The 57,671-nt window shown below is 55.6% G+C and carries 49 protein-coding genes and 1 tRNA gene (2 of these 50 only partly in view); 21 read left to right on the top strand and 29 right to left on the bottom strand.

Features of this window, described 5'->3' with window-relative positions; genetic code table 11:
• Positions 1-837, top strand: the 3' end of a protein-coding gene (gene smc / locus AB4090_RS01655; protein ID WP_369572113.1) for a chromosome segregation protein SMC. Its footprint begins 2,631 nt before the window's first position; only the last 837 of its 3,468 coding nucleotides appear in the window; the start codon falls outside the window, past its left edge; it ends in the stop codon at positions 835-837.
• Here smc and AB4090_RS01650 read toward each other — a convergent pair.
• Positions 803-1,492, bottom strand: a complete 690-nt coding sequence (locus tag AB4090_RS01650; protein WP_369572112.1) for an HAD family hydrolase — start codon at positions 1,490-1,492, stop codon at positions 803-805. The two genes, smc and AB4090_RS01650, sit on opposite strands and share 35 nt — an antisense overlap.
• 58 nt (positions 1,493-1,550) lie before the next feature.
• Positions 1,551-2,765: an MFS transporter gene (locus AB4090_RS01645; protein WP_369572111.1), complete on the bottom strand. Its 1,215-nt coding sequence runs from the start codon at positions 2,763-2,765 to the stop codon at positions 1,551-1,553.
• 126 nt (positions 2,766-2,891) lie between these two features.
• On the opposite strand from AB4090_RS01645, the gene xseB reads away from it, so the two are divergent.
• From xseB to AB4090_RS01595, 10 genes are all read left to right on the top strand, one after another.
• Positions 2,892-3,155 carry an exodeoxyribonuclease VII small subunit gene (xseB, locus tag AB4090_RS01640; protein WP_369572110.1) on the top strand — a complete coding sequence of 88 codons (264 nt, stop codon included), beginning with the start codon at positions 2,892-2,894 and terminating at the stop codon, positions 3,153-3,155.
• 3 nt (positions 3,156-3,158) lie between these two features.
• Positions 3,159-4,064, top strand: coding sequence for a polyprenyl synthetase family protein (locus AB4090_RS01635; RefSeq protein ID WP_369572109.1), 906 nt, complete (start codon positions 3,159-3,161; stop codon positions 4,062-4,064).
• Positions 4,061-5,929, top strand: a complete 1,869-nt coding sequence (gene dxs, locus AB4090_RS01630) for a 1-deoxy-D-xylulose-5-phosphate synthase (RefSeq protein WP_369572108.1) — start codon at positions 4,061-4,063, stop codon at positions 5,927-5,929. Before AB4090_RS01635 ends, dxs begins: the two co-directional genes overlap by 4 nt.
• 66 nt (positions 5,930-5,995) lie before the next feature.
• Positions 5,996-6,766: a GTP cyclohydrolase FolE2 gene (folE2, locus tag AB4090_RS01625; RefSeq protein WP_369572107.1), complete on the top strand. Its 771-nt coding sequence runs from the start codon at positions 5,996-5,998 to the stop codon at positions 6,764-6,766.
• A gap of 3 nt (positions 6,767-6,769) precedes the next feature.
• Positions 6,770-7,867 (top strand): chorismate synthase, encoded by a 1,098-nt coding sequence (gene aroC, locus AB4090_RS01620; protein ID WP_369572106.1) that lies wholly within the window; start codon positions 6,770-6,772, stop codon positions 7,865-7,867.
• Positions 7,861-9,030: an MFS transporter gene (locus AB4090_RS01615; protein ID WP_369572105.1), complete on the top strand. Its 1,170-nt coding sequence runs from the start codon at positions 7,861-7,863 to the stop codon at positions 9,028-9,030. Before aroC ends, AB4090_RS01615 begins: the two co-directional genes overlap by 7 nt.
• Positions 9,031-9,072: 42 nt before the next feature.
• Positions 9,073-11,673: an ATP-dependent chaperone ClpB gene (gene clpB / locus AB4090_RS01610; RefSeq protein ID WP_369572104.1), complete on the top strand. Its 2,601-nt coding sequence runs from the start codon at positions 9,073-9,075 to the stop codon at positions 11,671-11,673.
• Between the two features lie 108 nt (positions 11,674-11,781).
• Entirely contained in the window at positions 11,782-12,621 is an 840-nt protein-coding gene (gene dsbG, locus AB4090_RS01605) for a thiol:disulfide interchange protein DsbG (RefSeq protein ID WP_369572103.1), read from the top strand.
• Positions 12,612-15,221, top strand: coding sequence for an aminopeptidase N (gene pepN, locus AB4090_RS01600; protein WP_369572102.1), 2,610 nt, complete (start codon positions 12,612-12,614; stop codon positions 15,219-15,221). Before dsbG ends, pepN begins: the two co-directional genes overlap by 10 nt.
• Positions 15,222-15,241: 20 nt before the next feature.
• The gene (locus AB4090_RS01595; RefSeq protein ID WP_369572101.1) at positions 15,242-15,544 is read left to right on the top strand and encodes a hypothetical protein; all 303 of its coding nucleotides are present in this window, start codon (positions 15,242-15,244) and stop codon (positions 15,542-15,544) included.
• A 19-nt stretch (positions 15,545-15,563) separates the two neighbouring features.
• On the opposite strand, the gene AB4090_RS01590 is transcribed toward AB4090_RS01595, so the two are convergent.
• From AB4090_RS01590 to AB4090_RS01510, 17 genes are all read right to left on the bottom strand, one after another.
• On the bottom strand, positions 15,564-17,021 hold the full coding sequence (locus tag AB4090_RS01590) for a CHAD domain-containing protein (RefSeq protein ID WP_369572100.1): 1,458 nt from the start codon (positions 17,019-17,021) through the stop codon (positions 15,564-15,566).
• Entirely contained in the window at positions 17,011-17,658 is a 648-nt protein-coding gene (locus AB4090_RS01585) for an AAA family ATPase (RefSeq protein ID WP_369572099.1), read from the bottom strand. Before AB4090_RS01585 ends, AB4090_RS01590 begins: the two co-directional genes overlap by 11 nt.
• The gene (gene ppk1, locus AB4090_RS01580; RefSeq protein ID WP_369572098.1) at positions 17,651-19,729 is read right to left on the bottom strand and encodes a polyphosphate kinase 1; all 2,079 of its coding nucleotides are present in this window, start codon (positions 19,727-19,729) and stop codon (positions 17,651-17,653) included. The genes AB4090_RS01585 and ppk1 overlap by 8 nt, the downstream gene beginning before the upstream one ends.
• The gene (folD, locus tag AB4090_RS01575; protein ID WP_369572097.1) at positions 19,722-20,588 is read right to left on the bottom strand and encodes a bifunctional methylenetetrahydrofolate dehydrogenase/methenyltetrahydrofolate cyclohydrolase FolD; all 867 of its coding nucleotides are present in this window, start codon (positions 20,586-20,588) and stop codon (positions 19,722-19,724) included. Before folD ends, ppk1 begins: the two co-directional genes overlap by 8 nt.
• A gap of 139 nt (positions 20,589-20,727) precedes the next feature.
• Entirely contained in the window at positions 20,728-22,266 is a 1,539-nt protein-coding gene (gene mctP / locus AB4090_RS01570; protein WP_369572096.1) for a monocarboxylate uptake permease MctP, read from the bottom strand.
• A gap of 4 nt (positions 22,267-22,270) precedes the next feature.
• Positions 22,271-22,483, bottom strand: coding sequence for a DUF3311 domain-containing protein (locus AB4090_RS01565; RefSeq protein ID WP_369572095.1), 213 nt, complete (start codon positions 22,481-22,483; stop codon positions 22,271-22,273).
• A gap of 56 nt (positions 22,484-22,539) precedes the next feature.
• Positions 22,540-24,024, bottom strand: coding sequence for a SpoVR family protein (locus AB4090_RS01560; RefSeq protein ID WP_369572094.1), 1,485 nt, complete (start codon positions 24,022-24,024; stop codon positions 22,540-22,542).
• On the bottom strand, positions 24,017-25,318 hold the full coding sequence (locus tag AB4090_RS01555) for a YeaH/YhbH family protein (RefSeq protein ID WP_369572093.1): 1,302 nt from the start codon (positions 25,316-25,318) through the stop codon (positions 24,017-24,019). The genes AB4090_RS01560 and AB4090_RS01555 overlap by 8 nt, the downstream gene beginning before the upstream one ends.
• 30 nt (positions 25,319-25,348) lie before the next feature.
• Entirely contained in the window at positions 25,349-27,283 is a 1,935-nt protein-coding gene (locus AB4090_RS01550) for a PrkA family serine protein kinase (protein ID WP_369572092.1), read from the bottom strand.
• A 305-nt stretch (positions 27,284-27,588) separates the two neighbouring features.
• The gene (locus AB4090_RS01545; RefSeq protein ID WP_369572091.1) at positions 27,589-27,870 is read right to left on the bottom strand and encodes a hypothetical protein; all 282 of its coding nucleotides are present in this window, start codon (positions 27,868-27,870) and stop codon (positions 27,589-27,591) included.
• A gap of 105 nt (positions 27,871-27,975) precedes the next feature.
• Positions 27,976-29,085, bottom strand: coding sequence for an ABC transporter permease (locus AB4090_RS01540; protein ID WP_369572090.1), 1,110 nt, complete (start codon positions 29,083-29,085; stop codon positions 27,976-27,978).
• Entirely contained in the window at positions 29,085-30,200 is a 1,116-nt protein-coding gene (locus AB4090_RS01535) for an ABC transporter permease (RefSeq protein ID WP_369572089.1), read from the bottom strand. Before AB4090_RS01535 ends, AB4090_RS01540 begins: the two co-directional genes overlap by 1 nt.
• Positions 30,197-31,930, bottom strand: coding sequence for an ATP-binding cassette domain-containing protein (locus tag AB4090_RS01530; RefSeq protein ID WP_369572088.1), 1,734 nt, complete (start codon positions 31,928-31,930; stop codon positions 30,197-30,199). Before AB4090_RS01530 ends, AB4090_RS01535 begins: the two co-directional genes overlap by 4 nt.
• The gene (locus AB4090_RS01525; protein WP_369572087.1) at positions 31,927-32,967 is read right to left on the bottom strand and encodes an efflux RND transporter periplasmic adaptor subunit; all 1,041 of its coding nucleotides are present in this window, start codon (positions 32,965-32,967) and stop codon (positions 31,927-31,929) included. The genes AB4090_RS01530 and AB4090_RS01525 overlap by 4 nt, the downstream gene beginning before the upstream one ends.
• 177 nt (positions 32,968-33,144) lie before the next feature.
• Positions 33,145-33,612 (bottom strand): VOC family protein, encoded by a 468-nt coding sequence (locus tag AB4090_RS01520; RefSeq protein ID WP_369572086.1) that lies wholly within the window; start codon positions 33,610-33,612, stop codon positions 33,145-33,147.
• Positions 33,613-33,615: 3 nt separating this feature from the next.
• Positions 33,616-34,110, bottom strand: a complete 495-nt coding sequence (locus AB4090_RS01515; RefSeq protein ID WP_369572085.1) for an arsenate reductase ArsC — start codon at positions 34,108-34,110, stop codon at positions 33,616-33,618.
• Positions 34,111-34,132: 22 nt separating this feature from the next.
• Positions 34,133-34,459, bottom strand: coding sequence for an ArsR/SmtB family transcription factor (locus tag AB4090_RS01510; RefSeq protein WP_369572084.1), 327 nt, complete (start codon positions 34,457-34,459; stop codon positions 34,133-34,135).
• 99 nt (positions 34,460-34,558) lie between these two features.
• Between AB4090_RS01510 and AB4090_RS01505 the strand changes: the two genes are divergently transcribed.
• A complete protein-coding gene (locus AB4090_RS01505; RefSeq protein ID WP_369572083.1) occupies positions 34,559-35,869 on the top strand; it encodes an arsenic transporter in 1,311 nt (436 codons plus the stop codon).
• A gap of 99 nt (positions 35,870-35,968) precedes the next feature.
• Here AB4090_RS01505 and AB4090_RS01500 read toward each other — a convergent pair whose 3' ends face one another.
• The 6 genes from AB4090_RS01500 to AB4090_RS01475 all read right to left on the bottom strand — a co-directional run bounded on the left by AB4090_RS01500 (position 35,969) and on the right by AB4090_RS01475 (position 40,383).
• Complete coding sequence (locus AB4090_RS01500; RefSeq protein WP_369572082.1) at positions 35,969-36,361, bottom strand: DoxX family protein; 393 nt, start codon at positions 36,359-36,361, stop codon at positions 35,969-35,971.
• A gap of 256 nt (positions 36,362-36,617) precedes the next feature.
• Positions 36,618-36,702: transfer RNA gene (locus tag AB4090_RS01495), tRNA-Leu, on the bottom strand.
• A 60-nt stretch (positions 36,703-36,762) separates the two neighbouring features.
• Entirely contained in the window at positions 36,763-37,155 is a 393-nt protein-coding gene (locus tag AB4090_RS01490; RefSeq protein ID WP_369572081.1) for a tetratricopeptide repeat protein, read from the bottom strand.
• 118 nt (positions 37,156-37,273) lie between these two features.
• Positions 37,274-37,603 (bottom strand): hypothetical protein, encoded by a 330-nt coding sequence (locus AB4090_RS01485; protein ID WP_369572080.1) that lies wholly within the window; start codon positions 37,601-37,603, stop codon positions 37,274-37,276.
• A 197-nt stretch (positions 37,604-37,800) separates the two neighbouring features.
• Positions 37,801-39,606, bottom strand: coding sequence for an ABC transporter ATP-binding protein (locus AB4090_RS01480; protein WP_369572079.1), 1,806 nt, complete (start codon positions 39,604-39,606; stop codon positions 37,801-37,803).
• 36 nt (positions 39,607-39,642) lie between these two features.
• Positions 39,643-40,383: an SDR family NAD(P)-dependent oxidoreductase gene (locus AB4090_RS01475; protein ID WP_369572078.1), complete on the bottom strand. Its 741-nt coding sequence runs from the start codon at positions 40,381-40,383 to the stop codon at positions 39,643-39,645.
• Positions 40,384-40,584: 201 nt separating this feature from the next.
• Here AB4090_RS01475 and AB4090_RS01470 point away from each other — a divergent pair, with 201 nt between their 5' ends.
• The 5 genes from AB4090_RS01470 to AB4090_RS01450 all read left to right on the top strand — a co-directional run bounded on the left by AB4090_RS01470 (position 40,585) and on the right by AB4090_RS01450 (position 46,972).
• Positions 40,585-41,196, top strand: coding sequence for a trimeric intracellular cation channel family protein (locus AB4090_RS01470; protein WP_369572077.1), 612 nt, complete (start codon positions 40,585-40,587; stop codon positions 41,194-41,196).
• Positions 41,197-41,269: 73 nt separating this feature from the next.
• Entirely contained in the window at positions 41,270-41,878 is a 609-nt protein-coding gene (gene lexA / locus AB4090_RS01465; RefSeq protein ID WP_369572076.1) for a transcriptional repressor LexA, read from the top strand.
• A complete protein-coding gene (imuA, locus tag AB4090_RS01460; protein WP_369572075.1) occupies positions 41,878-42,507 on the top strand; it encodes a translesion DNA synthesis-associated protein ImuA in 630 nt (209 codons plus the stop codon). The genes lexA and imuA overlap by 1 nt, the downstream gene beginning before the upstream one ends.
• Positions 42,508-42,519: 12 nt before the next feature.
• Positions 42,520-43,926 carry a hypothetical protein gene (locus AB4090_RS01455; RefSeq protein ID WP_369572074.1) on the top strand — a complete coding sequence of 469 codons (1,407 nt, stop codon included), beginning with the start codon at positions 42,520-42,522 and terminating at the stop codon, positions 43,924-43,926.
• Positions 43,910-46,972: an error-prone DNA polymerase gene (locus AB4090_RS01450; protein ID WP_369572073.1), complete on the top strand. Its 3,063-nt coding sequence runs from the start codon at positions 43,910-43,912 to the stop codon at positions 46,970-46,972. Before AB4090_RS01455 ends, AB4090_RS01450 begins: the two co-directional genes overlap by 17 nt.
• 17 nt (positions 46,973-46,989) lie before the next feature.
• On the opposite strand, the gene AB4090_RS01445 is transcribed toward AB4090_RS01450, so the two are convergent.
• Positions 46,990-50,097 (bottom strand): L-glutamate gamma-semialdehyde dehydrogenase, encoded by a 3,108-nt coding sequence (locus AB4090_RS01445; protein WP_369572072.1) that lies wholly within the window; start codon positions 50,095-50,097, stop codon positions 46,990-46,992.
• A gap of 280 nt (positions 50,098-50,377) precedes the next feature.
• Here AB4090_RS01445 and AB4090_RS01440 point away from each other — a divergent pair, with 280 nt between their 5' ends.
• Positions 50,378-51,994, top strand: a complete 1,617-nt coding sequence (locus tag AB4090_RS01440) for an APC family permease (protein ID WP_369572071.1) — start codon at positions 50,378-50,380, stop codon at positions 51,992-51,994.
• Entirely contained in the window at positions 51,991-53,145 is a 1,155-nt protein-coding gene (gene proB, locus AB4090_RS01435; protein ID WP_369572070.1) for a glutamate 5-kinase, read from the top strand. The genes AB4090_RS01440 and proB overlap by 4 nt, the downstream gene beginning before the upstream one ends.
• On the opposite strand, the gene AB4090_RS01430 is transcribed toward proB, so the two are convergent.
• The 3 genes from AB4090_RS01430 to AB4090_RS01420 are packed head-to-tail and all read right to left on the bottom strand — an operon-like array spanning position 53,132 to position 56,884.
• Positions 53,132-55,336 carry a mechanosensitive ion channel family protein gene (locus AB4090_RS01430; RefSeq protein ID WP_369572069.1) on the bottom strand — a complete coding sequence of 735 codons (2,205 nt, stop codon included), beginning with the start codon at positions 55,334-55,336 and terminating at the stop codon, positions 53,132-53,134. The two genes, proB and AB4090_RS01430, sit on opposite strands and share 14 nt — an antisense overlap.
• Positions 55,337-55,377: 41 nt before the next feature.
• On the bottom strand, positions 55,378-56,199 hold the full coding sequence (locus AB4090_RS01425) for a ferritin-like domain-containing protein (protein ID WP_369572068.1): 822 nt from the start codon (positions 56,197-56,199) through the stop codon (positions 55,378-55,380).
• Between the two features lie 25 nt (positions 56,200-56,224).
• Positions 56,225-56,884 (bottom strand): 7-cyano-7-deazaguanine synthase, encoded by a 660-nt coding sequence (locus AB4090_RS01420; RefSeq protein ID WP_369572067.1) that lies wholly within the window; start codon positions 56,882-56,884, stop codon positions 56,225-56,227.
• A 17-nt stretch (positions 56,885-56,901) separates the two neighbouring features.
• Here AB4090_RS01420 and AB4090_RS01415 point away from each other — a divergent pair, with 17 nt between their 5' ends.
• Both AB4090_RS01415 and AB4090_RS01410 read left to right on the top strand, forming a co-directional pair.
• On the top strand, positions 56,902-57,579 hold the full coding sequence (locus AB4090_RS01415; protein WP_369572066.1) for an L-threonylcarbamoyladenylate synthase: 678 nt from the start codon (positions 56,902-56,904) through the stop codon (positions 57,577-57,579).
• 7 nt (positions 57,580-57,586) lie between these two features.
• Positions 57,587-57,671, top strand: partial view of a site-2 protease family protein gene (locus AB4090_RS01410; protein WP_369572065.1) — the beginning only. Its footprint extends 578 nt past the window's final position; only the first 85 of its 663 coding nucleotides appear in the window; it begins with the start codon at positions 57,587-57,589; the stop codon falls past the right edge of the window.

Below are 57,671 nucleotides of genomic sequence, written 5' to 3'. Positions count from 1 at the left end.
TACAAACAACGGCAGGGGGAGGTGGAACGGGCCACACGGGAAGCAGAGCTTGCGCACCTGGAGGAACGCCGCCAGGAACTCCTGGTGAAGGCCCAGGAACTGGCGGACATATTGGGAGAAAATCCTGGCTCAATGCCGGAAGACGCCCAGCCTGCCATGGAATTGCAGCGCCTACAGGTTGCCATCGCCCGTATGGGCAACATCAATCTGGCAGCGGAAGAAGAGCTCGCTGAGCTGCAAGGACGTCAGGGTGACCTTGCTGAGCAGCTGACAGATGTCGACCAAGCGTTGCTGAGTCTGGAAAGCGCCATGGCGGCGATGGATGCTGAAACGCTAGAACGCTTTCAGCATACTTTGGATCACGTCAATCGCGGATTGCAACAATACTTTGCCGAACTGTTCGGTGGCGGCGTCGCGACGCTGGAGCGCTGTTCGGGTGACCCCCTGAATGCTGGTATGCTGCTGCGTGCCCAACCGCCAGGAAAACGCAACGGCACCTTGCAACAACTTTCGGGTGGCGAAAAGGCCCTGACCGCCATCGCTTTGGTCTTCGCCATTTTTGCGCTGAACCCAGCGCCATTTTGCATCCTCGACGAGGTCGATGCACCCCTTGATGACGCCAATATCGAGCGTTTTTGTCGCCTTCTTCGTGCGTTGGCGCGAGAAACCCAGTTCCTGCTCATCAGCCATCGGCAACTCACGTTGCAGGTAGCAGAGCAGCTGGTAGGGGTAACGATGATCGAGCCCGGAATCTCCAGTATCGTCCCGGTGGATGTCGCAGAGTTCCTTGATGAGGAAGATGCTAGTTCAGTGGATGACAGGGCCCATGCAGACTAAGGATCGGCCAGCCCCGTTCCCGCGCCGTCGCCGCGAGGGTCTGGTCGGGATCGACAGCCACCGGATTGCCCACCAACTCCAATAACGGCAGATCGTTGTGCGAGTCACTGTAAAAGTGCGCCGTAGCCAGGCTTTCTTCCCAGGGCAAGCCCCGAGCGCTCAGCCATTGCCGTAATCGTTCCACCTTGCCAGCCTGAAAACAGGGGATGCCGTAGCTGCGCCCGGTGAACTCGCCGTTGTCATCACACTCGGCTTCGGTGGCCAAAAGGGTCGGCACCCCTAATTCCACGGCAATGGGGCCTGTTACAAAACGATTGGTCGCGGTGATGATCAGGAGCGTGTCTCCAGCTTCGGCATGTTTGTGTACCAGAGCGCGTGAGGCATCGGTAATCATCGGTAGAACCCGTTCCTTCATGTACTGGCTATGCCACTCGTCCAGTTGACGGCGCGGATGGGCGGCCATCGGCGCCAAAACGAAGCGCAGAAAATCACCCATGTCCAGTTTGCCATCCATATAAGCGCGGTAATAGCGATCGTTCGCTTTGCGCAGCTCCTCGCCATCGACGATGCCCAGGGTGCTCAAAAATTCCAGCCAAGCGTGATCGGAATCCCCGGCGAGCAGGGTGTTATCGAGATCGAAAATGGCCAGAGCCATGGGTTCCTCGTGTCGTGTCCAATGGGCCTGCGGAGTATATCAGGGATTTGTACTTACCCTAGACCGCGTATTCCTGCGGTCGATGCGGCAGGAAGGCAGCGAATATGCCCAGAAGCGGCAAGAATGAGCAGATCTGATACACCGTGTCGATGCCCCAAAGGTCAGCCAGCTGCCCGAGAACCGCAGCACCGATGCCACCCAAACCGAAGGCCAAACCAAAAAACAGACCGGAGATCGTACCTACCTTGCCGGGTACCAACTCCTGGGCATAGACGACGATGGCCGGAAATGCCGACGCGAGCAGGAAGCCAATGATCACCGTCAGGAAGGCACTGAGCGTCAGGCCCACATAGGGAAGGGCGAGGGTAAAGGGGGCGATACCGAGCAGCGATACCCAGATCACTCGCTTGCGCCCGATACGGTCCCCGATCGGGCCGCCGAGCAGGGTGCCCGCTGCCACCGCCGCAAGGAAAATAAATAGATGCAATTGTGCCTCGCGTACGGGAATGGCAAAGCGATGCATTAAATAAAAGATCAGGTAACTGCTAATGCTCGTTAGATAAACGAACTTGGAAAACATCAAGGTCACCAAAATGACCATGCTGCGCCGCACCAACCCCTTTGGCAGCATCGGCGCATCAATCACCTGCGCTTTTTTGGGTTGCCGGTGTTGGTGTTGATACCAGCGCCCAACAAAGCTCAGAATCACGATCGCTGCCAAAGCGAAGAGCGAAAACCACGAAAGGCTCTGTTGCCCATTTGGCATCACCAAAAAAGCGGCGAGCAAAGGGCCGACCGCTGTGCCGACATTACCACCTACCTGAAAAATCGATTGTGCCAGACCAAAGCGCCCGCCCGAGGCCATGCGTGCGACCCGCGACGACTCGGGATGGAACACCGAAGAGCCCAAGCCCACCAAGGCAGCGGCAAGAAGCAAAATGAGGTAGTTCGGTGCAATGGACAACAATAAAAGCCCGGCAAAAGTCGAGACCATGCCCACCGGCAAAGACCAGGGCAACGGGTGGCGATCGGTGTAGCGTCCCACCAGTGGTTGAATGATAGAGGCAGTCAACTGATAGGCCAAAGTGATCAAACCGATTTCCGCAAAACTCAGATGAAAATTGCTGCGGAAGAGGGGATATACCGCCAGCATCAGCGATTGAATACTATCATTGAGAAAATGCGAGACGCTGATAGCTCCAAGCACATCGAAACGCGTTGTCTTTTCCGGCTGGCGGTGTGCCACCGTTTCCTCGCGGATGATGCTGGTCATGCGGACCTCAGTGATTGTGGAAACGCGTAGTCTACGAGCCGGAAAGCATACCGTCTAGTAGGTATTTTCTTGCCGCGCTGGCAAATGGCTTGCCCCAAGACCGGGGGCTGGTGTTTAATTGCGGCCATGACCGAAGCGAAAAAATCCCTCCAGCAGCCAAAAGACCAGCCGCCGCAAGAAATATTTGCCGATACGCTCCATTCTTTGGAGAGCGTAGTCGAGAAAATGGAAGGCGGGCAATTGGGCTTGGAAGAATCCGTCACCTTGTTTCAACAGGGTATGGAGCTGGCCCAGCGGGCGGAAAAGCAACTACGCGAGGCGCGCCAGAAAGTAGAAATCCTCTTGGGTAACGAGGTGACCTCCCTGGCCAGCGATGCGGAAGAGGACTGAACTATGACCAAGATCTCCGAATCTTTTGCGGCTTTCCGCGAACGAATCGTAGCGCGCAGCGAGCGCTGTCTCGAAAACTATCTGCCAGCTAGCAACGCTTTCCCGGCGCGTTTGCATGAGGCGATGCGTTACAGCGTATTAGGCGGTGGCAAGCGGGTGCGCCCGTTGCTTGTGTATGCCGCGGGTGCAGCACTGGGGATACACGAATCCCTGTTGGACCGGCCGGCAGCCGCTCTGGAAATGATTCATGCCTACTCCCTGGTGCATGATGACCTTCCCGCCATGGACAACGACGACCTGCGCCGCGGGCGCCCGACTTGCCACAAAGCCTACGACGAAGCCACAGCAATCCTGGTGGGAGACGCCTTGCTCACCCACGCCTTTCGTATACTGGCCGAACCTGCTGGCCTGAGTCCGGGGCAGCAGCTACGCATGTTGGCGACCCTTGCCCAGGCGGCTGGTTCCCATGGCATGGTGGGTGGGCAGGCTGTGGACCTCGCCGCCGTGGGCCACGAGTTGGCGCAACCGGCCCTGGAGCAAATGCACTTGCTGAAGACCGGCATGCTCATTCGTTGCGCTATCCAATTGGGATTGGCTGCCGGTGGTGTTGCCGAAGACACGCGCAATGGGTCGGCGCTGATTCGCTATGCCGATCGTGTCGGGCTCGCCTTTCAGGTGCAAGACGACATCCTCGACGAGATCGGCGACATCTCCCAGACCGGCAAGGCCAAGCAAGGCGCCGATCGCGAACGGGAAAAACCAGGTTTTGTGACCTTGTTGGGGCTTAAGCAGGCGCAGGACTACGCTCGCAATTTGCTGGATGAGGCATTGCAAGAATTGCAGGCTTGGGGCGCCGAGGCGGATCACCTGCGCGCCCTGGCCCGCCTGATTGTCGAGCGCAACCGATGAATCCCTTACTGCAGCAAATTCCCGATCCCGAGACCTTACGCGGTATGTCGCGCAAAGAGCTCAAGCAGGTTGCTAAAGATCTGCGCCAGTTCCTCGTGGAGACGCTCAGCCAGACGGGGGGGCACCTCTCCTCCGGTTTGGGCACGGTGGAACTTTCTGTCGCTCTGCACGCTGTTTTTCAAACGCCGGATGATCGGCTGATTTGGGATGTTGGTCATCAAGCCTATCCGCATAAGGTGCTCACCGGACGCGGTGCGCAATTTCCGACCCTGCGCCAGAAGGACGGACTCTCCGGCTTCCTCAAGCGTGATGAGAGTCCGCATGATGCCTTTGGCGCTGGCCACTCCAGCACCTCAATTAGTGCGGGGCTGGGCATGGCGGTGGCGGCCTCTCTGGAAAACAAGCACCGGCAGGTAGTGGCAATCATCGGCGATGGCGCGATGACTGCAGGGCTCGCCTATGAGGCGCTCAACAACGGCGGTGTTCTTGATGCTGATCTTCTGGTTATCCTCAACGATAATGAAATGTCGATTTCGCCTAACGTCGGGGCGGTTTCCCAGTATCTTACCCGCCTGCTCTCCAATCCGTTGTATAACACGGTACGCGAGGGTGCCGGCCAAGCCCTGAGTCTTGTGCCGCCATTACGGGAACTCGCAAAAAAGGCAGAAGAGGGCGTGAAAGGTCTCGTGTCCCCTGGCCTCCTCTTTGAAGAGATGGGATTCAGTTATTATGGCCCTATCGATGGTCACGACCTCGATGCCTTGATCCCCACTCTCGAAAATTTGCGCAAGATCCGTGGCCCGCGCCTGCTGCACATCATCACCAAAAAAGGCAAAGGTTACGCGCCGGCGGAAAAAGATCCTTGCACCTATCATGGGGTTACGCCCTTTGATCGCGATAGCGGCGCCATGCGTAAGTCGTCGACAGTCAGCTACACCAAGGTCTTTGGTGACTGGCTCTGCGACAAGGCGGCCAAAGAAAGCAAACTGGTTGCCATCACGCCGGCCATGCGTGAGGGCTCTGGCTTGGTGCGCTACGAGCAGCTCTACCCGGAGCGCTATTTTGATGTCGGTATTGCCGAGCAACATGCGGTGACTTTTGCCGGTGGTCTCGCCTGTGAGGGCTACCACCCGGTTGTGGCTATTTACTCGACCTTTTTGCAGCGTGCCTATGACCAGTTGCTCCACGACGTTGCGATCCAAAATCTGCCGGTACTTTTTGCTGTCGACCGCGCCGGTTTGGTGGGAGCCGATGGTGCGACGCACCAAGGGGCTTTTGACATCGCCTATGCGCGTTGCATTCCTAATTTGGTTATCATGGCTCCAAAAGACGCGCAGGAAATGCGTGACATGCTCAACACCGGATACGCCTACCCAGGACCGGCCATCGTCCGCTATCCGCGCGGTGCAGCGGCAGGCGAGATTGCCGATTCTGGCCTGCAACGGGAAATCGCCATTGGCGAAGGGGAGATTCTGCGCGCGGGAAAACGCCTCGCTATCCTCTCCTTCGGTACCCGCGCCGAGAGTGCCTTGCAAGCAGGGCAAGAACTCGACGCCACCGTGGTCAATATGCGCTTCGTCAAGCCTTTGGACCACGCGCTGCTCGAGCAACTTGCCAGTAGCCATGATGCCTTCCTGACGGTAGAAGAGGGCGTGCGCATGGGTGGCGCTGGCAGTGCAGTGGCCGAATATTTGCTCGACCAAAGGCAGCGACCATTGATCAAAATTCTCGGTCTGCCCGATCAATTTATCGAGCATGGTGAGGCGGGTCTGTGGCTGGCAGAGCTTGGCTTGGACGCCGAAGGAATTCGTCGTGCTGGCGAAGACTTGCTCGCCCGCCTTGCTGCCCGAAGGATCGGCGCGTAATATCCGACTATTCTAGTCAAGCATTCGGCGAGGTTCACCGTAGTGAGAGATTGCGCTGCAGAAGCATTGGAAGATGTACAGGGTCGTGCCGATCCGCGCGCCATTGCCATACAACGGGTTGGCGTAAAGGCTGTTCGCCATCCGCTGCACATTGTCGATCGTGCGGGGCACAGCCAACAGGTGGCCGCTTACTGCAATATGTATGTTGGGTTGCCAGCGCATCTGAAAGGTACCCATATGTCACGCTTTTTGCAGATTCTGCAGGAGCAAGTGGAGCCACTCAGTGTAGAAAACATCGATAATCTTCTCGTCAATACGCAAGACCGGCTGGAAGCCAGCAGCGCCCGTATCGAGTTACAGTTTCCCTATTTTGTGCGCAAAAAGGCGCCGGTCTCCGGGGTCGAGAGTTACCTGGACTACGAAGTCGAATGGAACGGCGAAATCTCCGGCAAAGAGTTGCGTTCGCAGCTCGTGGTGCATGTTCCGGTCACCAGTCTCTGCCCTTGTTCCAAGAGCATCTCGGAGTATGGTGCGCACAATCAGCGGTCTCACGTTACGGTGCAGGTCGAGGCACGCAGCACCCTGTGGATCGAGGATCTCATCGACTTGGTCGAAGGCGAGGCCTCCTCGCAGCTCTATGGCGTGCTCAAGCGGCCCGATGAAAAGTACGTGACCGAATACGCCTACGACCATCCCAAGTTCGTCGAAGACATGGTGCGTGACGTTGCGCTGCGTTTGCAGAAAGACTCGCGAGTGCGGCGCTACTCGGTGGCCTCGGAAAATTTCGAGTCGATTCATAATCATTCGGCCTACGCCTATATCGAGGGAGAAAACTGATCCGTGGCCGGCAGCAGTATTGGTGAGCTTTTCCGGGTCAGCACTTTTGGTGAAAGTCACGGCCCGGCCATTGGCGCTTTGGTTGATGGCTGTCCACCCGGACTACCGCTTGCCGAAGCCGACATTCAGATCGAACTCGATCGTCGGCGACCAGGACAGTCACGCCATACCACGCAGCGCCAGGAGGCCGATCAGGTCGAAATCCTCTCTGGCGTTTTTGCGGGTGTCACCACTGGTACCCCAATTGGTCTGCTAATCCGCAACACCGATCAGCGCTCGCAGGACTATGGCAAGATCAAAGACAGTTTTCGTCCTGGCCATGCCGACTATACCTACCTGCAAAAATATGGTCTGCGTGATTACCGTGGCGGCGGTCGCTCCTCGGCACGGGAGACGGCCACGCGTGTGGCGGCTGGCGCCATCGCCCGTAAATATCTGCGCGAGCGCTTGGGTACGGAAATTCGCGCCTGGTTGGCACAGATGGGGCCAATCCATGCGGAAGCATTCGATAGCGCACAAATCGACCAGAATCCCTTCTTTTGCCCGGATGCCGCAGCTGCTGAGCGCATGGCTGAATATCTCGATGAACTGCGCAAGGCCGGCGATTCCATTGGTGCCCGGGTGGATGCGCGGGTGACCGGCATGCCCGTAGGTTTGGGAGAACCAGTCTTTGATCGTCTGGAAGCAGACGCTGCCAAGGCGCTGATGAGCATCAATGCGGTCAAGGCCGTGGCGGTGGGAGATGGCTTTGCGGTGGTGGAGCAGCGCGGTAGTGAACATGGTGATGCCCTGACCCCCAGGGGCTTTGCCAGTAACCATGCGGGCGGTGTACTGGGTGGGATCTCCAGCGGCCAAGACTTGTTGTTCTCGATTGCCATCAAGCCCACCTCCAGTATTCGCATTCCCCGGCCGAGTATCGACCTGCACGGCGAAGTGATCGACATTGTCACGACCGGCCGCCACGATCCTTGTGTCGGAATTCGTGCGGTGCCCATTGTCGAGGCGATGCTGGCTCTTACCCTGATGGACCATTATCTGCGTCATCGGGCGCAAAATGGCGATGTCACACCACCCGTAGCACCCATAAGCGGCCAATGCTAAAACCGCGTTACGAGGGCCAGGCCCTCGTTGCGTATTATTTTTTCTATTTTTGCACCATCGGCGCGTTCATGCCCTACTGGGGTCCTTGGCTCCGTAGTGAGGGCCAAGACGCCCTGGCCATTGGCCTGCTGACGGCCGCTGTGCAATTCAGTAAGGTCTTGGCTCCAAACGTTTGGGGCTGGCTCTTGCATTATCTCCCGACGCGCTGGTTGATCCCGGCCGGTGGTATGGCCGCAGTCCTGAGTTTTCTACTGCTATTTTTTGTCAGAAGCCATTTTCCCGCTCTGTTGCTCATCACCTTGCTGTTTGCCTTCTTTTGGGCCGCGACCTTGCCCTTGGTGGATAACATCACCATGGCTTGGGCGGAGCGGGAGGGCCGTCGCTATGGTCGTATTCGGCTCTGGGGCTCTCTTGGGTTTATCACTCTGTCACTGGGGATGGGGGCATTGGTCTCCGCTTGGGGATTGCGCAGTTTTCTGCCGGGCATCGCAGTATTTTTGTTTCTAGCCTGGTGGGTGAGCCGTTTCTTACCTTTTTCCGCTTCTCCGCAGAGCACGCAGCCGCACAACCGTGCGCCCTTTCTGCCGGAATTACGCGATCCCCGCCTATGGTTTTTCTTGTTAGCCGGTATCCTCGAACAGGCAAGCCATGGGGTCTATTATGCTTTTTACTCCATCTATGTGGAGGCCCATGGCGATAACAGCCTTACGGTGGGCCTGCTCTGGGCCCTTGCCGTCCTCGCCGAAGTCTTGTTCTTCTGGTTTGGTGACCGCATCCTGCGCCGCTGGGGGACAGCACTGGTGTTTGTTAGCGCGTTCCTATTGACGGCAATACGCTGGTGGGTGATTGCCTGGTGGCCCGGCTTTGTTTGGATCATTCTTGTGCAAACTTTGCACGCTGCAAGCTATGCTGCTTTTCATCTTGCCGCTATTCATTGGGTCTTTGCGCGCTTTCCGCAAGCCTTACGCGCCCGTGGTATGGCACTCTATGCCAGCTTGGTCTATGGCCTGGGGGGTGGAATCGGAGCACTGATGGCAGGTTGGGCATGGTCGCGCTGGGGCGGTAGTGCCACCTTTTTTGCTGCCGGCATCCTCGCTGCCGTGGCGGCAGTGTTTTTACTTGGAGTCTTTCGCCCGCGGCCAGCCCTTGAAAAACTCGCCTGAGGCGCCCATCTGCCAGACATCATACGATATGGGAGTCGCCAGATGCGCAGTGACAAACTTACCACCAAGTTTCAGCAGGCCCTGCAAGAAGCGCAAAGCCTCGCCCTTGGCAACGATCAACAGCAGGTCGATGCCGTCCATCTTCTGATTACCTTCCTGGACCAGGATGGCGGCATCACCCGCCCCCTACTGAGTAAGGCCGGGGTGCGGGTAGACGCCCTGCGTAACGAGTTGGGCCGCGCCCTTAATAATTTGCCCAAGATCCAGGGCGGACAGCCAGGCGAAATGCAATTTGGCCGCGATCTCGTCAATCTGCTCAATCTGGCGGATAAGATTGCGCAAAAACGCGGTGATGGCTACATCTCTACCGAGCATTTCTTGCTCGCCCTGATGGAAGACAAGGGCGAAGCTGGCCGTTTGCTGAAAGACAGCGGCGCAACCAGCAAAGATCTGGAAGCGGCGATCACTGCCTTGCACGGCGGCGAGAAGATCAACGACGCCAATGCCGAGGAGCAACGCCAAGCCTTGGAAAAATACACCATCGATTACACCGAGCGGGCGGCCCAGGGCAAGCTCGATCCGGTCATTGGTCGTGACGATGAAATTCGCCGCAGCATCCAGGTGCTGTTACGGCGGAGCAAGAATAACCCCGTATTGATTGGTGAACCGGGTGTGGGCAAAACGGCTATCGTCGAAGGGTTAGCGCAACGCATCATCAATGGTGAAGTGCCAGAGTCTTTGCGCAACAAACGCTTGTTGGGTCTCGACCTGGGTGCCCTGATCGCCGGCGCGAAATTCCGTGGGGAGTTCGAGGAACGCTTGAAGGCATTATTGAATGATCTGGCGAAGAGCGAAGGACAGATCCTTCTTTTTATTGATGAAATCCATACCTTGGTGGGGGCGGGCAAGGCCGAGGGCGCGATGGATGCCGGTAATATGCTCAAGCCAGCCTTGGCGCGCGGCGAGCTGCACTGTATCGGTGCGACGACACTGGACGAGTATCGTCAGTACATCGAAAAAGATGCCGCTTTGGAGCGCCGTTTTCAGCGTGTACTGGTCGATGAGCCCTCCGTCGAGGATACCATCGCGATCCTGCGTGGCCTAAAAGAGCGTTATGAAGTGCATCATGGGGTGCGCATCACCGATCCTGCCTTGGTGGCGGCGGCGCAGCTCTCGCATCGCTACATCAGCGACCGCAACCTGCCCGACAAAGCGATTGATCTGGTCGATGAAGCGGCGTCGCGAATCAAGATGGAGATCGACTCCAAACCGGAAGCTCTGGATGAACTTGAGCGTCGCTTAATTCAGCTTAACATCGAAAAAGTGGCGCTGGCCAAAGAGAAAGACGAAGCAAGCAAAAAACGACTGGAAGTGTTGGAAGACCAGATCCATGATCTCGAGCGCAAGTTTCAGGAGTTGGAGGAGGTATGGAAGGCAGAAAAGCTCGCCATCGAAGGCACCTCACAAATCCAGAAAGAGATTGATCGCCTGCGTATCGAGCTCGATAATGCGCGTCGTGCCGCCGACTACGACCGTATGGCGCAGATCCAGTACGGTCTGATTCCGGAACTGGAAGCCCGACTGCAAAAGGCCGAACAACAAGAGGAGGGCGCAGCGCGCCAAGCTCCCACTCTGTTGCGCACCGAAGTGCGGGAAGAAGAAATTGCCGAGGTCATCGCTCGCTGGACCGGGATCCCCGTATCTAAAATGCTGGAAGGCGAGAAAGAGAAGTTGCTGAAGATGGAAGAACGCCTGCAGGCGCGAGTGGTGGGCCAGCGCGAGGCGGTGCAGGCCGTTAGCAACGCAATCCGGCGTTCTCGCGCGGGCCTGTCTGATCCGCGACGTCCCAATGGCTCTTTTCTCTTCCTCGGACCGACCGGCGTTGGCAAGACCGAGCTCAGCAAGGCGCTAGCGGAATTTCTCTTCGACAGCGATGAGCAAATGGTGCGCATCGACATGAGCGAGTTCATGGAGAAACATTCCGTGGCGCGGCTAATCGGTGCCCCGCCAGGATATGTCGGTTATGAGGAGGGCGGCTATCTGACCGAAGCCGTGCGGCGCAAACCGTACTCTGTGGTCCTTATGGATGAGGTGGAAAAGGCGCACCCGGATGTGTTCAACATCCTCTTGCAAGTGCTGGACGATGGTCGGCTTACCGATGGTCAGGGGCGCACAGTGGACTTCCGCAACACCGTCATCATCATGACCTCCAACCTGGGATCGGATCGTATTCAGGAATATAGCCGTACGGGTGATGAGGACTTGATGCGCAGTGCTGTCATGGCCGTGGTGCAAGGACATTTCCGTCCTGAGTTTCTCAACCGCATTGATGAGACAGTAATCTTCCATGCCCTGGATGCGCGGCAGTTGCGCGCCATCACGGAAATCCAGATGCAAGGGTTGCGGGCCCGTCTGCGCGAGCGCGACATGGATATTGTGCTCAGCGACGCGGCCATCGACCGCTTGGCGGAGATCGGTTTCGACCCCGTCTATGGGGCACGACCTCTGAAGCGTGCTATTCAGGCGGAGATTGAGAACCCCCTCGCCCAGAAGCTGCTGCGCGGGGAATATCAGAGTGGTGAGCTCGTGCATGTGGATTTGGAAGATGACGACTTCGTTTTTCGCGGCGAACCGCTGCAGTAATTTGCGGTCATAAGCTCTACAATTTGCCCGAGACTGGCGCCAGTCCGGGCGAATTGTTTACCATGCCCGTTTAGCAATTGTTCCCTTCCGTTTGCCAGGAGTGTTTTCATGCGTGTTCGACTACTTTTTCTGAGTGCCACCTTGTTGCTGTCCGGCTGTGCCGGAGGCCATTTTTCTGGCAGCGGTGGAAACGGAAAAGTGTTATCCAAAGATCGGGCACAGCAACTCGTAAGCGGCATTACCCATAACCAAGCACAGGTCACCAAGGTGTTTTCTGGACCCGGTGGACTTTCCGCGATCGTTGTTGAAGACGATGGACACAAGTCCCTCGCTTATGCCAGTCCGGATGGAAAGTATCTCATTTTGGCGCAAGCCATCATCAACAGTGATGGGGAAAACGTGATCCGCAAGAATGCCGAAGAGGCAGGTTTGCTGCCCAAACCCATGTCAGCGGCACTGCTTGCAGAGCGGGCAAGTAAGGTCAAATCATTCGTTCTGGGCACCAAGGGGCCAGAGGTGATTGCCTTCGTTGATCCCAACTGCATCTTCTGTCACAAGTTTTATGAGAACGCCAAGCCACTCATTGCCCAGGGAAAACTGCGCGTACGCTATGTTGTTGCCGCGTTTTTAAAGCCTTCTAGTGCAGGCAAGGCAGCCGCTATTCTTGCGGCAAAAGACCCGGCAAAGGCGATGGCGAAAAATGAGAAGAATTTCAATGAGGAGACGGAGGAGGGCGCAATTCACGCTGACGCCAATCCCAGTCCGGCGGTAATGGCCGATGTGGAGAAAAATACACAGCTCCTTCAGGACAGTGGTCAGGAAGCTACACCGACCATCGTATATTGCGATAAGGGCGGTAAGGCGAAAATCAGTCACGGGATGCCAGAAAAACTCGGGCAATTCATCTCTGGCATCGGTTCCTTGAATGCCCAGGGTACATGCGAATGACACCTGCTCCCGCAGTCGTTGTACATCGCCAGGATTATTCCGCACCAGCCTTTGCCATCGATGAGGTAAAGTTGGAGATATTTCTTCGTCCACAAGGTACGGAAGTCCATACACAACTCATGCTGCGTCGCCTCGACAGGGCAGCGCGCGATCTGCTTCTGGACGGCGATGCGCTGGAACTACTGTCCTTATCCGTAGATGGCGAAGTTCTGCCCGCAGAACGCTATTCTCTTGAGCCTGGGCAGTTACGGATAAGAGAAGTTCCCGAGAGCTTCGTCCTGGAGTCCCGCGTACGTATTCACCCCCAGGCGAATACCGCTTTGTCGGGGCTGTATTATGCTGATGAGGTCTTTCTTACCCAATGTGAGGCAGAGGGTTTTCGTCGCATAACTTGGTACCTGGATCGACCAGACGTACTGGCGCGTTTTGTGGTTACCTTAAATGCTCCCAAACAATCCTGCCCAATCCTTTTGTCCAATGGCAACTGCGTGGCATCGGGCGAAGAGGAGAATGGCTGGCACTGGGCGCGCTGGGAAGATCCTTTCCCCAAACCTTGCTACCTTTTTGCTGCTGTCGGGGGGCATTTTCATGTCGCCAAGGACCGCTTTGTCACGCTCTCCGGGCGCGAAATCGGCTTGGAGCTCTACGTAGCAGAGCGTGACCGCGACGCTTGTGAGCAAGCCCTGCAGAGTTTGCAGAAGGCTATGGCCTGGGACGAAAAAGTCTATGGACGCGAGTATGACCTGGATCGCTATCTGATCGTTGCCACCGACAGCTTCAACATGGGGGCAATGGAAAACAAGGGGTTGAATATTTTTAACTCCAAGTATGTTCTGGCCAGCCCGGAAACTGCCACTGATATCGACTATCAGGGGATCGAATCGGTTATTGCGCACGAATATTTCCACAACTGGACCGGAAACCGTGTCACCCTGCGCGACTGGTTTCAGCTCAGCCTTAAGGAAGGTCTGACGGTATTCCGCGACCAGGAATTTTCCGCAGACATGAACTCCCGCGGTGTGCAACGCATTGCCGAGGTACGGCGCTTGCGCGCCGCCCAATTTGCCGAGGATGCGAGTGCCCTGGCGCATCCAGTGCGGCCAGATTCCTACAAAGAGATCAATAACTTCTATACGGCTACGGTGTATGAAAAGGGTGCGGAAGTGATCCGCATGATGCACACCCTGCTCGGCGTGGATGAATTCCGCGCCGGAACCGATCTCTACTTCCAACGACACGATGGACAAGCGGTGCGCATCGAGGAACTACTTGACGCCTTGGCCACCGGCAGTGGCCGCGATCTTTCCGGATTTCTGCGTTGGTATTCTCAGGCGGGTACACCGCGCCTCAAGGCGGAAGGGCATTTTGATGCGCAGAGCGGTCGTTACCTGCTTCGCCTACAGCAGCAAACGCCAGCCACGCCGGGGCAGGAACAGAAACTACCCGTACCTATCCCCGTGCGTTTGGCATTCTTTTATGAAGATGGCAGCGTTGCTGCCCTGCCCGCAGGGGAAGAGGAAACCATTCTGCTCCTAGAGAATACCGCCAACGATTGGGTCTTTGGCCCCTTTGCCAGGCCGGTTGTCCCCTCGGTACTGCGCGGGTTTTCGGCACCGGTGCTGCTCGAACGAACTGATGCCCAGGCCGCCGACACCTTTCTCGCCCAACACGATAATGACTCTTTTAATCGCTGGGATAGTTTGCAGCGTTTGGCACACAAGGCGCTTCTCGCTCACATCGAAAAGCCGACGCAAGGCTTGGATACTGGGAGCCTGTCTGCGGCTTATGCGGCCGCCCTCGCCCAGGCTCGGCAAGACCCGGCATTTACTGCGGAGCTTTTGAGCCTGCCGACGGAGGATTCTATCGGACAGCAAATGGAATGCATCGACGTCGATGGCATTCACACGGCGCGCGAGGCGTTGCGTTGCGCCCTTGCCAATGAATTTTCTGAAGATTGGCAGCGGCTTTATGAGGAGTTGGCGGCCCCCTACCGCCGTGATGGCGAGGCCATGGGTGCACGGCGACTGCGCAACCTGGCTCTACACTATGCCCTCGCTGGTGGGCGAGCGGAGGCAGCGCAAACTTGGGCCGAACGACAATATCGTGATGCTGATAACATGACTGATCGTCTGGCAGCATTACAGCTTCTCGCCTTTGACCCGCACTACGATGCACAGCCGCTTTTGGCGGATTTCTACAAACGGTGGCAGCAGCACCCGTTGATTATCGATCGCTGGTTCTCTTTACAGCTGGGGCGTGTCGCACCCGAAACCATGCAGCGAGCAAAGGATCTCTTGCAACATCCCGCCTTTTCCTGGCGGGTTCCCAATCGTGTGCGCGCCGTCCTTGGCGCCTTTGCCGTCAACTTGTCGATCTTCCATGCCCGGGATGGCTCCGGCTATCGCTTTTATGCGCAGCAGTTACGCCATCTGGATGACCTCAATCCGCAGACGGCAGCGCGCTTGGCCACTGTCTTCAGTCGCTGGTCGCGTTATGATGCGCAACGGCAGCAGCAAATGCGGGCAGCTATGGAAGACTTACGCAGTAAGGACAAATTATCACGGGATTTGGGAGAAATTCTCGAGCGCTCGCTCGGATAGTCTGAAAAAAGGAGCTGAAAATGAGTAGCAAAGGGGACGAGACACTACAAAAGGCCTTGGCCTTAAAAGACGAGAAATGCCTGGATGCGGCTTATGCGGTGCTGGGTGGCGAAAATAAAAACGATCAGGTCAGCGAACTGGCTGGTTTTTTGTTTGATAGCAACAACTGTGAGGCCTTGCGCAAGCTTTGTATGGACTCTCAGGTAGACGTAGAGCAGGCGCGGGAATGGGAGCTTGGCGACGCAGAATATTGCCTCGCACAGCAGATTGCACTGTTGGCACGGCGCGTAGAACGCATTCGTGAAGGATTGGACGACTGCTGAAAGCAGTTGGGTTCCTGAGTTAGTCCCAAGGGCGAGGGGCCTGGCGAAAACGCTCCCAGTGTTTACGAAAGCGTTTACTCTCGCGCTCGCGCCTGGCGTCCAGGTAGCCCAGTAAAATACCCGCACTAAACGGGAGTTCATTGCCGTTTTCCCCGTGTAATAACTGCGGCAGGTGCTGACGTGCAACTTGTGCATCGCGTATGACCCCTGCCGCATCGAGTAAGGCATGCAATTGTTTGGCAAATGATTTGCTGTCTTTGCTCGGCCAGAGTTCGGAAAGATAGCGCAAGGTATCACGCAGATTTTTAAGCGCAATACGTAGTCGGTGAAATTCGGCAACTTGTTCCGGGTCAACAAAAACTAAATGTTCGTCTATACGTGGTAGGCGCTCTTCCACATACGCGCGCAAGGTATCCTCGGTAAACAGGGGATTGCGTAGCAATTGTGACCATAGGGCAAGAAGCTCCGCGGCGAGCCGTGCACGAGAATCTACGCGTGGATCGCGAGACACTTTGCGTGAGCCTGATAGCGCCTCGTCAAGCGCAATTGTTGGCAAGCTATAGCGCGGCGCGAGTTTCTGCCAATGCTCGGCGAGGGCGTCAAAATCACGCTGCAGACTCTGCTCGTGAAACCATACCGCAAGACCGTTGCGCACCCCACGCAGATGATCTTTCGGGTCTGTTCCCTTGCTAAAACGTAGCAGGGAACGAAGTGCGCGGACCTCCTTGCGCAATTCGTGCAGTGCTTCTTGTTGATCGAGCGCAAGCCAAGGCAAAGTACCGAGAATCCGTTGCGCGGCGTAGATGAGTACACGACCAAGGGCATCGCCCGCAGCATCCCGCCCACGGATAGTTGGTGGAACGGACGTTTGTACTGCTATCTTTCCCCCTAAAAGGGCAATGCCACGCGCCAACTTACTGGCATCGTCTGGGCACACGGGCAAACTGGCACAGAGGGCGCTGGCCAACTGCAAGAGATCAGCAAGCCCGCCTTGAACTAACTCAAGCTCAATCTCGTGAATTGGACGGCATTGACCAGCGGCACGAATCTCCCCCCAGTCGGCAGCGAGCAGCACGCGGGCATCCTGGTAGTGTACCTCGCGTTCGCGCCGTTGAAAGATGGTTTCGATTGCAGGAACGAGCGCAAGCCCTAAATGTGGCGCAAGCAGCGACTGCAATGGTTCGCTCGCAAAGACCCGCAAATCCGGTTTCTTGCTGCGTACAGGAACGTTCCACTCGGGTCGTTGATGCAGGCCGCCATCGGCTGAGCCTGCGAGTTTGACCGTGGCCACCCAGTCGCTACCTTCCTTGCGCACCCGATAGGCGATCCCGGCGCTACGCAAGGCACCGTCGCGACTGTCGTAATAGATGGCATGCATCTCCTTGACGGGAGTCGATGCAATTTCCACGAGAGGATGACGTAAGAGTTCCTCCCAGAGCTCGGGATGTAATACCTCGAGCTTGATTTCACGTTCCATAGAGCCCTCCGGTTTCCACAAAACGCAAAATTCGCGCCCACTGCGGCAGCTCTTTACGCGCCTCGGTCGCACGCAGGTCCGCCAGCCCCATTCCCTGCATGGCGGCGCGTACATAGATTTGGCTGTCGTGCAGCGTGGCTACCAAAGGCAACTCAAGTTCGTGCAGAAACTGCGTCAGGGCACGTTCTGCCTGGCTATGTAGCTTGACGCGATTGGCGACTACCCCCAAACGCACCTTGCCTTTGCGAAAGCGTTTGATTTCTTCCAGACGTCGCAGATAGTGCTGGCTGGCATCCATATCGAAGGGGGAAGGGGCGATGGGCATCAACAACACTTCCACCTCGCCGAGCATGTCTTCCAGACGCCCGCGTTTTAACCCCGCGGGCGCGTCGAACACCACATAATCGCTTGGCGGATAGCCACGAAAGTCGCGCTCGGGATCGTCGATGAGATCAATCCGTGGCAATTGCCCTGGTCGCCGTTTTCCCCAACCCAAGCTCGACCTCTGCGGGTCGAGATCAGCGAGTAGCACGGACCCGCGCAAAGCAAGCAAGCTGGCAAGGTTGGTGGCGAGTGTAGTCTTCCCCGACCCACCTTTGCTGTTCAACACCAACACACGGCATTGCGGTTTAGCCATTATTACCGCCGCGCGCATATTGATTCAGGAGTGTTTGCTGCGCACTGAAGCAATCCGCATCTGCTTGCCGCAGAGACTGGTAGCTGCCGTCTGCCTGCATCTCCCAGGCATTGCAGTGATCTTGCAAATAATAGTCGAGTGCCTCGCGCTGAATGCGTTTTTTCAGATCGGGATCGCGAATGGGTACCGCCACTTCCAGCCGACGGAAGAGGTTGCGTCCCATCCAGTCGGCACTGGAAAGCCAGACTTCTGGGCTACCATTGCCGCCAAAATAAAAGACGCGACTGTGTTCGAGAAAACGCCCCACAATGGAGACTACTCGAATATTTTCCGAGACGCCGGGAATCCCCGGACGCAGCGCGCAGGCGCCGCGGACAATAAGACTGACCTGCACGCCCGCCAGCGATGCCTGGTACAAATCACGGATGAGATCGGGGTCGATCAGAGAATTCACACGGATAATGATACGCCCGCGGGGGCCGAGAGCGGTTTCGGCGGCGATCCGCTCGCGCATACCGCTAAATAGGGTGAAGGGGCTCTGCAATAAATGCTTGAGCCGCGGCGCTTGGCCAATGCCGGTAATATGCATAAAAAGGGCGTTCATGTCGGCGGTGATGCCCGGGTCGGCGGTGAGCAAGCTAAAATCGGTATAAATGCGGGCGTTACGCGGATGGTAATTGCCGGTGCCCAAATGTCCATAGAGGCGCAACCCATCCTCTTCGCGGCGCAAAACAAGGATCATCTTGGCATGTACCTTATGCTTGACCACACCGTAGACGACCTGAACGCCAACACTCTCCAACTCTTCCGCCAAGTGGATATTGTTGGCTTCGTCAAAGCGCGCCTTGAGTTCGATGACCGCTGTCACTTGTTTGCCAGCAACGGCAGCGTCCATCAGGGCCTGGATGATGGCGGAGTCATTGGTGGTGCGATATAGGGTTTGTTTGATGCCCAACACTTGCGGGTCGGCAGCGGCTTGGCGCACAAAATCGATGACCGGGGTAAAGCTCTGGTAGGGATGATGCAAAAGCAGCGGCCCACGGCGTAACTGTGCGAAAATCTCTTCACTACGCAGGCAACGATCCGGTGTGCCGGGCAGGAAGGGTGCGTACAGTAAATCCGGGCGCGGGACCATGTCGATAATTGCCGCCATGCGCGACAGATTGACAGGGCCACTCAGGGTATAGAGATTTTCTGCCTGCAGATCAAAATGGCGTAGCAAATACTCAAAGACGTTTGCGGGGCAATTATTCGCAACCTCCAAACGCACGGCCTCGCCAAAAGGGCGCGTAGTGAGTTCGTCGGCAATGGCATCCAGCAGATTGTCGACTTCTTCCTCATCTACAAAGAGCTCGCTATTACGGGTGACACGGAATTGATAAAAGCCCTTAACCTCCAGGCCGGGGAAAAGACTGTCAATGTTTTCATGAATAACCGAAGACAAAAACACAAAGTCCGTGGGTCCAGCGATTTTTTCTGGCAACTGGATGATGCGTGGGAGAATGCGTGGTGCTTGGACAATGGCGATGGGACTATGCCGTCCATAGGCATCGTCGCCATCCAGGACAATAGCGAAATTTAGTCCCTTGTTTTGCACCTTGGGGAAGGGATGCGCGGGATCGAGGCTGAGGGGGGTAAGTAACGGCAAAACCTCGTTGCGAAAATAGTCCGCTACCCAACGTCTTTGCGTTGCCTTCCATTCCCGTCGACGCAGCAGATGAATCCCTTCTGCGGCCAAGGCGGGAATCAAACGTTCATTCAGGCAAGAGTATTGGGCAGAAATAATTTCATGGGCAACGCTGGATACAGCACGCATTTCTTCTTCTGGTCCGAGGCCGTCGAGACCCAGCGGACCGGCACCATAGATGCGTCGCTGCATGACGCCGGCAAAACGTACTTCAAAAAATTCATCCAGATTGCTGGAGACGATAGTGAGGAAACGCAAGCGCTCCAAGAGTGGGATATGTTCGTCGTCGGCCAATGCCAAGACCCGGCGATTGAATTCGAGGATGCTCAGATCCCGATTGAAATACAGTGCCGGATCGTTAAGTGTTGTGCTCGTGTCAGCCACGCGTGGTCTCCAGGCGCAGACGTGCGGCGCGCAGGGTGTTTTGCAGTAGCGTAGCAACCGTCATCGGACCGACCCCCCCTGGGACCGGCGTGATCCAGGCAGCACGCTCCGCTGCCGACGCGAATTCCACATCTCCTGCAATGGTCCTATCTTCTAAACGGTTGATGCCGACATCGATTACCGCTGCGCCGAACTTGATCCAATCGCCATGCACAAGGCCAGGCTTGCCCGCCGCAGCGACGACAATGTCTGCCCGTGCCACGTGCGCTGCCAGGTCTTCGGTAAAGCGATGGCAAACCGTAACCGTCGCTCCCGCCAGCAGTAATTCCAGTGCCATAGGCCGCCCGACAATGTTGGAGGCACCGACAATGACAGCTTCTTTGCCTTTGATGGGAATTTGATACTCTTCCAGCAAGGTCATAATCCCGGCGGGGGTACACGAGCGCAGTGTTGGGGCGCGCAGAGCCAGCCGCCCGACGTTGTAAGGGTGAAAGCCGTCCACGTCTTTTTCTACGGCAATGGCCTCGATTATCGTTTCCGCATCAAAATGGGTTGGCAAGGGAAGCTGGACCAATATGCCGTCAATTTGCTCATCGCCATTGCAGCGTGCAATTTCCGCAAGGAGTTCTGCTGGTCTGCTGGTAGCTATCAAGGTATGAGAATAAGACTGGATTCCCACCTGTGCACAGGCATTTTTTTTATGCTGCACATAGATCTGGGACGCGGGATCTTCCCCGACCAAGATTACCGCAAGACCGGGCGCTCGCCCGTGGCGGGCACGAAACGTCTCCACATCAGCACGTAGTTGTTCCCGTATCCGTCCCGCAACTGCCTTGCCGTCGATCCGCATCGCTGTCATTTGCTGCCCTCCGCAATGACGAAGAGGGACGAAGCAAAGAGGCGATTTGGGGAGTCCATGGGATCCTTCTATGGGCAAGGTCTGGAATAATGATGGAGATTGTTCGGGGGTAGCTGCGCATTGTCAAGCATCGGGAAGCTCATTCTTGATAGGCCGCTGCATCGGTGCGATCCACCAGCGAATGGCATCCGCTCACGCGTAACAAGAGAGTGGTGGCGATGGCTACAAGGAAATTCAGGATCAAGGCATAAAACCCGATGTAGCCGAGCATGGTCGAGCCAAAGAGATGCAGTGTGTAGCCCGACTTTTGAAAACCCGTAAGCGACGCTGCCCAGATGGCCCAGGCTAGGGCAATGGCCCACCCCAGCAGCAGGGCGCGCGGGTCAAACCAGCGCGTGTAGATGCCACTAACAATGGCTGGCAGGGTTTGCAGGATCAGAACACCACCCAAAAGCTGCAATTGGATGGCAAAGTGGGTCGGTAGCAAAAGAATGAATAACAGGGCACCAAATTTCACCACCAGCGACGCCAATTTTGCCACCTGGGTTTCGTGACCTGCTTCACAGTTAGGCCGGATATAGGCGCGGTAGACATTGCGGGTAAACAGGTTGGCCGCCGCGATGGACATGATCGCTGCCGGTACCAATGCACCAATCGCCACTGCAGAGAAGCCAATTCCCACGAAAAAACCAGGGAAATACTGCAATAACAGCCCCGGCATGGCGAACTGTGGTCCATACTGATGAAAATAGGGCGCCAGCGCCGGATTACTTGGTAACTTTGCCGCATAAGCCATGTAACCCAGCAGGGCAATCAGCCCAAGAACAAATGAGTATGCGGGTAGAAATATCCAGCTGCGGCGCAAGGTTTTTGGGCCTTTCGAGGAAAGCACCGCGGTGGTGGCGTGCGGATAGAGCATCAGCGCAAGGGCCGAGCCCAAGGCCAGGGTGAAATAAAAGGACTGTAAGCCAAAATTTCCGGCATGAATGGGCGGCAAATAGAGATGGCCACTGGGTACCGCGGCAAAGATTTTGCCAAAGCCGCCAAGTTTCCAGGGCACGACAATGATCAATGCGAGAACGGTAACGTACACCAGCAGATCCTTCACCACTGCTATAGACGCCGGCGCACGCAGGCCACTGGTGTAGGTGAATGCCGCCAGCACCACAAAGGCGACGATCAAGGGCAGCTCACCGATAAACCCTTGGGTAGGGAAACCCAAACCGCCAATGACAACTTCTACACCCACCAACTGTAGGGCGATGTAGGGCATGGTCGCGACGATACCGGTAACGGCAATCGCCAAGGCCAATGCCGGGCTGTCATAGCGGGCGGCGACAAAGTCGGCCGCGGTGATGAAGTTGTGGTGCTTGGCAATGACCCAGAGACGGGGCAGAACCGCAAACACCAGGGGATACACCAGCACGGTATAAGGCAAGGCAAAAAAGCCCAAAGCTCCGGCACCAAAGACCAGTGCGGGTACTGCGATAAAGGTATATGCCGTGTAGAGATCGCCACCAATGAGGAACCAGGTGATCCAGCTACCAAAGCGGCGCCCGCCCAGGCCCCACTCGTGCAACTGCCCAAGATCGCCGCGTTGCCAGCGTGCAGAAAGAAAACCCAAGAGGGCAATCAGGATAAAGAAGGCGACAAAAACAATGGTTGCCGTAATGTGCATGGCCTCAGCTCCGTCGCTCTACGCGCCGCCAGGCGAGGTAAATAAAAAAGCCGGAGAGCGGCACCCAAACGATCTGCCACCAGTAAAAAAACGGAATACCAAAGAGGCTAGGAATGGCGCGGTTGTAAAACGGTACCGCCAACACCGCAATACAAGGAATCGACAGGTAAATAAGCCCCGGCAATCCTAGCCTGGGGGAGGTTGTTTTTCTCTTCATGTTGTCTCACCACTAGATCATCAGTGGCGAAGAATAGCAAAAAACCTCGGATTAGCTTAGTGCTCTAGCGCAGAAGAAATCGTTTCCGAGCCGCTTTGTTGCAACAAAACATCGTAACCCCACAGGCGATGGACCATGGCCAGGGTACTCTGCGTCTCCTTCTCTAATAATGGGATAGCGTCAAGTTGGCGCAGTTCTAGATGTCGGTCGCCCCAGCGGTCAACTTTGTCAATCACCACATTGGGTGGGCGGCTGCTCTCCGCCACCTGTTGTGCCAGGCGCTCACGAATCTCGCGATAGCCGGTGTCGTCATGGATGGCGCTAACACGATAGGCCTCGGCTTCTGGATCGTTGTGCAGGGCAAAAAGATGCAGATCGCGAATCACCTTGGGTGATAGATATTGCAAAATGAAACTTTCATCACGAAATTCTCGCATGGCAAAGAGGATATGTTTTTTCCAGTCTGGGTCTCCAGCGAAAGAAAAAAACCGTTGATCTTCTTCTGTGGGCTGCATGCAGATTCTTTGAATGTCGCGAAACATCGCAAAGCCTAATGCATAAGGATTGATCCCATTGTAGCGAGGATCATCATAATCCGGCTGAAATACGACCGCAGTATGGCTAGCGTAAAACTCCAACAAGCTGCCATCCGAAATCTGTCCGGTTTCGTGCAGGCGGTGCATGATGTAATAGTGTACAAAACAGGCAAAACCCTCATTCATGATCTTGGTTTGGCCTTGCGGATAGAGATACTGATTTATTTTACGCACGATGCGCAAAATCTCGCGCTGCCAACTCGGCATTTGCGGGGCATTTTTTTCAATGAAATACAACAAATTCTCGGTCGGTTCGGCAGGAAATCGCAGCTCTTGCATCGACTCGTTTGCGCTCGTGCTAAGTGGTAGGGTATGCCAGATTTCGGATAGCTGTTGTTCCAGATAGCGCTCCCGCTCTTGCCGCCGTAGTTCTTCTTCCCGTGCGGAGAGTTTGCGCGGGCGTCGGGCGCGATCAATGCCATTTTTGGCGATGGCATGCGCCGCATCAAGCACAGCGCTGACTTCCTGCATTCCATACCGTTCCTCACAAGCGGCAATGTAGGACTGGGCAAAGCCGAGGTAATCCAGAATTCCTTCTGCATCGGTCCATTGTTGAAAAAGTACATTATTTTTGAAGAAGGCATTGTGTCCATATGCGGCATGGGCAATCACCAAAGTTTGCATCGTCATGGTATTTTCTTCCATGAGATAACTGATGCAGGGATTACTGTTGATTACCAATTCATAAGCGAGGCCCATCTCACCACGTTTATATTGACCAGACTCGATGGCATGCTGCTTACCAAAAGACCAATGTGCGTAGTACACGGGTAAGCCGATAGAGGCATAGGCATCGAGCATTTGCTCGGCACTAATCAGCTCGAGCTGGTTCGGATACGTATCCAGCCCGAGTTCGTCGTGGGCGATTTGCGCGCAGGCGCGGTCCACATCGTCCAGCCGGGAAAAAGACCAGTCGTTATCGCTGAATAAAAGACGATTAGACATGCTCGCTCACCTGTGGTTTGGAGAATAGTTCGCGGAACAAGGGATAGACGTCTTCTCGCTGTTGCGCGCGAGTACAGACCATCTGTGGAAAAATTTCAGCCAACTCTTGATATACCTGCAGCAAATGACTTTCGTCATCGCGATTGACTTCGAGATAGTAAAAGGCGCGAAGCTGCTGCAATAACCGGCTTGCGGTTTCTTCCACTACCGCGTTGTCTGCGAAATAGTTGTCGCCATCCGAGGCTTGCGCCAAGTACACATTCCAGTCAGTCGCTGGATAACGCGTCGCCATCACCTCTTCAGCAAGGGCTAGAGCAGGGGACACCAACGTACCACCACCCTCGCGCGCGGCAAAAAACTCTTTTTCCGTACACTCCAGGGCGACACTATGGTGCTTGATAAAGATAATCTGCACATTTTGATACTGCCGTTGCAAAAATAGGTAAAGTAGTAGAAAAAAACGTTTGGACAAATCTTTTTCTGTTTCGCCCATGCTGCCCGATACATCCATCACACAGATCATGACAGCCTGACTGCGTGCTTGCATGTGTCTGTCGATGTGCGCAAAGCGCAGATCAGAATCGTCAATGAAGGGCACGGCGCGCATTTTGCGCTGTAATGCCGCAATTTGCTCGTCAATGTCCCGCAGCCGTTCTTCTTCAATACTGACGTCACATTTTTGTTTTTTGCGCGCCGCAATCTCTCCAAGCAAAAGCCCGCGTTCGTCTTGCAACGCCTCCAACGCGCGTCGTTTGCCGGCGCGCAAGGCCAAGCGCCGTGCTCGGGCTGCACGCATGGTGCGGGCAACATGCATGCGCGAGGGGCTGCCATCGCGCACAAAGCCGCTGCGTCGCCATTGCTCTGCCTCGATTTCACCCCCTGTTCCCTGACGAAGGTTGGGTAGAGAGAGACCATCAAAAAGCAAGTCGAGAAATTCGTCTGGCGAAAGCAGGACACCAAGAGCGTCGTCTCCTTCACCGTCTGGTGCTCCCTCGCGTCCAGATTGCCCACCACCACCGCCCTTGGGGATCTCATCACCACGATGAAAACTTTTGTTGCCGGGAAGCACCCGATCCCAAGCGCCTTGCGAGGGATCGCGACGAAAACTAGGTTCGTGCAGATCGTTGGCCGGAATGACGACGGCCTTGTCACCCTTGCTGAGAGATTCGATGGCACCGGCGCGTCCCATTTTTTCCACCGCCTCTTTCAGACGCCCGCGCACACGCCGTTGTAGCCGTTCCCGATTAGCGTTGGAGCGCGATCCAGAGAGGCGACGATCGATGATACTGCTCATGCAGAATCCTCCACGAGCCTAGCAATAGGCTCAGTGATGTTTACGGTAGCGCATATACCAATCGACCAAGAGGCGCACCTGTTTTTCGGTATACCCTTTGGTGGTCATCCGGCTGACGAAATCCTGATGCTTGCGCTCATCTTCGGAAGAGCTTTTCTTGCCAAAGGAAATCACTGGCAGAAGGTCTTCGGTATTGGCAAACATCTTTTTCTCGATCACGGAGCGCAATTTTTCATAACTGGTCCAAGCTGGTCCGATCCCGTCATTTGCCGCCTTGGCACGCAGTACAAAATTTACCACCTCGTTGCGGAAATCTTTAGGGTTGACGATACCTGCCGGCTTTTCGATTTTCTCTAGCTCTTCATTGAGCAGGGAGCGGTCCATGAGTTGTCCCGTATCCGGGTCACGATACTCTGTGTCCTGGAGCCAGAAATCGGCATACTGGATATATCGGTCAAAAAGATTCTGCCCATACTCTCCATAGCTTTCGAGATAGGCCTTTTGGATTTCCAGGCCGAGAAATTCGGCATAGCGGGGCGCCAGTTCGGTCTTCAGGAAACCAATGTACCGGCTTTCGAGATCCTCGGAAAACTGCTCTGAGCGAATCTGGGTTTCGAGTATGTGTAATAAATGCACAGGATTTGCCGCAACTTCATCGGCATCATAATTAAAGGTGCGGGAGAGAATCTTGTAGGCAAAGCGCGTGGAAATACCTTCCATCCCCTCATCTACTCCCGCGGCATCTCGATACTCCTGCAGACTTTTGGCTTTGGGATCTTTGTCTTTTAGCGTCTTGCCATCATAGATTTCCATTTTTGACCACAGGCTACTATTGCCTGGTTCTTTTAGGCGACTCAGTACCGAAAAGCGCGCGAGCATGTCGAGGGTATCCGGGGCGCAGGGCGCGCTGCCCAGAGCGCTATTTTCCAAAAGCTTGTGATAGATCCGCGTTTCTTCTGCAACGCGCAGGCAGTACGGTACCTTGACGATGTAAACGCGGTCGAGAAAGGCCTCGTTGCGGCGGTTGTTGCGAAAAGCCGACCACTCAGACTCATTGCTGTGGGCAAGTACGATGCCTTGGAAGGGCATGGCACCAAATCCCTCAGTGCCATTGTAGGTACCTTCCTGGGTTGCAGTCAGCAAGGGGTGCAGCATCTTGATGGGTGCCTTGAACATCTCGACAAATTCGAGAACGCCCTGATTGGCAACATTCAGCCCACCGGAGTACGCGTAGGCGTCTGGATCATCCTGGGAGAAGTCTTCCAGTTTACGAATATCTACCTTGCCGACCAGGCTGGCAATGTCCTGATTATTCTCGTCACCAGGTTCAACCTTGGTAATCCCGATCTGATGTAATTGCGAGGGTAGCAGACGATGCACAGTAAATTTGCGAATATCGCCACTAAATTCACGTAGACGCTTTGCCGCCCAAGGAGACATCACACCAAGGAGAGAGCGACGAGGAATACCGAAGCGCTCTTCTAAAATTGCCCCATCTTCCTGCGGATCAAAGAGACCGAGAGGTGACTCGAAAAGTGGCGAAACTTTGCCGTTAGCGGCAAGGCAATATATGGGATGTTTTTCCATCAGGCTCTTTAAGCGTTCCGCTAAGGACGACTTGGCGGCACCGACTGGTCCCAGCAGGTACAGGATCTGTTTGCGTTCTTCCAGGCCCTGGGCGGCGTGACGGAAATATGCCACAAGGTTCTCGATGGCGTCCTCAATCCCATAAAAATCCTCAAAAGCAGGATAGGTGAGTAACTTGCGGTTCATGAAGATCCGCGCCAAACGAGGGTCTGCCTGCGTATCAAGTACCTTGGGCTCGCCAATCGCAGCCAACATCCGTTTGGCCGCGCTGGCATAGGTCAATGGCTCTTTCGCGCACAGCTCTAGGTACTCATCCAGGGAGAGGATACTTTCTTGCTGTTGCAAGAAACGCTCTTGATAATTGTCGAACAGGCTCATTTACCACTCTCCTTGCCCTAGGGCTGATGCCGACAGTGTCACATCTTTAGACGTTGAGATCGGCTCAACGTTTCCTTGTCCATTCGCTTCGTTGGGAATACAGCATATCCTGTGCCAGCTTCGTTGCACCGTAGACGGGCCCCATTGCTGAGCAATATGGAGCCCGTCATTAGCGGCAAAAGCGCGATCTGTGCTTTTATGGACAGTTACCACATCGGTCTGCGCCAAAGGTGTGCAAGACTCGTAACATTTACGCACCATATTAGTGCATCAGATGCTCGCGGGACTTGGAATGCAGGCGAATGCTATTCGTCTGCGTCGCGCTGTTTTGGTAATCGTTCGGGGCGCTGACGAATCTCGCGGTATTCGGCACGGATCGTCCCGTCGTCGTAGGTGTTTCTCATGCGTCGTAAACGCCAGCGTCGCCAAGCAAGCCAAACGCTGCCAACCACAAAGCTAACGACGAAGAATGCCGCAAAGACTGCAAAAAAGAAGAGGGCAACCACAAGCAGCACGATGAAGCCTGCGAAGATACCCAGCTTTTGCCACCAAGTCAGATTTTTCGTGCCGACGATCCGTACTCGCATATCGCGCTCCCCTAAGTGTTTCTACTCATTGGGACTATCTACGGTTAGAAATGTTCAATATGCCTGCCCACCCCCCACCCGGCTAGGCGGAGCGTTGATTGATCGTTATTGCATGCGGTGCCGGAACAGCCAACTGGCAGCCGCCATGGATGCGAGCGCGATCAGTGCCAAGGGCCAATATTGATCCCAAAGCATGGAGATGCCGTCGCCCTCGAGAAACACGCCGCGCACAATCACTAGAAAATAGCGCATGGGATTGATGTAAGTCAGATCCTGCACGAGTGATGGCATGTTGGCGATGGGAGTCGCAAAGCCAGAGAGAATGATAGCGGGCACCAAAAACAGGAATACTCCCAGCAATCCCTGTTGCTGTGTTAGCGACAACGAGGAAATCATCAGGCCGATACCCACGGCCGCCAGCAGAAATAATAGAAGCCCCAGGGCCAGGGCGGGAATGCTGCCGATAAACGGAACCTGGAACCAGAACACCGCCACCAACGTAATAAAAGCCCCTTCCAGTGCGCCAACGACGATGCCGGGCAGAGCCTTGCCGAGAAGAATTTCTCCTGGAGTCAGGGGGGTAACCAGGAGTTGGTCGAAGGTGCCCTGTTCCCGTTCGCGGGCGACGGAAAGCCCGGTTACCAGGAGCGTTACCACCAGGGTCAGGAGCGCGACGATCCCTGGGACAATGAACCAGCGAGAGAGTAAGTTGGGATTGAACCAGGAGCGGGATAGCAGTTGCGCAGGGGGATGGCCCCAGTGATGCTCTCTAGCCCAGCGCTGATCGAAAGCAAAGACGACGGAATTGGCGTAGTTCATCGCCAGGGTGGCGGTATTGGAATTGCGCCCATCAATGAGAATTTGCAGTGGTGCTGGCTGATGGCGCAGCAAGTCCTCGGTAAAATTGGGCCCAATTTGCAGTACTAGAAGGGCTTTGCCCTGATCGATCAGGGGCGCGATCTGCCCTTCTCGCTGGATGATTGCTACCTGGCGAAAGGCGCGCGAGCCCTGAAAATCACCGAGCAATTCCCGCGACGCAAAGCCTGCATCCTGGTTGTAGACCGCGTAGGGGATATGACTGAGGTCAAAAGTGGCCGCATAACCAAAAACGAGCAATTGAATGAGGGGCGGGCCAATGAGAATGAGGCGGCTCTTCTTGTCGCGCAGAATGGCGAGAAATTCCTTGATGACGAGGGCCCATATCCGGCTTGACATCAGTCCAGCCTTTTGTGCGAGCGGCGCAAGGTGATGCCCAGAAAGAATATGGCCATGAGCAGGAGTGCGAGGCTGTTCCAGAGGATAATGGGCCAGACGTCTCCCACCAGAAACAGGGTTTGCAGGATCTTGACATAATAGCGTGCAGCGACGATGTGAGTAATGAAACGAATAAAGGTGGGCATGGACTGGATGTCAAAAATGAATCCCGACAGAATAAAGGCAGGTAAAAAGGTGACGATGATAGCAATTTGCCCGGCCACGAATTGATTGCGTGCTGCACTGGAGATGAGTAGTCCCATTCCCAGGGCGACGAGAAGAAACAAGCTGGAACTCAGCAACAGAAGCCAAAAGCTCCCTTGCAGTGGCACGCCAAACAGCCACACCGCAAGGGCCACGGAAAGCAGCAACCCACCCATGCCCATGACGAAGTAGGGGATGAGCTTGCCCAAAAGGATTTCTGCCATGCTCACCGGCGAGGCCATCAACGCCTCCATGGTGCCGCGTTCCCACTCCCGCGCCATCACGAGCGCAGTAAGCAGCGCGCCTATGAGAGTCATGATTACCGCAATCAATCCGGGTACCAGGTAATAACGGCTGCGCAGGGCGGGGTTGAACCAGATCCGCGTTTTGGCATCCACCGGGATGATCAGCGGTTGGGCGGCGCTGCGGGCGCGCTGGAGCAACCAGTTTTGCCAGATGCCTTGCAGATAGCCTTCGACAATACGGGCGTTGTTGGCATCCACGCCATTGACCAATACCCCAATGCTGGCGGTATTGCCACGTAGGGTCTGGCGGCTGAAATCGGCGCGCAGCCAGACGATGGCATCCGCCTGGCGAGCCATTACCGCGTGTTCGGCCTCCTGAATGTTGTGAAAGAGTTTTGGCTGAAAATAGGATGATTGTTCCAGTCCAGCCACAAAGGCGCTCGTTTGCGCAGTCGGCTGGTCCACGACTACCGCTAGGGGGAGGTGGCGGGCATCGAGAGAAACCCCATAGCCAAAGAGGAAGAGGAGAACAACGGGCAGTACAAAGGCGATGGCAATGGCGGATGGGTCGCGCAGGATTTGGATGAATTCCTTACGAATCAGCCCCGCCAGGCGCCGGCGATTCACGATGCCCTCCGCGTGTGGCTTTCGTGGGTCTTGATGAGCTGGATAAAGGCCTCCTCCATGCTTGGGTCGGGACGTTCCGCACTGCTTGCCTTCTGCCGCAACTCCTGAGGGGTGCCCTGGGCCAGAATGGCGCCCAGGGACATGAGTACTAGCTGGTCGCAATACTCGGCCTCGTCCATGAAGTGCGTGGTGATTAGTACGGTCACGCCCCTCGCTGCTAGGGTATTGATGCGCTGCCAAAATTCCCGGCGGGTAAGGGGATCGACGCCGGAAGTCGGTTCATCAAGAAAAAGAATGGCTGGGTCATGGAGCAGAGCGCAAGCGAGGGCGAGGCGTTGCTTGATTCCCAAGGGAAGGTCATCGACATTGTTCGTTCTATAATCTGCCAACTGAAAGTCGGCACGTGCCTGCAGGAGTCTCTGGGATCGTATCGTTCCCCGCAGCCCATAGGCCGAGGCAAAAAAAGCGAGATTCTGGTCGACGCTCAGATTGCCATAGAGGGCGAATTTTTGCGCCACGTAGCCAATGCGCGCGCGTGCCGGGCTGCTGGCACGGCGCATATCCACGTCCGCCACTTGCAGGCTGCCGCCTGAGGGCGACAGCAGTCCGCAGAGCATCCGAAATGTGGTGGTCTTGCCAGCGCCGTTGCCCCCCAGAAGGCCAAAGATTTCCCCCTTGCGCACAGTAAAGCTGCTGTTCTGCACGGCGGTAAAATTGCCAAAGCGTTTGCTCAGATCCTGTACGACGACTACCGGTTCTGCTTCGTTGCCGCTATCTGCGAGGGGGGATGACGCGATCTGAACGGTTTCCGAGTTGCGCGTCTGCTTGGCATAGATTTCGATGAAGGCGTCCTCGAAGCTCGCTGCTACCGGCTCCCAGTTTTCTCCTTCCTGCTGGCGGGGGCTGGCGCGCTCGGCCAATAGCACACGCACGCCGGCCGCAATGATGCGTGCATCTAGCACTCCGCCTCGGCATTGTAGCGATTCCCGCAGCAGACGCTGCCGCAGTTGCGGATGTTGTACCAGAAAGCAACGGCCATGCAAGGGCGTGGTCAGTTCTGCCGGACTACCGCTTTGCAAGAGTTTACCGGCATGCAGGAGCAGCAGTTGGTCGCAGCGTTCGGCCTCGTCGAAGTAGGCGGTGCTCAACAACACGGTAGTACCGTCTTGCCTTAATCCCTGGATGATGTTCCAGAGCTCGCGCCGGGCAATCGGATCGACGCCCACCGTGGGTTCGTCGAGCAAGAGCAGGCGTGGGGCGCGGAGGAGGGCGCAGGCGAGGCCGAGCTTTTGTTTCATGCCTCCGGAAAGGGCGCCAGCACGGCGCCGGCCAAAGGGTCCCAGGGCGGTGAGTTTGAGGAGCTCCTGTTGCCGTTTTTGCGCGCTCTTTTCGTCCAATTCCTGTAACCGGCCATAGAGATCAAGGTTTTCCTGAACGCTGAGGTCCTCGTAGAGACCGAAACGCTGCGGCATGTAGCCCACCTGTGTATGCAAATTGCCCAGGCCCTGGCTGATATCCTGCCCAAGCACCTGCACCTGCCCCGTATCGGGGCGCAGCAACGCTGCCGCCAGACGGAGCAGGGTGGTCTTTCCGGCACCGTCGGGGCCAAGGAGACCGGTCACCTGCCCGGCAGCAAGAGTGATGTCGATGCTATCAAGGGCGCTTACCCGCTCTTTGCCGTGCGCGAAGGTCTTGCGCACTCCAATGAAGCGCAGGGGAGCTTCTGTCACTGACTGCCTCCGCAAGCGTCCGGGGGGCGATTCTGCGGCTGGTTATCGTGCAGGGAAATGTGTACCGTGACCGGCATACCCAGACGCAGGCGATGCGCCGGGTTACAGGCGTAAATCCGCACGCGATAGACCAGTTCTGTACGCAAATCGGTGGTTTCTACCGTTTTTGGCGTGAATTCTGCGGTTGGCGAGAGGAAACCCACCCAGCCCGAAAAACTCTTGCCAGGAAAGGAATCACTAACAATGCTGGCGCTCATACCCAGGCGTACCTGCCCCAAGGACTTCTCGGGCAGGTACGCACGTACCCAAACCGGATTGTCCAGGGCCAGGGAAAACACCGGGACACCGGGTGTAACCATGTCGCCTGGTTCGAGAATGCGGTCCTGGATCACGCCATCTGCTGGCGCATAGAGCTGGGTGTCTTGTAATTGCCGTTGCGTTAGGGCCAGGGCGGCCTGATCTGCTGCCAACTGCGCGTGGGCTAGGGCAATATCTTCTTTCCGCGGCCCCTTGATGGCCAGAGTGAGCGCTTGATTGCTTTGTTCCAGGTTGGCCTGTGCCGATTTCAGCGCTGCGCCGGCATTGTCGGCACTCTGTTTGGGGACGTATTGTTCATCAGCCAGGGTGTGTTGACGTTGCCAGACCAGTTGCGCGTTTTGCAGTGCCGCTTGTGCCGCAGCTACCTTGGCCCGTGCTTCAGCAATCTCTTCCGGCCGGGATCCCGCCAGAAGCCTCGCTAGCACCTGTTTCTGCGCGCTCACCAGTGCCATATCACGATGCACAGCATCCTGAAAGCGCGTGGGGTCGAGCTTTGCGATTAGTTGTCCTTTTTTGACGCGATCCCCTTCTTGCACCAAAAGCTGTTGAATGCGACCACTGGCATCGAAGGCTGCCTGCACCTGACGAATGTCGACGTTACCGTACAGCGTAAGCTGATCGGTAGGCCCCCGGGAGTGATGAAGGAGAAAGTACGCGATCGCTCCCACCGCGAACAGGAACAAAACCGCCAGTATCACGCGCTTCTTTTTGCTGATCATGAAAGACTTTCCTTCGCTAGCTCAATACTCGCCAGGTTGGCGGTTGAGATTTACCAATCATAATGCAAGAGTATAGAAAAGTCCGAAGTTGACTATCGTGAACCATCTATGGCCGTCTTCAGTCGACTTCTGTCCGCAGCCATGATTTGATCTGCCATCGCCTGAATGTAGTTTTCGCTATCCTTTGACGGGCTTGGTGCCCGCCACCAGGAAGGTCGGTTCCTGATCAGCCGGCATGCTGGCAAGCTCCTCTGGCGTCATGCGCGCATAGATCTCCATCAGATAACCGCTTGGGTCGCGCAGCCAAAGCTCATGCAACGGCGTGCCGCGCCAGGTGCTTCGCGGCGGTTTGACGACCTCCGCACCAGCAGCCACGGCACGATGATAGCTCTCAATCAACGCCGCACGGTTCGCTACCCCCAGCCCCAGATGATAGAGGCTATAGGTATCAAGGGCATCGCCTTTGTCGTTGACCAGGAGCACCATATTCAGACGCAGGTGGGGGATGATGAAGGTGCTGAAGCGTGCCGTTTTGTCCTTGGCTTCTACGCCAAAAAAATGGGTGTAGAACTCGGTGCTGCGGGACAGATCGGCGACGCGGATGCTGAGGTGAAACTCCTGTGTACTAGGGATCATGGCTTCCATGTTTCACTCTTCTCCAAGGTGTCCAATACGTGCCAACTCCGTGCGCAGCTTGTCTGGATCGTCAGCCAAGAGCTCTGCCACGGGTAGGTCCAGCAAGGCTTCAATACGTTGCCGCAAGATGCGGTATGCATTTTCAAAAGCGGCGTTGATTTCGGCTTCCGTACCAGTAACCTTGGCCGGATCTTCTACACCCCAGTGGGCGCGCAGGGCAGGCCCCAGGTAAGCTGGGCAGGTCTCTCCTGCTGCACTGGCGCAAACGGTGATGACGATGTCTGGGCTTGTCGCCAGATCGTCCCAGGACTTGCTCGATAATCCCGCAGTAGAAAATCCCTCGTTTTGGAGCAGGGCGATGGAGCGGGGATGGACGGTGCCAGTAGGGTGACTGCCAGCGCTCGTGGCGTGCACTTTGCCCTGCGCCAGGCCATTGAGGGTGACTTCGGCGAGAATGGAGCGGCAGGAGTTGCCGGTACAAAGGAAAAGGATTTCGGGAACTGCCATTTCTGAGGCTCCTGGATAGCGATCAACGACTACAAGTTTGCGTACCGCGACAACAGTTTTCTGTGAGATAGGCGAGCAGCTCACGAATTTCCGGCATGCGTGCGCGATAGCGTTGGAAGCGGCCCTGCCGCTGCACCGACACCAATCCTGCGTGTTGCAAACTTTTCAGGTGAAAGGAAACCGCATTCGGCGCTTGCGAAATATGCTCGGCAATGTCCCCAGAAACCAAGCCCTGCGGTTCGTGTTCCACCAGCAAACGAAAGATTTGCAGGCGTTGCGGCGAGGCCAGCGCATCCAGTTGGGAAACTCGATGCAGGAGTTCAGCAGGGAAGTCGACCGCTGCAGCCATGCTGCTATTACCTCAACGTTTCAAATACCATTGTAGTATTGACAAGTATTCTTCTATCGTCAAGACTCTACTTTTCGCTTTCCCAGACTAAAGACCCCCATGTTAGCCCTTGGCATTTTTCTGCTTACCCTGATTTTGGTCATTTGGCAGCCGCGTGGGCTCAGCATTGGCTGGAGCGCGATGGGCGGTGCCCTTCTGGCGCTGGCGACTGGGGCCATTCAATGGCGGGACATCCCTATCGTTTGGGGGATTACCTGGGATGCCACTTTTACCTTTGTTGCCCTGATCATTATTTCTCTCATCCTCGATGAGGCGGGATTTTTTCACTGGGCCGCCTTACATGTGGCGCGTTGGGGGAGGGGACATGGGCGTCGCCTCTTTCCGCTGATCATCCTGCTCGGAGCGCTCATCGCCGCCGTCTTTGCCAATGATGGCGCGGCATTGCTGCTTACCCCCATCGTACTGGCAATTCTGCTGCAACTGGAGTTTAGCCCGGCGGCGACTTTTGCCTTTGTCATCGCTACCGGCTTTGTGGCAGACACCACCAGCTTACCGTTAATGATCTCCAATCTGGTCAACATCGTCAGCGCCAATTATTTCGATATCAGCTTTGATCGTTACGCCCTGGTCATGGTACCCGTAGACATTGTCGCTTTCCTCGTTACCCTGTTGGTACTGCGTTTGGCCTTTCGCCAGCAGATTCCGGTGCAGTACGGCACGGCTCATCTGCCGGAACCGCGTTCCGCTATTCGCGATCCGCTGGTATTTCGCGCGAGTTTTCCGGTGCTGTTGCTGCTGTTGTTGGCGTATTTCATTACTGCACAGTGGCAAGTTCCAGTTTCGCTAGTGACAGTGACTGGGGCGCTGATTTTGCTGACGGTGGCGGGGCGCTGGTGGCGCGGTGGGGCGGGTGCTGCACTTTCCGTGCGCAAGATCCTCCGCGAAGCACCGTGGAAGATTGTGGTGTTTGTGTTGGGGATGTATCTGGTGGTTTATGGCCTGCGTAATGCCGGCCTGACGGATCTGGTAGCCGAGGCACTGCAATGGTTGGCTGGGCAAGGCTTGATAACGGCGACCCTGGGCACTGGTTTCATTGCTGCGGTGCTGTCATCCGTGATGAACAATATGCCAGCGGTGTTGGTTGGCGCCCTGAGTATCCACCACACTGGCCTCATTCATACGAGTCCGAGGATTCATGAGGCTATGGTCTATGCCAATGTTATCGGCTGTGACCTCGGTCCCAAATTTACCCCCATTGGTAGCCTTGCAACCCTACTTTGGCTGCACGTGCTCGACCGAAAGGGCGTACACATCGGCTGGGGTCAATACATGAAAACTGGGCTGTTGCTTACCCCACCGGTATTGATTATCACCCTTCTCGCGCTGAGCGGGTGGTTGAGTTGCTTATGAGGGTAGGGTTTGTTCAGTGAAATTGGATTCCTCTGAACTCGGGTGCGGTGCGTCGGACACAAGGATAAGCCCTGGCCTTGATGTGGCTCCGTGGTGGATTCACTTTACAGGTTTCCGTGATGCAAGTAGATAATCCAGGCTCCAATCACCTGCGCCGTGTGCAAATAGCACCAACATTCCCCCGGCATCGACTAATTCGGCCATCTGCACGATCTTGCCCATTGCAGTAGTTGGTTCCAAATGAAAGAACAATACCGCAAGAAAGATGTAACCAGCGAGCAGAAAGGCAAATACGCGTGTGTTCCAGCCAAGCAGAATGACAATGGAACCGCCGACTTCCGTGAGAATCACTAATGGCAGAAGCCAGCCAGGAACGCCATTTGCCACCATGTAGTGTGCTGTTCCGGTGTAATTTGTGATCTTCGAGAGCCCAGCCGGCAGGAACCAGGCGAAGATAATGATACGTGCAAGAAAGACGGCAGCATTTTGCATTGTTTTCACAATATTATACCTCTTCTTATTTTCTTCGTAACACAGTAGCACAGCATTTCATGCCAATCTATCTCTTTCTATAAACAGCTATAATCCTGTTTATAATTACTTTATGTTAGAATATTCGATTTCTTAGCTTCTTTCGTTGTTGTTTGGGCCAGCATCTAACTACCCGAACGATGGGGATAAGACACAGCATGTGGACTGAAGAAGCAGCAATTCTTGCCAATAGCAGAAAAACCGTCGTGCTTTGAGGTGGTGCCCAAGGCCGGACTCGAACCGGCACGGGAAAACCCGAGGGATTTTAAGTCCCTTGCGTCTACCGATTTCGCCACTTGGGCAGGCGAGGGAGTATAGCAGCGCAACGAGTCGTTGTCCTCGCCAGTTTTGGCGCTATCTGACTACGTCGCTTGATTGAGGAGAAGGCGGGCTTGCTCGGCAACGGCGTGATCACCGTCTTGCGCGGCTTTTTGCCACCAGTAGATGGCTTGGTCCATGTTTTGTGCGACGCCCCAACCGTGGGCATAGGCGGTGCCGAGCTGCAATTGCGCGGCGGCATTAAGATTTTCTGCTGCCTTTTGCCACCAGAATGCCGCGAGTTGTAAGTTTTGCGGCACACCGTCGCCCGCAGCGTAGGCTAGCCCTAGCTCATATTGCGCGGGCCCGTATCCGAGCTTTGCGGAACGCTGAAGATGCTGAATTTTTGCGCTGCTCAAGCCGTTGTCCGCAGCAACACTGTAAACGGGGGTAATGACAAGAAGGACTGCGGCAAGAAGTATGGCTTTCTGTTTCATAGGTAGCTGATGTCCGCTGGTTACTAGGCAGTCAGACTATCATAGCGCAGAGGAGTTCCAGATGTGCAACGGGGGCCGATTGGCCCCCGAGCACGCTTCCTTCTTTACTACGGAGCGATTAGCTTGCGGTGGCTTCGGTCTTCTTAGCTTCCACCTTCTTCGCTTCTACCTTCTTGGCAGGGGCCTTCTTCGCCACAGCCTTGTGCTCAGGAGCCTTTTTCATTTCTTTCTTCATCGGAGCTTTATGCTCTACCTTCTTTACTTCTTTCTTGGCGACGGCCTTATGCTCAACCTTCTTCATTTCCTTCTTCACCGGTGCCTTGTGCGCTTCCATCTTGGCAGCGGGCTTGGCCGGGGCGGCAGGGGCGGCAGGGGTGGTGGCGAAAGCGCTGGAAACGGCAAACAAAGAAGCCAAGGCGACAACGATAGCGGAAGTTTTTACAGACATTGTGTTTCTCCTCAAAAAGTTACGTTGAACTGCAATATCACTTAGCAATCTACGTGCCATTTAATGATAGCTATAAAAAACAATACGTTGCTATGCTTTCGTTGGGAGGGATGCCTTGGTTCTTGTTGGGATGTCCCGACGTATTCGTCTGGCATCTGGCTAAGATTTTGAAAATGTTTTGTAATATTGTTGCCATATCACGACGAAGCTGCTCTCGACTGGGGACGTTCATCCAGAGATTGTAAGCTGGCAAGGTGGCGATATACGGTAGAATTCCTCAATAGACTCGCGTGGTCGCCAATAGCGGTAATGCGCCCTGCCTCCAGCAGCACGATGCGGTCGGCATCGCGAATAGTCGCCAGACGATGCGCGGCAACTAAGGTGGTGCGCCCACGAATGAGCTCGGCAAGGGCCTCCTGAATCAATCGCTCATTTTCCGCATCGAGGGCGCTGGTGGCTTCATCCAGTATCAATATGCGCGGATCACGTAGTAAGGCGCGAGCGATGGCGATACGTTGCCGCTGACCACCGGACAGCGTAATTCCTTTTTCACCGACGTGGGTATGCATGCCATCGGGTAGGCGCTCGACGAATTCATCCACGCGCGCCGCGTGCATGGCTGCTTGTAGCGCAGAAGGTGTCGCGCCCGGTTTGGCAAGCAGGATGTTATCGGCAACGCTGAGCGAGAAGATGGCGGGGTGCTGTGGGACGATAGCAATCTGTTGGCGCAGATCGTGAACACGCAGACTGCCAATGTCTTGGCCGTCGAGCAGTATTTGGCCTTGCGTGGCTGCGTAATGCCGTAACAACAGATCAAAGAAAGTGCTCTTCCCGGCGCCAGAGGCACCTACCAGAGCGAGATGTTCGCCCGGCTCTATGGTCAGATCGATATCTTCTAAAGTAGAGATGTCGCTACGGCTGGGATAGGAAAAATACACGTGCTCAAAGCGCAGACGAGCCGCAGAACTTCTGGGGGGCGCGCTTTCTGGGGCGCCTACTACTGGTACTACCGCCTCCTCGGGTTCTTGTTCCAAGAGCGAGAGCAGGCGTTCGATAGCACCCAGCAGCCGTCCCAGTTGCCCCCACAAACTCCCGAGGGAGGACAATGCGGATGTCGCAAACATGGCGTAGATGAGAAAGGCGGTCAGCCCACCGACGCTGCCACGGTGATGCAGAATGCGCCAGCCTCCCAAATAGAGCATCCCGGCGAGAAGCAAAAAGATCAAAAACCCACTGAGTAGCGAAGCGCCGGCTTGCACACGAATCCTGCCGCGCACCTGCTGCAAGACGCCGTCGATACCTTCGCGGTAGGTGGCCTTGGCCGCGCTCTCCCGCGTTAATGCCTGCACGGTACGGATGGCATTGATGCTTTCTTCGGTATGGGAAGACAGATCGGCCAGGTAATCCTGCTCCAGGCGGCTGTATTTGCGCTGCGATCGACCAGAACGCAAGTTGACCCAGACCAGCGGCGGCACAACGATCACGACTGGCAGCACCAGGATAGGCGCAGTCACCAACATCAGGATCAACGAGCCAATCAGGGTCAGACCGTGTTGTAGGGCGCCACCGAGCACACCAGCAAGGCCAAAGCGGAGTATGGTGACGTCGCTGCTCAGGCGCGAGATGACTTCTCCGGTACGGAATCTCTCATAGAACAGTGCGGGTAGATGGACGGCATGGGCAAAGACTTTGTCGCGCAGATCCGCGACCACCTTTTGTCCGATCCACGTAGCTAGGGCCTCGCGCGCGGCGCGCGCAGCGGTAGTAAAGATGCCGAGCAGCAAAAGGGCGAGACTCGCCAGGAGCAAAATCCGCGCGTTGTGAAAGCCGTGATCAAGGAGATAGCGTGCGCCTTGGGGCAGAGCTAGGGTGCCAGCGGCGCTGAGCAGTAGGGAGATGCCGTAGAGCACCAAAAACCAGAGTCGTGGACGTAGAAAAGGCAGGAGGGCGAAGAGGGCATGCCAATTTTTGCTGGTGGGGCGTTGCCAGGGGTTGGCGGCCATCTCTATTCCTGCACCGGTGTTGTGACGTTTCGTTGTTTAGCGACGCACTACCTTGTCGACCCGTGCTTGATCGCGCGGTTTGATGAGCAAGCGGTCGATATTCACATGCTCGGGGAGGGATACTACCCAGCGAATGGCCTCAGCAATGTCTGCGGCGACCAGCGGCGTCATGCCGTCGTACACGGCCTTGGCCGCTTTGGCATCACCGGCAAAACGTACCAGCGAGAACTCTGTTTCCACCAGGCCAGGATCAATCTCGGTAATGCGAATGGGCTGGCCTAGCCACTCCAGGCGCATAGTTTCGCTGAGCGCGCGCACTGCATGCTTGCAAGCGGTATAACCTGCGCCCCCCATATAGGTCTCTTCACTGGCCACGGAGCCGATATTGATGACAGTAGCGGCAGAGGACTTTTGCAACTGTGGCCAAAGTGCGCGGGTAACGCGAGCGAGCCCCAGAACATTGCTCTGATACATTTGTAACCAATGTTCTTCATCGAATTCGACGATGGTTTCTTTACCCAAAGCACCGCCAGCGTTGTTCACCAGAACATCTACAGGGGTTTCGATTTGGGCGGCGAAGGCAGCGACCGATGCGCTGGACGTGACATCCAGCTCTACAGCGATTCCGCCGTACTCTTGTGCCAGTTTTTCCAAGCGCTCGCGCCGACGTGCTGCAAGAATCACTTGATAACCGGCCGCACTGAGCACTTGCACCGTTGCAGCGCCAATGCCCGATGAGGCGCCGGTAACGACGGCGGTTTTTTGCTGTTTGATCATGAAAGTGGCTCCTTGCTGTGTTCATTCCTGCGCACCTGTTTGTGCACTGGCGTGATCGTTGGCAGAACTACAATTTCCTCCAGTCTAACACATAGCCTGCGGCATCACTGCCCGGCCTTACACCCGGCCTTACATTCTGGTGATTTTTCTCTTGGACGGAGGATGCGCTACCATGCGCGCTCTCTTTTTGGCGTTGCTATCATGCACTTTTCCCTGTTTATAGAGATTTTCAATTTCATTGGGATTTTTGTGTTTGCCATCAGTGGTGCCATGCGTGGCGTGCGGGCAGGGCTCGATATCTTTGGCATCGTCGTGTTGGCTGTGGTGACCGCTGTTTCCGGAGGAATTGTGCGTGATGTCTTGATTGGCGCGATTCCACCGCAATCTATTCGCGACTGGCACGGCATCGCCTTGGCGGTAGTGGCTGGATTTCTGGTCTTTTTCTTTCATCGATTGTTTGAGCGCATGCAGTACCCAGTCTTGCTCTTTGATGCAGCCGGCTTGGGACTATTTGCCGTTACCGGAACGCAAAAGGCTCTCAACTATGGATTGGCGCCGGAGATGGCAGCGGTGTTGGGCATGATCAGCGGCATTGGCGGGGGGATGGTGCGCGACGTGCTCACGGCTCAGGTTCCGGTGGTATTGCGTGGCGATATTTATGCCTCCGCAGCGCTACTAGGAGCAGTTTTGGTGCTCTGTGGGGATTGGTTGCATTTCCCTTCCTGGCTCAGCCTCCTGCTTGGCGCCGCCTGTACCTTTATTTTACGAACGCTCAGCATCTACCGTCACTGGACCTTACCGCATCCGCGCTAGTCTTTTTGTGCGGGTGCTTGCATTCCTCATAAATACTGTATAAAAATACAGTTACTGGTTACGGAGGTGTGTTGTGGAACCTTTGACTCATCGGCAGCAGCAAATTCTTGTCTGGATTCAAGCGCAAATCGCCAAGCAGGGCCTACCGCCCACGCGTGCCGAATTGCAGGAAGCCTTTCGCTTTCGTTCTCCCAATGCTGCCGAAAGCCACCTGCGTACCCTGGCACGCAAAGGATATCTCACCTTGCAGGAGGGCAGGGCGCGTGGCATCCGTCTGGTGAGTGAATTGGTAGAAGAAATAGGTCTGCCGCTCATTGGTCGCGTACCGGCGGGTGCTCCCATCCTAGCCGAAAGTCAGCAAGAGGGGCGTTTGCCTATTGATGCACAACTTTTTCCTGGTGCCGATTATCTTCTCCGTGTGCAGGGGATGAGTATGCGCGATGCGGGAATTCTCGATGGCGATGTGCTCGCCGTGCAGCAGAGTAGCGAAGCCCATAATGGCCAAGTAGTGGTAGCGCGGATAGATGGAGAAGTGACCGTCAAACGCTGGCGCAAGGAAGGCCATCAGGTATTTTTGATGCCGGAAAATCCGGATTTTTCTCCCATAGAAGTCGATTTGCGTAAGCAGGATCTCCGCCTGGAAGGGCTGGTGATTGGATTGCTGCGCCTAGGAGGTCTGTGATGAAAACTGCAGTCGAAGAACTTTTGACCCGTCACCCGCAGCGCTTGTGGCGCGCCCAGTCGGCGGATATGGCTCCGAAAAAGCATCTGCACGATCCTGGGCATCCTGATCTCCGTGATTTGCTTGGCGGCTGGCCACGTGGAGCCATCACCGAAATTCATAGCCAAGTAGAGGGTATTGGAGAGCTCCGCCTGCTCTTGCCGACCATCGCCGCCTTGAGTCAACAAGAGAAGCGTTGGGTGCTCTGGTGTTTGCCTCCCTATATTCCTTATGCGCCGGCCTTGGCGGCGGCTGGCGTGCGTTTGGAACGGATGCTCGTGGTTCACCCGCGCCAGTGCCAGGACCAGCTCTGGGCCTTGGAGTCGGCGCTACGCTCTGGGACTTGTAGTGCTGTACTGGCATGGCCGCCGGCCCTGGATGAAGCTACCCAGCGTCGTTTGCAATTGGCCGCCGAGGCTGGCAACAGCATGGGCTTTTTCTTTTATCAGGATGCCGTAAGCCGTCGCAGTTCCGCTGCCTTGCGCTTGCGCGTGCAGCCCTCTGGCGAGCAAACCCGGGTGCAGGTAGAAAAGCGTCGCGGGGGCACAGTCCCAGCAGTGGCCAATCTGGAATTACCGCTAGCGATCTAGAGATGGTGCCCTATGGCAGAGCAGTGGCTGGCATTGGTGTTTCCTGCCTTGGCGGCAGAGCTGTGGAACCTCGATGGCTGTTTGCCTGGTGTCTGGATTGCCGATTCCCGGCAACGGGTCTGGCAGATGGATCGCGGGGCAGAAAGTCGGGGGGTGCAGCTGGGGATGAGTGCAGCACAGGCGCGTGCTCTGGCGCCAGAGCTGCGGGCAGAACAGCGCGACCTGGAACGAGAGTGTAATCTTCTCGACCGGTGCGCTCAGATTCTCTATGCCTGGGGGCCACAGGTGGTAGCCCTGCAGGAGTGGCCACATGTATTGGCGGTGGAGCTGCAGGGCAACCAGTACTGGCGGACTGCGCCGCAGGCGCTCCTACAAGCTATCCACGAGTTTGCCGGGGTACATCTGCGCGTGCATCTGGGCTTGGCGCCCACGCCGCTAGCCGCAGCATTGCTCGCCTGGCAAGGAGAAAATGCCGAATTGCATTGCTGTCCGGCGCAACAATCTTTTCAGGATTGCTGGCAAGGGATTTCCCTGCAGTTTTTCCCGGCAAAGAGTACCTTGCTCGTGCGCTGGCAGAGCTTGGGTTTGTACAGTTGCGGCGATTGTCTGCGACTCGATCGACGGGAGCGGGCGCTGCGCTTTGGTCCGGAATGGGAGAGCTTTTTTGATCGCCTGCGCGGTGATCGACCGGATCCCCGCAGTGCTTGGCCCGTACAGGAAGAGTTTTTTGTCTCTTTTCCACTGCTACAGGAAGTCTCCGATTGGCAGGGCTTACGCTTTCCGCTACACCGTGCCTTTCAAGAGTTACGTCTACGCCTACGGCAGCGCGCCAGCACCCATTGGGAGCTGCTCTTGCAGGGACGCGATACGCAGTACCGTGAACTGTTGCAAAGTCGTAGCCCCCTGAACAGCGCCGAACTCTTTCTGCAGTTGTGGCAGGAACGATTACTGCGGCGCCCCTGGAATTTTGCAGCTCGGCAGCTGCAACTGCGGGCCTTGGATGCGGAGAATTGGGCCGGCGAGCAGGGAGATTTCTGGGAGCAAAATCTGGCAAGAGAACAGAGGCAACTGTTGGACCGATGGCGCGCCCGCCTAGGGTCGGATAGCATTTACCGCGTACAGGTTCGTGCCGATCATCGTCCAGAATCTGCCTGGCAGCCCGTCTCGCCCGAGGCGCAGGATGCGATTAGCCCTCTTGATCCTCGCCCCCGTCCTTTGTGGCTACTGCCCAAGGCTACGCCGGTCTCTTTGCTTCCTGTGTCAGCCTCGAGCGATTTGGAGCGCATTGAAGGCGGTTGGTGGGATGGTCACGATCTGAGCCGTGACTATTTTCGTTGGCGACGCGCCGATGGAGCGCAGTGTTGGGTCTTTCGCGATCGCCGTTCGGGTGAGTATTTTTTGCATGGATACTTCGCCTGAGCCCGCCTATGCCGAGCTCTATTGCCTGAGCAACCTGAGCTTTCTGCATGCCACGGCAGGTGTGGAAGAACTCCTGGATCGGGCAAAAGAGTTGGGCTATGCGGCGCTAGCCATCACCGAAGAATGTGCCCTGTACAGCGCGCCGCGTGCGCACATCCATGCCCAGACGATTGGCCTGCCACTACTGCTCGGCTGCACCTTACAGCTAGAAGAAAGCTTGCGCCTGGTTCTGCTGGTCGAAAACCGGCAGGGGTATGCAGCGCTTGCGCAGTTGATTAGTGTTGCCCGTAGTCGGGCAGGGAAGGGCGAGTACAGGGCCTTTCTCGCCGATCTACTGCCTTTGTCCGGATTGTTTGCCATCCTTTTGCCCGATTACCGGGAGGCGCCGCAAGACCATGCAGCCGTTGCGGATTTATGCGCCACTTGGGGGGCTGCACGCGTGTGGCTGGGTTTGTCTTTGCTGTATAACGGCGACCATCAACAACGTCTAACGGGTTTGTGGCGCTGGCAACAAGATTATCCACTCCGTGCCGTGGCTTGCACCGGTGCCTGCATGGCGCGGCGTTCGGAGCGGTATTTGCTGGATGTGCTCACCGCCATTCGTTTGCACAAGCCGCTTGGAGACTTGGGTTGGGAGCTGCCTCGCAACGGCGAACGACACCTGCGCCGGCGGGAGCAACTGGCGCAGATCTATCCAGCAGAATTGCTGGCAGAAACCCTGCAGATTATGCAGCGCTGTCATTTTTCTTTGCAGGAGCTGCGTTATGTCTATCCGCAAGGTGCTTGCCCCGTGCAGCAAAGTCCGCAAGAGTATCTGCAAACAGAAGCCGAAAAAGGCCTGCTACGCCGCTATCCGCAAGGGGCGCCAGAGCAGGTGCGGCAGCAATTATGGGCGGAGTTGCGCATTGTTGCCGAGTTGGAATATGCCAATTACTTTCTGACAGTGTACGAGATTGTCTGCTTTGCCAGGGAGCGCGGTATCCTCTGCCAGGGGCGTGGTTCGGCAGCCAACTCCGTGCTCTGTTATGCCCTGGGGATTACCGAGGTCGATCCGGCTCGGGCGCATCTGCTCTTTTCCCGATTTCTATCGCGCGAGCGGGGAGAACCGCCGGATATCGACGTCGATTTTGAGCACGAGCGGCGAGAAGAGGTCATCCAGTACATCTTTCGCCGCTACGGTCGACAGCATGCCGCCCTGACGGCCAGTATTACCCACTATCGTCCGCGCAGCGCCATGCGTGATGCTGGCCGCGCCCTCGGCTTCTCTGCTGCCGAACAGGATCAGCTCAGCCGGCAACTGGCTTGGTGGGATGGTCACAAGGTGCTCCCGGAACGCCTGCAAGAGGCTGGATTTGATCCACAAAGCCCCGCTATCCAACGTCTTATCATCGTAGTCAATGCCTTGGTGGGTATGCCGCGCCATCTTTCCCAGCATGTGGGAGGAATGGTGCTGTCCCAGGCCCCGCTCGCTACCCTGGTGCCCATCGAACCGGCCCGTATGTCCGAACGCACAGTACTGCAATGGGACAAAAATGATCTCGACCTTCTCGGTATCCTGAAGGTGGATCTGCTTGCCCTGGGGATGTTTACTGTTCTGCGTCTTGTCCTGGATGACCTGGGCATGGGGCTTGCGGAAATCCCCGCGGAAGATCCCGAGGTATATGCCATGTTGCAACGTGGTGAGAGTTTGGGGGTCTTTCAGGTGGAGTCGCGGGCGCAGATGAGCATGCTGCCGCGCCTGCGCCCGCGCTGTTTTTATGACTTGGTGATAGAAGTCGCCATCATTCGGCCCGGCCCCATCCAGGGTGGAATGGTGCATCCCTATCTGCGGCGGCGGGCCGGTCAGGAGCGCGTGGTGTATCCTGGTCGCGAAGTGCAGAAGGTTCTGGAACGGACCTTGGGGGTGCCGATTTTTCAAGAACAGGTGATGCAGATTGCCATGGATGCAGCAGGCTTTGATGGCGATGCCGCTGATGGTCTGCGCCGTGCCATGGCAGCCTGGCGGCGCAAGGGTGATCTCGGCCCCTATCAGCAGCGTTTACTGGAGGGGCTGGCGGCGCGCGGCTATGCAGCAGAATTTGCGCAGCAACTCTGTGAGCAGATTCGTGGCTTTGCCGAATATGGTTTTCCCGAATCCCACGCGGCAAGTTTTGCGCTGCTGGTCTATGCCTCGGCCTGGATCAAATGCCACCATCCAGCGATCTTTACCGCAGCCCTGCTCAACAGCCAACCCATGGGCTTTTATGCTCCGGCGCAAATTGTGCAAGAAGCAAAACGCCAAGGAGTACGAGTCCTGCCCGTAGATATCCGCCGCAGTCACTGGCAAACACGGGCTCGCGATCGGCGCGTGCGTTTGGGTCTGCATCTGGTCAAGGGGTTGGCGCGCAGCGATGCTGAGCGCAGCCTGACGTGGCGCGATGATGGTGGCAGTCTGGAGCCAGCGGTTCTCTTTCATGAGGCCGGGGTGGGGCGCCCGAGTCTGGAAAAAATGGCGCGCGCTGGTGCCTTCGATGCCTTGCTTGGCCACCGCCGTGAGGCCCTGTGGCAGATTCTGGCGCTGCGGGAAAATACGGCGCTGCGTCTCCCAGCAAGTTCTATTGCACGTTCTTCTCTCACGCCAGCATCTGCCGCCAATCTGTGCCACGATGACTATCAGCAACTGGGGCTGAGTCTGGGGCCACACCCATTGGTCTTCTTGCGCCCGCAACTGGAGCGGGAGGGTTGTCGCAGTATTATACAATCGCTGCGTCAGTCTACGGGTACGCAAGTACGCGTGGCCGGCTTGGTTACGCATCGCCAACGGCCGGGCACTGCCCATGGCACGGTCTTTTTGACCATCGAGGATGAAACCGGGCGCGCCAATCTCATCATCTGGCCACAGCGGGTTGAAGCATGGCGTCGAGAAATTTTGCACGGAAAGCTCCTGGTGATACAAGGCCGCCTGGAAAAACACGGGCCTTACGTGCATAACATCATCGTGGAAGGTGTACGAGATTTACGTGACCGTTCAAAATCACTACCAGTGAACTCCAGAGACTTCCATTGATGTGTCAAAAGCGCACGCTACCATATCGATTTGGATAGCAAACTGGCATTTCCACCAGCTGCTGCGGTGTTGATGCTGACGCTTTGCTCTTGGCACAAGCGTGCCAAAAAATGCGGCCCCCCGGCTTTCGGTCCCGTCCCGGAAAGCCCTGTACCACCAAAAGGTTGCACACCAACAACAGCACCGGTCATGCCACGGTTGACATAGATATTGCCGACGTGCGCAGCGCGATAAATGCGCTGGGCGCGACTGTCGATGCGGGTCTGAATGCCAAGGGTCAAACCATAGCCAAAAGCATTTATCTGTTCGACCACGTTTTCCCAAGAACCGGACCAGCGTACGACCTGCAACACCGGCCCGAAAATCTCTTCAGCGAGGATTTGCTCGTGGCTGACGGCGTAGAGACTGGGTGCGACGAAGTATAACTCTCGCCCCAGGCTATCGCGCATGGCGGCCGATGCCTCGTTGCCGCCAAATTTAGCATGTTCTGGCCAGGGACTACGCGCCAGAAGGCGTCCGCCTTTGGCCTCGAGGCGTTTTAGCTGGGTGAGAATCCGCTCTTGCGCGGTATCGTCAATGACGGGCCCTACATCCGTCGCAAAATCTTCCGGCGCACCAATCTGCAATAGCGCCATCGCCCCGCTGAGCATTTTGATCAGCTCGTCAGCGATGTCTTCCTGTACAAAGAGCATACGCAAGGCCGAGCAACGCTGACCGGCACTACGAAACGCGCTCAATACGACATGATCCACAACTTGCTCTGGAAGGGCGGTAGAGTCTACGATCATGGCATTGAGACCACCGGTTTCGGCAATCAGCGGAACGATCGGACCATCGTTAGCCGCCAGGCTGCGTTGGATTTGCTTCCCTACCCCCGTTGAACCGGTGAAGAGCACCCCCGCAACCTCTGGCGCCCGCACCAGATCGGAGCCTAAACTGCGTCCCGGCCCATGAAAGAGATCAATGGCTTGCGCGGGAACACCGGCACGTTGTAGTAGGGCGATGAAGGCCTCGGCGACGATTGAGGTCTGCTCTGCCGGTTTAACCGCCACACTGTTGCCACAGACCAGCGCGGCAAGTAATTGTCCGGCAAAGATCGCCAGAGGAAAGTTCCAAGGGCTGATACAAACCATGCTACCGCGCCCGCTCATGCGTAGGGTGTTGGACTCGCCGGTGGGCCCGGGAAGCTCCTGATCCACTAGCTGCTCCTGTGCCATCAACCCGTAATAACGGCAGTAATCAATCGCTTCGCGAACCTCGGCAACGGCATCGACCCAACTCTTGTGCCCTTCCCAGACCACGCGTGCTGCAAAAGCATCGCGCTCTTGCTCCAGTAAATCGCCAGCGCGCAGCAGGCACGCACAGCGTTCGCGCAGCGGCTGCTGGTTCCAGAGCTGGAACCCTTCCTGTAGTTTTTGCATACGCCCAGGGATCGTGTCGCGCGACTCCATCCGTTTGGGGTTTTGCATCGGCAGATCTTTCCATGCTTGCAGCAGTGTGGCACGCTGATCCGCCTCCGCTGGATCAATTCCGAAAGGATTCGGCCTTTGTTGGCCGGCAATTTCTCCATAAATGTCGACGGGCATGGGTAAGGGCGACTCGCGCTCGCTCAGAAAAGGATTGGCCAGAAGGGCCGATAAGGGCATTTGTGGATTTGCGAGTTGATGCACAAAAGAGCTGTTTGCCCCGTTTTCTAATAAGCGTCGCACCAGATAGGCGAGTAAATCGCGGTGTACGCCAACGGGGGCGTAAATTCGAACCGGTATCGTCTTTGATGCAAGCACCTCGGCATAAATGGAATCTCCCATACCGTGCAATTTCTGTAGCTCGAAACTCGCCTGCGGCACACCCTCAGCCATCAGTAAGACCGCGGCGATAGTGGTCGCATTGTGCGTGGCAAACTGCGCATAAATATGCCCCTCAGCACTCGCTGCAAGCATTGTACGCGCACAAGCGAGATACGATAGATCGCTGTGATGTTTGCGGGTATACACTGGATAACCGTGTAAACCCAGCTCCTGGGCGCGCTTGATTTCGCTATCCCAGTAGGCGCCTTTCACCAAGCGCAGCATTAGTGGACGCGCAAATTTCTGTGCCAAGGCGATCGCGGCATCGACCATTTCTATTGCACGGGTTTGATAGGCTTGGATTGCCATTCCCAATCCATCCCATCCAGCACAATCGCTGTCGTCAGCAATGGCTCCTAGCAGCGCCTCCATAACGGTCAAGCTCAGGCCCAAGCGCTCGTTTTCCTCCGCATCAATGGTCAGACCAACACGAGCACCTGCGGCGGCTTTGGCAAGTTGCACCAGTTTGGGGAGAAGTCTTGGTAGAAAGAAGTCAATTTGGACCGCTTCGAGGCGCGGTTCGAGTGCGGAGAGTTTGATGGACAGACCGTCACGCTCCCGAGGGCCGCCTTTTTGTTCTTGCCGAGCCAAACGTGCCAAAACTCGCTGATATGCCTCGTCGTAACGCTCCGCGTCGTCATCGCAACGCGCGCTCTCGCCCAACATATCAAAAGAATATCGCCAAGTTCCTGAGTACCGACGTTGTGTGGTGGCACGTTTTTGCGCCTGCTCAATGGTCTCGCCCAGAATGAACTGCCCCCCAAGAAAGCGAACAGCCTGCGTTGCGGCATTCACCACGCTTCGCGCGCGCAGCGTTTGTTTGGATATAGAACCATGGTCGGGGTCGGGAAGCCATTGCGCCGCCATGCGCAACATCGGCGTGATTAATGACTCGCCGAATTTCTTGGGTCCGCTCTGGTTGGAAAAGCCCCGCCGCAACTGATCCGCTGCAAGCGCAGCAGCGGTATCCCGATCAGGAACGCGTAAGAGCGCTTCTGATAGGCGCATCAGCGCTAGACCACTTGCACTGTCTAATGGATATTCCGAGAGCAGTGACTCCATACTGAAGGAATTGTAGCGCTGAGAGTCTCGCGCGGCCTGAATCCAGGGTGCCGCGAGTTCTACAACCGCGTCCCAGGGGAGTGTACCGACCCGAGCAAGCACCTGCTTAACACATGCAGCCTCGTCGCGCACGGCAGGCGGTAAGGCAGATTCCACCTGCGAATGCGTCGTTATAGTGCTATCGGTTACGTTACTTCCTGTTTTACGATTCGTCATCTGGCCCCCAACAATATAAGTTGATATGGCGAGTGTAAATGTACAACAGTATTCGTGCCGACGTAAAGTCACGAATAATTCTGGATGCCTTGACACCCGCAACTGACTGACAACTTTCGCATGGGTGCCAAAAGTATGAGACATCTTCTAATAACAATAAAAAGGCTTTACTCATCAGTATGACAAAATCGTAAAAATTTTTAGAAGTTTTTGCATTTGACTCCTCTGGTTCAATGTGTAATGGTAGTAAAGGTAACAAATCTGAGTTAGGAGATGAAGGTTGCCCACGAATACGGAAAACTCTGCACCGCGATTACGCAGAGAAGGTACATTACAAGGCTTAATCCTGGCCTGTGTGGGAGCCTCCATCGGTTCTGGCTGGTTGTTTGGTCCATTATTTACCGCAAAACTTGCGGGGCCCTATGCGATCGGTTCCTGGATTATTGGCATGGTGGCGATCTTGCTGCTAGCGCTGGTTTTTGCCGAGTTGGGGCCCTTGATTCCTAAAGCCGGCGCAGTAGTGCATTTGGCCAATGTGGGTAATGGCCCGATCGTGGGGAATATGTGGACCTGGATTCTGTTTCTGTCTTATGCCACCATTGCTCCGATTGAAGTCACGGCATTATTGACATACGCCAACAATTATTTTCCACATTTTTTACAGGCTCACAGTAACCTGCTAAGTTCACAGGGGTATCTCTATGCGCTAATTTCTTTGGCATTTTTTGTTGGGCTGAATTTTTTTAGCGTTCAATGGGTTCTGCGTATCAATAGTGCCGCTACTTGGTGGAAAATTGGTATTCCGTCGCTCACGGGGATTTTGTTTATTGTACTTGGCTGGCATTCTTCAAACTTTCATGTGCACAATGCCAATTTTGGAGAGAATATTCAGGGGATGTTTGTTGCAGTAGCCACGGGCGGGGTAATCTTCAGCCTTCTAGGATTTCGCCACGCCATCGACTTGGCCGGGGAAAGCAAAAATCCCAAACGTGATATTCCCTTGGCAACAATTCTTTCGGTGCTAATTGCCGGAGGTATTTACATTTTGGTGCAGGTTGCTTTTATCGCTGCCGTCAACCCCAAGGATCTGGCCCATGGCGGTTGGACGCATCTTCAGTTCTCTGGTATCAACGGTCCTTTTGCAGCCTTGGCGATGACTTTGGGGATAACTTGGTTGGCGCTGTTGCTGTACGCAGACGCCTTCATATCCCCGGCAGGAACGGCGCTCATTTATACGGCAACGTCGGCCCGAGTGACACTGGCTACTGCGGAAAGCGGTGCATTCCCTCAAATACTTTCAAGAATCAACCGACGGGGTGTGCCGTGGACTAGTCTGTTACTCCTATTTTTCGTCGGTGCTCTTTTCTTTCTGCCTTTTCCTTCTTGGCAGAAAATGGTGGGTTATATTGCTTCCATGACGGTTCTTTCCTATGTTATTGGGCCAATTGCGCTCTTGCAGCTGCGTAAGGCAATGCCACAGTTGGAGCGGCCGTTTCGACTCCCCTATGCCCGGCTCATTGCCCCTCTCGCCTTCGTGGTGGGTACCTGGATCGTTTACTGGTCGGGCTTGCATACGCTCAATTTCATTTTTGGAACCCTGTTCGTCCTGTTGGGTTTGTATGCGCTTTGGGGGTTGTTACGCAAAGCGCCCATTCGCGAGATGGGCTGGCAGTATACATGGTGGATCATTCCATATTTTCTTATGATTTGGGGTGTTTGCTGGATCGGTCCAAAATCCCTGGGGGGTGCTGGATGGGTTGGATTTTATCAAGGGATGGCAATTATTGCGGCAATTAGCCTCGGTATTTTTTACTGGGCAGTGGCAAGCGCGGTGTCAGACAGGAATATACGGAGTTATATGCGTAATCTCGATAAGCGGGGGGTCGGAGCGCCGTGAGCCATAACGGGAACCCACGTCATACAGTTGGCAAAAAATGGGTTATCAAAATTGGTAGCAGTCTTCTTATGGATGGCATGGGGAGACTGGCTGAGGATCGGGTGGCTGCTTGGCTGTCGCAGATACAGAGCTTAATCCATGATGGTTATCAAATTGTGCTGGTATCATCGGGTGCGGTTGGCGTAGGGGCCAGGCGCCTAGGTTGGGCAGGGAGGCCAACTGAGCTTGCTGATCGGCAAGCTGCGGCCAGTGTTGGTCAGTCCATTCTCATGCATGGCTACGAGAAAATCTTACATCAAATTCAGCGGGAAAATCGTCCGGCTCTGTACTGTGGTCAAGTGCTTCTAACACATGAAGAGTTGCGCAATCGCTCACGTTATCTGAATGCACGAGAGACATTACGCACGTTAATCGAACACGGCGTTTTGCCCATCGTTAATGAGAATGATGCAATTTCTTACCGTGCCATCCAACTTGGCGACAATGATACCCTGGCGGCATTAGTTGCGAATCTCTGGGATGCAGACCTGATGGTGCTACTCACCGACCAGATGGGACTATATGATGCGGATCCACGTGGTAATCCGGAGGCAAAGCTAATTCATCACGCGCGCGCGGGTGAAGCGCGCTTAGAGCGTCTTGCCGGTTCGGGTGGCTCATCGGTTGGTACTGGCGGCATGTTGGCAAAGGTCAAGGCAGCAGCACGCGCGGCGCGCTCTGGCACTTCCACCGTCATCGCCGGCGGTCTCGAGAATAACGTATTGCTTCGTATCGCCACGCAAGAACAGATCGGCACGTTGTTAGAGGCCAAAGTCCCCGTGCTTACTGCGCGCAAACGTTGGCTTTCTGACCACCTCCGTGTGCATGGCAAGCTATTTTTGGATGCCGGAGCAGTTGCTGCGGTTCATGGTGACGGGGCCAGCTTGCTACTCTATGGTATTAAAGGTCAGGAGGGTGAGTTCCGGCGTGGTGAATTGGTGAGTTGTCTGGATGCAAACGGGCGTGAAATTGCGCGCGGCTTGATTAATCTGGATGCCCGTCTTTTACAGCATTGCCGTATGCAGGTAGAAAATGGAGAGGAGATTTTGGAAGACTTTCATGTTGTCATCCACCGAGATAATCTTGTGCGTAGCGAGTTTAGCTTGAATTAGATCCGTCTGCTGCGGGCGCGCGTTCTGGGAAATATACGTCCTGTTGCTGGTGCGCAAGGCGTACGCCACGACGATACAAAGCTTCCACTGCCTGTGCGCGCAATTCCGTCTGAATCATAAAGCTGTTGTTGCAATCCGCAATATATACACGCAAATAAAAGACGAGAGCATTTTCTGTCACGTCAAGTAGCAGTGCGGTAGGCGGAATTCCACGGGGGTCATCCTGTAGAACTTCCGGATGTTTCTGACCCACTTCTTCCAGAATGCTGCGCACTTTGTCGATGTCCGAGCCGTGGTAGACCCGCATGGGGATCATTAGGCGTAAAACGTTATTGGTATAGGTCCAGTTGGTGACTTGGCCAGATATCAGCTCAGAGTTGGGTACGAAGACCTCCGTGCGATCAAAAGTCAGAATCAAAGTTGAACGAATGCTAAGCCGCTGAACATAACCTTCCGTATTTCCCACTTTCACCCAGTCCCCAACCCGTATGGGGCGCTCCAAGAGGAGAATAATCCCAGAAACAAAGTTGTTGACGATATTTTGTAGGCCAAAGCCGATACCAACGGACAAGGCACCGGCGATGATGGCCAAGTTGTGTAAAGCCACACCCGCGGTCGATAGCGATAACAAAATGGCAATGATAAAGCCAACATAGCGAAAAATCGCTAAGACCGAATGCCGAGATCCCGCATCAAAATGGCGGAAAATACCACCTGTAGAAGACAGCCGATTTTGTATCCACTGGTTGACGTTGAACAGAAAAATCAATAACGCGATGGCAATCAGCCAGCGAAACGGCTGAATATGAAAATTACCAATCGTAAACCCATGAATGAAATATTGCCAGAAAAGGTGGAAACTACTACTAGTGAGCCCCCAGGCCAAAAGACAAACTGAAAATACCACTATCCAGAGCAAAGTATGAATAAGTAGGCGCAGCCAGGATAGCCATGAACCGGTCTGCGCGGTTAGCCCCAAATGTTGTCGCATCAGGCGCGCAAGCTTGCCGTCTTGATCGTCGTCATTTCCCCAGATATCATCAATAAACCAGGAGAGTACTTTTGCAATAACAATTGCCACCAAACTGATGACAAAACCATTGGTTAGGTAGTCCGAAAGCTCTGAATAGCCAATAAAAGTGAGCAAGAGAATGATGGTTGCGGTGCCGAAAAGGAGAAGCTGTAGCCAACGCCAGTCTTTCAGAAATGTGAAACGGCTCGCGCGCCATAGTACCCAAATGATGCTGCCAAGAATTGCCGTGTGAATCGCCGCCAGCAGTGCCGTGTGTTGGGCAATAATTGCGCTTCCCTGAGGATCGAGAGATTGGTATGCCAATATGAAGACGCCAAAGGTGATAATAAAGCGCAACGGGCGCCAGAACACGCGTAATAATACGGCTTCTCGTTGCGCGCGTGCAGGCATCTCTGCAAGATGACGCAGCATGGAGCGGGCAAGCCAAGTGCTTAGGGTGTAGGCGGACAAGGTTAGCAGAACTAGCTCGGTGATGGGGAAAAGCGTGCCCAGCAGAAAACTTGCCAATGCCCAAACAAAAATTGCTAGCAAGGGATAGAGTTCGCGCACGGTAATGTGAGAGTGACGGCGTAATATTAGCACCAGTATATAAAAGGCAATGCCAATCCCCCACGCCCCCTGGAACCCTGCATTGTTAAATACAGGAATGTCATCGGGACGAATCCAAAAGTTTTTCTCTTTTTGCCATACCTCCTGGTGTGAATTGGCAAGTTGTAAAACTTGGCGAATGATATCTGGGCCACGCTGTAGCATCTGACGCGCGTGAACTCTGGTTTCTTTGGCGCGCAAGTCACTGAGAACAGTATTGCCACCAACATATAATACCTTGCATGCGGCAAGTTTTCCGTTGATTTTTGTTCTCTGTGAATCGAGTTGTTGACGCAGTTGCGTAAGGCTAGATGGCTCGTCGGCCACAGTCGGACCAAGAATATGCAGGGATTTGTCTATCGTGTTGAGTGAGGCCTCCTGGCTTTGCGTACAGGCATAAGCTGACGCAACAATTCCCTGTGCCTGTCTTTGCCACTGCTGCAACTGCTGTGCAGTTACCGAACCATTCAGTGCATTGTGCATGTTGCGCAGGATGCTGGCGTCGCTAGCAAAGTCGTTGGCATCGGTCGCCCTGGCGACTGGAGAGAGCACGCTCAGTACGAGCAGCAAGCCGATACAGATGCGTGCCAACGAAGCCGCTTTCATCTTGCTTAGGTAATCGCGCGCCGTGCTCCGCGCGTTAGTAGGGGAAGGAGCAATCTTTGCAAAACGGGCGGTAAAGACACCGGTTTCATCAACATTTTTATCGCCATTTCAAAGGGGTAATGGCGGCGAATCCAGACCGCCATACGTTTCCGAAAGGCACGAAAATCCGCTGGGGTAAAGTTCTGGCCCGGGTTGCGGACCTCATAAGCACAACGGATAGCGAGGAAACTGTCTTCCATATCTGCCTCGGCAATCCGCTGCCATAACCCACGCAACAAACGCCAACGCGAGACGCCTTCGCGCGCTTGATAGTCGCGGAAAAAACGAAAAAAATATTTGTAATGGAGTACTTCATCGGCACGAATACGACCCGCGAGTTCCCGCAAAACCGGCTCAGGACTGGCCTGCTGAATCATCGTATAAAAACTGGCAGTGCCTGTCTCGACCACACAGCGCGCTGCCATCTCCAGAGCTGGTGTTGGTCCTAGTGCGTTAGTTTGGCAGAGAGGGGCATACGCGGCGACAAATCGCGCGTATGCCGTTTCCCAATCAAAATCTGGCCAGACGGCCAAGACGTATGCACGCAGGGCGCGGCCATGTTGTACTTCTTCGTGTTCCCACTGCCCTTGCAGCCACGACTTGGCGTCTTGGTTGTCTTGATAATACTCTGCCAAATTCTGTGCGTAGAGATCCGAGAGTGTCTCGACGAACGACGCCCCGGCCAGCAGGTAGAACCAGTCGCTCTCGTCCGCGATGGCGCTGCGTTGCACACAGTCGAAGGGAATATCTTGTAGAGACCAGCGAAGATGGCGGGGTTCATCGGCCATGCGATGCAGTTCTCCTATTCTGTTGTTACGGTTCGCGGGCGTAACCGATGTCTGCAGCCTGCAGGCCGGCTATACGAAAAGCCTCCCGCCGCTTCAGGCACTGCGGACAAACGCCGCAATGTTGCGCCCTCCCAAGCAGGCAACTGTACGATAAATCCCACTCCACCCCCAAGCCCTGCCCAAGCTGCACGATCTCTGGCTTGCTCAGATGCTGTAATGGAAAAAGAAGTTCCCGGCCTAAAACCGCCAGACTCGTGCAGAGAGGCTCCAGCACTTGCTCTTGGGAACTTACATCTACCGTCGCGTCATCTGCCGAGATCCCCATGCACAGGTAGCGAATCCCCATGGCCGCTGCCGCGCTCACTGCCACGCTAATGGCGATAAGGTTGCGCTGTAGCATGGGCACATGAAAGCGATGGGGACGAAGCTTTCCCAAAGCCTCACCCAATTCCGCCATCGGTAGGCGCCGTGGGACAATTTCCAGCTGCCGGCATTGAGCGCTAACGCATTGCCACTCCTTTGTCGCGGCCCGCTGTGCGTAATCAAGAAAAAACGGAACCGGTATCTGTCCCGCGCTAAGCAGAAGGCGAAGCAGCGTGCTGCTCTCTACCCCGCCACTCATCAGCAGGAGAATGTGCTCGCGCCCTGCGGGAACTGGTAGCAGTTGTTGTACTTGGTCTATCATGCCGCAGTTTTCTCCTTATGCCCGAGCAGCCTTTGGCCCTGATTCTGGATGTTCACCCGCAAAACCCACAAGCACGCCTTTTGCGCCAGGCGGTAGAGCAGGCACGTTCTGGTGCGTTGCTCGTCTATCCCACGGATACCTGCTATGCCTTGGGTTGTCGCGTAACGGCCAAGGCAGCGCAAGAGCGGCTGCGACAAATCCGTCAGCTCGATATGCACCATGATCTATCCCTATTGTTTTCCAGTATTTCGCAGTTGACGGAATACGCCAAGTTAGATGATCGCAGCTTTGCTATCCTGAAACGCGTTTTGCCAGGACCTTTTACTTTCATTCTCCCCGCCACCCACGACGTGCCGCGGCGTTTGGCGGACCCGCGCCGTCGCAGCATCGGCGTGCGCGTGCCGGATGCGCCAATAGTCCAAACGCTGTTGACAGATTTGGGTGAACCCCTAATGAGTTCCACTTTGCAGCTCCCGCATGACGCATATCCGTTGCACGATGCCACAGAGATCGACAAGCGGGTCGGCAGTCGCGTGGACGTGATTTTGCGCGCCGGGGACGGTAGCACACAGTGCTCTACCGTGATCGATCTCTGTGATTGGCCGCCGCGCCTACTTCGCCGTGGTTTGGGGGACCCCGATTCTTTGGGTATTGAACTCACCAACGACGGAAATCCGCCGGAGGAAGGCGTATAGTGGCAGGATGAACGACATCGAAAACATTCTGCGACAAATCAGTATTTGGGCGATCCCCGTACTTTTCGCCATTACCGTGCATGAGGTCGCAC

This window comes from Acidithiobacillus sp. IBUN Pt1247-S3 (genome assembly GCF_041146875.1).
Lineage (GTDB): Bacteria > Pseudomonadota > Gammaproteobacteria > Acidithiobacillales > Acidithiobacillaceae > Igneacidithiobacillus.
Note: the sequence above shows the minus strand (reverse complement) of the source record. Positions and strands in the feature narration are given on the sequence as shown.

Coding starts and splice junctions, on each gene's coding strand:
- AB4090_RS01650 (WP_369572112.1), bottom strand. CDS start 1,492: ATGGCTCTGGCCATTTTCGATCTCGATAACACCCTGCTCGCCGGGGAT.
- AB4090_RS01645 (WP_369572111.1), bottom strand. CDS start 2,765: ATGACCAGCATCATCCGCGAGGAAACGGTGGCACACCGCCAGCCGGAA.
- xseB (WP_369572110.1), top strand. CDS start 2,892: ATGACCGAAGCGAAAAAATCCCTCCAGCAGCCAAAAGACCAGCCGCCG.
- AB4090_RS01635 (WP_369572109.1), top strand. CDS start 3,159: ATGACCAAGATCTCCGAATCTTTTGCGGCTTTCCGCGAACGAATCGTA.
- dxs (WP_369572108.1), top strand. CDS start 4,061: ATGAATCCCTTACTGCAGCAAATTCCCGATCCCGAGACCTTACGCGGT.
- AB4090_RS01615 (WP_369572105.1), top strand. CDS start 7,861: ATGCTAAAACCGCGTTACGAGGGCCAGGCCCTCGTTGCGTATTATTTT.
- clpB (WP_369572104.1), top strand. CDS start 9,073: ATGCGCAGTGACAAACTTACCACCAAGTTTCAGCAGGCCCTGCAAGAA.
- dsbG (WP_369572103.1), top strand. CDS start 11,782: ATGCGTGTTCGACTACTTTTTCTGAGTGCCACCTTGTTGCTGTCCGGC.
- pepN (WP_369572102.1), top strand. CDS start 12,612: ATGCGAATGACACCTGCTCCCGCAGTCGTTGTACATCGCCAGGATTAT.
- AB4090_RS01595 (WP_369572101.1), top strand. CDS start 15,242: ATGAGTAGCAAAGGGGACGAGACACTACAAAAGGCCTTGGCCTTAAAA.
- AB4090_RS01590 (WP_369572100.1), bottom strand. CDS start 17,021: ATGGAACGTGAAATCAAGCTCGAGGTATTACATCCCGAGCTCTGGGAG.
- AB4090_RS01585 (WP_369572099.1), bottom strand. CDS start 17,658: ATGGCTAAACCGCAATGCCGTGTGTTGGTGTTGAACAGCAAAGGTGGG.
- folD (WP_369572097.1), bottom strand. CDS start 20,588: ATGACAGCGATGCGGATCGACGGCAAGGCAGTTGCGGGACGGATACGG.
- mctP (WP_369572096.1), bottom strand. CDS start 22,266: ATGCACATTACGGCAACCATTGTTTTTGTCGCCTTCTTTATCCTGATT.
- AB4090_RS01565 (WP_369572095.1), bottom strand. CDS start 22,483: ATGAAGAGAAAAACAACCTCCCCCAGGCTAGGATTGCCGGGGCTTATT.
- AB4090_RS01560 (WP_369572094.1), bottom strand. CDS start 24,024: ATGTCTAATCGTCTTTTATTCAGCGATAACGACTGGTCTTTTTCCCGG.
- AB4090_RS01555 (WP_369572093.1), bottom strand. CDS start 25,318: ATGAGCAGTATCATCGATCGTCGCCTCTCTGGATCGCGCTCCAACGCT.
- AB4090_RS01550 (WP_369572092.1), bottom strand. CDS start 27,283: ATGAGCCTGTTCGACAATTATCAAGAGCGTTTCTTGCAACAGCAAGAA.
- AB4090_RS01545 (WP_369572091.1), bottom strand. CDS start 27,870: ATGCGAGTACGGATCGTCGGCACGAAAAATCTGACTTGGTGGCAAAAG.
- AB4090_RS01540 (WP_369572090.1), bottom strand. CDS start 29,085: ATGTCAAGCCGGATATGGGCCCTCGTCATCAAGGAATTTCTCGCCATT.
- AB4090_RS01525 (WP_369572087.1), bottom strand. CDS start 32,967: ATGATCAGCAAAAAGAAGCGCGTGATACTGGCGGTTTTGTTCCTGTTC.
- AB4090_RS01520 (WP_369572086.1), bottom strand. CDS start 33,612: ATGGAAGCCATGATCCCTAGTACACAGGAGTTTCACCTCAGCATCCGC.
- AB4090_RS01515 (WP_369572085.1), bottom strand. CDS start 34,110: ATGGCAGTTCCCGAAATCCTTTTCCTTTGTACCGGCAACTCCTGCCGC.
- AB4090_RS01510 (WP_369572084.1), bottom strand. CDS start 34,459: ATGGCTGCAGCGGTCGACTTCCCTGCTGAACTCCTGCATCGAGTTTCC.
- AB4090_RS01505 (WP_369572083.1), top strand. CDS start 34,559: ATGTTAGCCCTTGGCATTTTTCTGCTTACCCTGATTTTGGTCATTTGG.
- AB4090_RS01500 (WP_369572082.1), bottom strand. CDS start 36,361: ATGCAAAATGCTGCCGTCTTTCTTGCACGTATCATTATCTTCGCCTGG.
- AB4090_RS01490 (WP_369572081.1), bottom strand. CDS start 37,155: ATGAAACAGAAAGCCATACTTCTTGCCGCAGTCCTTCTTGTCATTACC.
- AB4090_RS01485 (WP_369572080.1), bottom strand. CDS start 37,603: ATGTCTGTAAAAACTTCCGCTATCGTTGTCGCCTTGGCTTCTTTGTTT.
- AB4090_RS01480 (WP_369572079.1), bottom strand. CDS start 39,606: ATGGCCGCCAACCCCTGGCAACGCCCCACCAGCAAAAATTGGCATGCC.
- AB4090_RS01475 (WP_369572078.1), bottom strand. CDS start 40,383: ATGATCAAACAGCAAAAAACCGCCGTCGTTACCGGCGCCTCATCGGGC.
- AB4090_RS01470 (WP_369572077.1), top strand. CDS start 40,585: ATGCACTTTTCCCTGTTTATAGAGATTTTCAATTTCATTGGGATTTTT.
- imuA (WP_369572075.1), top strand. CDS start 41,878: ATGAAAACTGCAGTCGAAGAACTTTTGACCCGTCACCCGCAGCGCTTG.
- AB4090_RS01455 (WP_369572074.1), top strand. CDS start 42,520: ATGGCAGAGCAGTGGCTGGCATTGGTGTTTCCTGCCTTGGCGGCAGAG.
- AB4090_RS01450 (WP_369572073.1), top strand. CDS start 43,910: ATGGATACTTCGCCTGAGCCCGCCTATGCCGAGCTCTATTGCCTGAGC.
- AB4090_RS01445 (WP_369572072.1), bottom strand. CDS start 50,097: ATGACGAATCGTAAAACAGGAAGTAACGTAACCGATAGCACTATAACG.
- AB4090_RS01425 (WP_369572068.1), bottom strand. CDS start 56,199: ATGGCCGATGAACCCCGCCATCTTCGCTGGTCTCTACAAGATATTCCC.
- AB4090_RS01420 (WP_369572067.1), bottom strand. CDS start 56,884: ATGATAGACCAAGTACAACAACTGCTACCAGTTCCCGCAGGGCGCGAG.
- AB4090_RS01415 (WP_369572066.1), top strand. CDS start 56,902: ATGCCCGAGCAGCCTTTGGCCCTGATTCTGGATGTTCACCCGCAAAAC.